General features: G+C 64.1%; 52 protein-coding genes (2 of these 52 cut by a window edge). 20 read left to right on the plus strand and 32 right to left on the minus strand.

The genetic code is table 11. The annotated features are described in order from the left end of the window. From flaF to LB554_RS04845, 27 genes are all read right to left on the minus strand, one after another. Positions 1–96 carry the 5' portion of a flagellar biosynthesis regulator FlaF gene (flaF, locus tag LB554_RS04715; protein WP_015315893.1) on the minus strand. Its footprint begins 252 nt before the window's first position, so 96 of the gene's 348 nt are visible here — the first part of the coding sequence; the start codon lies at positions 94–96; the stop codon falls past the left edge of the window. A 28-nt stretch (positions 97–124) separates the two neighbouring features. Further along, positions 125–1168, minus strand: a complete 1044-nt coding sequence (locus LB554_RS04720; protein ID WP_015315894.1) for a flagellar hook-associated family protein — start codon at positions 1166–1168, stop codon at positions 125–127. 3 nt (positions 1169–1171) lie between these two features. Beyond that, the gene (gene flgK, locus LB554_RS04725; RefSeq protein WP_140619438.1) at positions 1172–2626 is read right to left on the minus strand and encodes a flagellar hook-associated protein FlgK; all 1455 of its coding nucleotides are present in this window, start codon (positions 2624–2626) and stop codon (positions 1172–1174) included. A 27-nt stretch (positions 2627–2653) separates the two neighbouring features. Further along, positions 2654–3913 carry a flagellar hook protein FlgE gene (locus tag LB554_RS04730; RefSeq protein ID WP_224530260.1) on the minus strand — a complete coding sequence of 420 codons (1260 nt, stop codon included), beginning with the start codon at positions 3911–3913 and terminating at the stop codon, positions 2654–2656. Positions 3914–3992: 79 nt separating this feature from the next. Continuing rightward, positions 3993–4661 carry a response regulator transcription factor gene (locus LB554_RS04735; RefSeq protein WP_015315897.1) on the minus strand — a complete coding sequence of 223 codons (669 nt, stop codon included), beginning with the start codon at positions 4659–4661 and terminating at the stop codon, positions 3993–3995. A gap of 222 nt (positions 4662–4883) precedes the next feature. Then, entirely contained in the window at positions 4884–5471 is a 588-nt protein-coding gene (locus tag LB554_RS04740) for a transglycosylase SLT domain-containing protein (protein ID WP_181173977.1), read from the minus strand. Further along, positions 5401–6780, minus strand: coding sequence for a flagellar hook-length control protein FliK (locus tag LB554_RS04745; protein WP_224583343.1), 1380 nt, complete (start codon positions 6778–6780; stop codon positions 5401–5403). The genes LB554_RS04740 and LB554_RS04745 overlap by 71 nt, the downstream gene beginning before the upstream one ends. Next, entirely contained in the window at positions 6777–8162 is a 1386-nt protein-coding gene (locus tag LB554_RS04750) for a chemotaxis protein MotC (RefSeq protein WP_224583345.1), read from the minus strand. Before LB554_RS04750 ends, LB554_RS04745 begins: the two co-directional genes overlap by 4 nt. Beyond that, positions 8159–9526, minus strand: a complete 1368-nt coding sequence (locus LB554_RS04755) for a MotB family protein (protein ID WP_224583347.1) — start codon at positions 9524–9526, stop codon at positions 8159–8161. The genes LB554_RS04750 and LB554_RS04755 overlap by 4 nt, the downstream gene beginning before the upstream one ends. Then, positions 9523–10143: a hypothetical protein gene (locus LB554_RS04760; protein WP_140721456.1), complete on the minus strand. Its 621-nt coding sequence runs from the start codon at positions 10141–10143 to the stop codon at positions 9523–9525. The genes LB554_RS04755 and LB554_RS04760 overlap by 4 nt, the downstream gene beginning before the upstream one ends. A 3-nt stretch (positions 10144–10146) precedes the next feature. Then, positions 10147–11796, minus strand: coding sequence for a flagellar basal-body MS-ring/collar protein FliF (gene fliF, locus LB554_RS04765; RefSeq protein WP_023781317.1), 1650 nt, complete (start codon positions 11794–11796; stop codon positions 10147–10149). A gap of 126 nt (positions 11797–11922) precedes the next feature. Beyond that, complete coding sequence (locus LB554_RS04770) at positions 11923–12993, minus strand: flagellin (RefSeq protein WP_015315904.1); 1071 nt, start codon at positions 12991–12993, stop codon at positions 11923–11925. A gap of 275 nt (positions 12994–13268) precedes the next feature. Continuing rightward, positions 13269–14264: a flagellin gene (locus tag LB554_RS04775; protein WP_015315905.1), complete on the minus strand. Its 996-nt coding sequence runs from the start codon at positions 14262–14264 to the stop codon at positions 13269–13271. 242 nt (positions 14265–14506) lie between these two features. After that, on the minus strand, positions 14507–15238 hold the full coding sequence (fliP, locus tag LB554_RS04780; protein WP_015315906.1) for a flagellar type III secretion system pore protein FliP: 732 nt from the start codon (positions 15236–15238) through the stop codon (positions 14507–14509). Next, positions 15235–15729 carry a flagellar basal body-associated FliL family protein gene (locus tag LB554_RS04785; RefSeq protein WP_015315907.1) on the minus strand — a complete coding sequence of 165 codons (495 nt, stop codon included), beginning with the start codon at positions 15727–15729 and terminating at the stop codon, positions 15235–15237. The genes fliP and LB554_RS04785 overlap by 4 nt, the downstream gene beginning before the upstream one ends. Before the next feature lie 20 nt (positions 15730–15749). Next, positions 15750–16454 carry a flagellar basal body L-ring protein FlgH gene (flgH, locus tag LB554_RS04790; RefSeq protein WP_015315908.1) on the minus strand — a complete coding sequence of 235 codons (705 nt, stop codon included), beginning with the start codon at positions 16452–16454 and terminating at the stop codon, positions 15750–15752. Beyond that, positions 16451–17038 carry a MotE family protein gene (locus tag LB554_RS04795; RefSeq protein WP_224583349.1) on the minus strand — a complete coding sequence of 196 codons (588 nt, stop codon included), beginning with the start codon at positions 17036–17038 and terminating at the stop codon, positions 16451–16453. The genes flgH and LB554_RS04795 overlap by 4 nt, the downstream gene beginning before the upstream one ends. Positions 17039–17040: 2 nt before the next feature. Next, complete coding sequence (locus tag LB554_RS04800; RefSeq protein WP_224583351.1) at positions 17041–18282, minus strand: flagellar basal body P-ring protein FlgI; 1242 nt, start codon at positions 18280–18282, stop codon at positions 17041–17043. Beyond that, positions 18279–18791 (minus strand): flagellar basal body P-ring formation chaperone FlgA, encoded by a 513-nt coding sequence (gene flgA, locus LB554_RS04805; protein WP_015315911.1) that lies wholly within the window; start codon positions 18789–18791, stop codon positions 18279–18281. Before flgA ends, LB554_RS04800 begins: the two co-directional genes overlap by 4 nt. A gap of 6 nt (positions 18792–18797) precedes the next feature. Beyond that, a complete protein-coding gene (flgG, locus tag LB554_RS04810) occupies positions 18798–19586 on the minus strand; it encodes a flagellar basal-body rod protein FlgG (protein WP_015315912.1) in 789 nt (262 codons plus the stop codon). Between the two features lie 10 nt (positions 19587–19596). Continuing rightward, positions 19597–19920: a flagellar hook-basal body complex protein FliE gene (locus tag LB554_RS04815; protein WP_181166333.1), complete on the minus strand. Its 324-nt coding sequence runs from the start codon at positions 19918–19920 to the stop codon at positions 19597–19599. Then, positions 19917–20333, minus strand: a complete 417-nt coding sequence (gene flgC / locus LB554_RS04820; RefSeq protein WP_015315914.1) for a flagellar basal body rod protein FlgC — start codon at positions 20331–20333, stop codon at positions 19917–19919. Before flgC ends, LB554_RS04815 begins: the two co-directional genes overlap by 4 nt. Positions 20334–20335: 2 nt before the next feature. Next, a complete protein-coding gene (flgB, locus tag LB554_RS04825; protein ID WP_224583353.1) occupies positions 20336–20716 on the minus strand; it encodes a flagellar basal body rod protein FlgB in 381 nt (126 codons plus the stop codon). 191 nt (positions 20717–20907) lie between these two features. Beyond that, the gene (locus LB554_RS04830) at positions 20908–21489 is read right to left on the minus strand and encodes a hypothetical protein (protein ID WP_224583355.1); all 582 of its coding nucleotides are present in this window, start codon (positions 21487–21489) and stop codon (positions 20908–20910) included. Between the two features lie 235 nt (positions 21490–21724). After that, the gene (gene fliI / locus LB554_RS04835; protein ID WP_015315917.1) at positions 21725–23140 is read right to left on the minus strand and encodes a flagellar protein export ATPase FliI; all 1416 of its coding nucleotides are present in this window, start codon (positions 23138–23140) and stop codon (positions 21725–21727) included. Position 23141: 1 nt separating this feature from the next. Then, the gene (gene flgF, locus LB554_RS04840; RefSeq protein WP_015315918.1) at positions 23142–23867 is read right to left on the minus strand and encodes a flagellar basal-body rod protein FlgF; all 726 of its coding nucleotides are present in this window, start codon (positions 23865–23867) and stop codon (positions 23142–23144) included. A 2-nt stretch (positions 23868–23869) separates the two neighbouring features. Next, positions 23870–25681: a DUF1217 domain-containing protein gene (locus LB554_RS04845; protein ID WP_224583357.1), complete on the minus strand. Its 1812-nt coding sequence runs from the start codon at positions 25679–25681 to the stop codon at positions 23870–23872. Positions 25682–25837: 156 nt separating this feature from the next. Here LB554_RS04845 and motA point away from each other — a divergent pair, with 156 nt between their 5' ends. The 6 genes from motA to LB554_RS04875 are packed head-to-tail and all read left to right on the plus strand — an operon-like array spanning position 25838 to position 30671. Further along, positions 25838–26713: a flagellar motor stator protein MotA gene (gene motA, locus LB554_RS04850; RefSeq protein ID WP_015315920.1), complete on the plus strand. Its 876-nt coding sequence runs from the start codon at positions 25838–25840 to the stop codon at positions 26711–26713. Between the two features lie 32 nt (positions 26714–26745). Next, positions 26746–27693, plus strand: a complete 948-nt coding sequence (locus tag LB554_RS04855; RefSeq protein WP_140619462.1) for a FliM/FliN family flagellar motor switch protein — start codon at positions 26746–26748, stop codon at positions 27691–27693. Positions 27694–27710: 17 nt separating this feature from the next. Next, positions 27711–28097, plus strand: a complete 387-nt coding sequence (gene fliN, locus LB554_RS04860) for a flagellar motor switch protein FliN (protein WP_015315922.1) — start codon at positions 27711–27713, stop codon at positions 28095–28097. Positions 28098–28140: 43 nt separating this feature from the next. After that, on the plus strand, positions 28141–29154 hold the full coding sequence (locus LB554_RS04865; RefSeq protein ID WP_140619464.1) for a flagellar motor switch protein FliG: 1014 nt from the start codon (positions 28141–28143) through the stop codon (positions 29152–29154). Positions 29155–29157: 3 nt separating this feature from the next. Further along, on the plus strand, positions 29158–30240 hold the full coding sequence (gene flhB, locus LB554_RS04870) for a flagellar biosynthesis protein FlhB (RefSeq protein WP_140713476.1): 1083 nt from the start codon (positions 29158–29160) through the stop codon (positions 30238–30240). After that, positions 30237–30671 carry a hypothetical protein gene (locus LB554_RS04875; RefSeq protein WP_015315925.1) on the plus strand — a complete coding sequence of 145 codons (435 nt, stop codon included), beginning with the start codon at positions 30237–30239 and terminating at the stop codon, positions 30669–30671. The genes flhB and LB554_RS04875 overlap by 4 nt, the downstream gene beginning before the upstream one ends. Before the next feature lie 24 nt (positions 30672–30695). Here LB554_RS04875 and LB554_RS04880 read toward each other — a convergent pair whose 3' ends face one another. From LB554_RS04880 to LB554_RS04895, 4 genes are all read right to left on the minus strand, one after another. Further along, positions 30696–31466 (minus strand): helix-turn-helix transcriptional regulator, encoded by a 771-nt coding sequence (locus LB554_RS04880; protein ID WP_015315926.1) that lies wholly within the window; start codon positions 31464–31466, stop codon positions 30696–30698. Next, positions 31463–32173 (minus strand): helix-turn-helix transcriptional regulator, encoded by a 711-nt coding sequence (locus tag LB554_RS04885; RefSeq protein WP_041163672.1) that lies wholly within the window; start codon positions 32171–32173, stop codon positions 31463–31465. Before LB554_RS04885 ends, LB554_RS04880 begins: the two co-directional genes overlap by 4 nt. A 470-nt stretch (positions 32174–32643) precedes the next feature. Continuing rightward, positions 32644–33675 carry a histone deacetylase family protein gene (locus LB554_RS04890; protein ID WP_140661823.1) on the minus strand — a complete coding sequence of 344 codons (1032 nt, stop codon included), beginning with the start codon at positions 33673–33675 and terminating at the stop codon, positions 32644–32646. Positions 33676–33759: 84 nt separating this feature from the next. Continuing rightward, a complete protein-coding gene (locus LB554_RS04895; protein ID WP_140823150.1) occupies positions 33760–34413 on the minus strand; it encodes a TetR/AcrR family transcriptional regulator in 654 nt (217 codons plus the stop codon). Between the two features lie 260 nt (positions 34414–34673). Here LB554_RS04895 and LB554_RS04900 point away from each other — a divergent pair, with 260 nt between their 5' ends. The 8 genes from LB554_RS04900 to LB554_RS04935 all read left to right on the plus strand — a co-directional run bounded on the left by LB554_RS04900 (position 34674) and on the right by LB554_RS04935 (position 45524). Then, positions 34674–36356: an amidohydrolase gene (locus LB554_RS04900; protein ID WP_224583359.1), complete on the plus strand. Its 1683-nt coding sequence runs from the start codon at positions 34674–34676 to the stop codon at positions 36354–36356. Positions 36357–36492: 136 nt separating this feature from the next. Continuing rightward, positions 36493–37587 carry an ABC transporter ATP-binding protein gene (locus tag LB554_RS04905; protein ID WP_015315931.1) on the plus strand — a complete coding sequence of 365 codons (1095 nt, stop codon included), beginning with the start codon at positions 36493–36495 and terminating at the stop codon, positions 37585–37587. Continuing rightward, positions 37587–38507, plus strand: coding sequence for an ABC transporter permease (locus tag LB554_RS04910; RefSeq protein WP_015315932.1), 921 nt, complete (start codon positions 37587–37589; stop codon positions 38505–38507). The genes LB554_RS04905 and LB554_RS04910 overlap by 1 nt, the downstream gene beginning before the upstream one ends. Beyond that, a complete protein-coding gene (locus tag LB554_RS04915; protein WP_015315933.1) occupies positions 38500–39300 on the plus strand; it encodes an ABC transporter permease in 801 nt (266 codons plus the stop codon). The genes LB554_RS04910 and LB554_RS04915 overlap by 8 nt, the downstream gene beginning before the upstream one ends. Before the next feature lie 23 nt (positions 39301–39323). Further along, positions 39324–40358 carry an extracellular solute-binding protein gene (locus LB554_RS04920; RefSeq protein WP_015315934.1) on the plus strand — a complete coding sequence of 345 codons (1035 nt, stop codon included), beginning with the start codon at positions 39324–39326 and terminating at the stop codon, positions 40356–40358. Positions 40359–40423: 65 nt separating this feature from the next. Next, the gene (locus LB554_RS04925) at positions 40424–41620 is read left to right on the plus strand and encodes a serine hydrolase domain-containing protein (protein ID WP_224583361.1); all 1197 of its coding nucleotides are present in this window, start codon (positions 40424–40426) and stop codon (positions 41618–41620) included. A gap of 32 nt (positions 41621–41652) precedes the next feature. After that, positions 41653–42834, plus strand: a complete 1182-nt coding sequence (locus tag LB554_RS04930; RefSeq protein ID WP_224583363.1) for a serine hydrolase domain-containing protein — start codon at positions 41653–41655, stop codon at positions 42832–42834. Positions 42835–43199: 365 nt separating this feature from the next. Then, positions 43200–45524 carry a Tex family protein gene (locus LB554_RS04935; RefSeq protein ID WP_140875269.1) on the plus strand — a complete coding sequence of 775 codons (2325 nt, stop codon included), beginning with the start codon at positions 43200–43202 and terminating at the stop codon, positions 45522–45524. Here LB554_RS04935 and LB554_RS04940 read toward each other — a convergent pair whose 3' ends face one another. Continuing rightward, positions 45525–46436, minus strand: a complete 912-nt coding sequence (locus tag LB554_RS04940) for a LysR family transcriptional regulator (RefSeq protein ID WP_224583365.1) — start codon at positions 46434–46436, stop codon at positions 45525–45527. It lies immediately after the preceding gene. 103 nt (positions 46437–46539) lie between these two features. Here LB554_RS04940 and LB554_RS04945 point away from each other — a divergent pair, with 103 nt between their 5' ends. From LB554_RS04945 to LB554_RS04970, 6 genes are all read left to right on the plus strand, one after another. Further along, a complete protein-coding gene (locus LB554_RS04945; RefSeq protein WP_224583367.1) occupies positions 46540–47733 on the plus strand; it encodes an acyl-CoA dehydrogenase in 1194 nt (397 codons plus the stop codon). 406 nt (positions 47734–48139) lie between these two features. Then, positions 48140–51499, plus strand: coding sequence for a DUF2126 domain-containing protein (locus tag LB554_RS04950; protein ID WP_224583369.1), 3360 nt, complete (start codon positions 48140–48142; stop codon positions 51497–51499). A gap of 6 nt (positions 51500–51505) precedes the next feature. Beyond that, on the plus strand, positions 51506–53917 hold the full coding sequence (locus LB554_RS04955; RefSeq protein WP_224583371.1) for a circularly permuted type 2 ATP-grasp protein: 2412 nt from the start codon (positions 51506–51508) through the stop codon (positions 53915–53917). A 12-nt stretch (positions 53918–53929) separates the two neighbouring features. After that, positions 53930–54814: a transglutaminase domain-containing protein gene (locus LB554_RS04960; protein ID WP_224583372.1), complete on the plus strand. Its 885-nt coding sequence runs from the start codon at positions 53930–53932 to the stop codon at positions 54812–54814. A gap of 243 nt (positions 54815–55057) precedes the next feature. After that, on the plus strand, positions 55058–55996 hold the full coding sequence (locus tag LB554_RS04965) for a glycosyltransferase family 2 protein (RefSeq protein WP_224583375.1): 939 nt from the start codon (positions 55058–55060) through the stop codon (positions 55994–55996). Between the two features lie 98 nt (positions 55997–56094). Then, a protein-coding gene (locus LB554_RS04970) for a DNA topoisomerase IB (protein ID WP_140661836.1) crosses the window boundary here: on the plus strand, positions 56095–57191 show its 5' portion. It continues 19 nt past the right edge of the window; 1097 of the gene's 1116 nt are visible here — the first part of the coding sequence; the start codon lies at positions 56095–56097; the stop codon falls past the right edge of the window.

Below are 57191 nucleotides of genomic sequence, written 5' to 3' on the forward strand. Positions count from 1 at the left end.
CAGCATGTCGATCGAGCGGGTCAGGAGGTCCCGCTCGCGGTCCTTGGCGTCCGCGACGGAGGTGCTCTGAACGTCGGCGTAGGAGAATTGGTACATCGGTGGCTCTACCGTTCCGCTGGAGGTGTCAGGTCAGGTAATTCAACAGGCTGAGCTGCTGCAGGCGCGCCGTCAGGGCGAAAGACGTCTCGATATGCTGCGTCAGATTGGCGACGCGGGTCGCCGCTTCCGCCGGATCGACTGCCTCGAGATCCAGAATGTGCCGTTCGAACAGGTCGATCTGCGTCTTCATGCGGTCGCTGGCATCGGAGACGCGCTTCTGCACGATGCCGGTCTGGGATTGGACCTGGGCGATGCCGCTCAGCGCCTCGCCGACCAATTTCTGCGAGTGGTCGATGATGGTGTCCTTCGCCGCCTGGCTGATGTTGGTGGACATCAGGCTGGAGACCAAGGCCGCCGCCATGGCGAGCTTCCTGATGCCGTCGCTGTTGGCCCCGGTCGAGGTCTCGGTGGTTTCGTTGAGCGCGATGCGGCTGACGATCTGCTGGTCGGTCGCGTTCGACATGTTGGTCTGCCAGCCCGCGCCGAGGAACTGCGGCGTGACATCGTTGGTGATGAAATCGTCCATCTGGGCCGCGGTGATGTTGGCCGCGGCCGGATCACTGGGCGGGAAGCCGAACTTGGCGACGAAGGAGGCGTCAAAGGCAGCCTTGGCGGGAGAGCCGGCGGCCGTGAAATCGTTGATCGGCTTGACGTCGGTGTTGGTGCCAGCGAACAGATATTCGCCGTTGACGCTGGTGTTGAGGATCGACGTAAGCTGCTGGATCGTTGTCTGGCCGGTCGATTGGGTCAGGCTGTCGGAGTTGTCGCCCGACGACGCGGTGGTCAGGCTGGACAGGAAAGTCTGCGCGACGCTGGAGAGCTGGCCGAGCGAGGTCTGGGTGGATGAGAGCCGGGCGGCCACCAGTCCGTTGGAATCGACAACGACGTTGAGCCGGTCGAGGTCGCGCGAAAAGGTGACGGACTGGGCGGTACGTCCACCAAGTGCCAGACCGACATCGGCGACCTTGCCGGTCGAGGACTCTTTCGTGGCTTTGACGAGATCGGCCTGCATGCGCATCTGCTGATAGCGCATGGCATTCGTAAGGGCAGCAGAGGAGACAAAGGTCATGGCTTATCCCACCGCGCTCAACAGCGCCGTCATCATGTCGTCGATGGTCTTCATCATCCGGGCGGATGCCTGATAGGTGTGCTCGAGATCGAGCATCAGCGACATTTCCTGATCGACATTGACGCCGGTTGCGTTGGACAAGGCATCGGCACTGCGCTGTGCCAGGGCTTCCTTGGCGTCGGCGGCGGTCGAAGCCTGCTGACGAACGCCCTGCAACCAGCCGATCGAATTGGCGGCGTAGTCGGCAACGCTGGAGGTTGCCGAAATCCCGGCCGAGGGATCGAACGTCATCGGTTTGTCCAGCTGGTCGCCATAGGCGACCAGAAGGTTGGAGTAGGAAGCCCCGCCAGTGGTGTTGGCGACGTAGGCGACGCCATTGGCCCCCCCATCGCGCAGCAATGTCGGGTTGCCGCCGGTGCTGGGATCCATCGCGGCATTGATCTTGATCGTTCCAGCAAGGCCGTCGACGAGCGTGCCCGCGGCTGGCACCGCCGGTGCGCCCGACCAGGTGAACAGGCCCGCCGCATTGGGCATCGACGGTGCCGTTTCGGCAAAGGCGGTGATCAGGCCGCGCGCGGTTTCGTCGAGCTGGCTCTGCATGGTCGAGGCGACGCCGTCGCGCAATTGCAGCAGGCCGGCAATGGTGCCGCTGGCGGTGGTGTTGCCGCCGCTGCCCGCCGAGACCGGTACGTTGTCGATATAGACCGTGTTGCCGGCCGCACCCGCGGCGTACCCCGAAGACGGGGCGAAGCTGACGGTGCGTGGGATCGTCTCGAACAATGTCGTGCCGTCACCCGTGGTGATGACCATGTCGTTGTCGCCACGCGTGAAGGTCGACACCGGAATGTAATTGGCGATCTTCTTCAACAATGCGTCGCGTTGGTCGAGCGCATCGGAAACGTCGGTGCCTGAACGGGTTCCGGACATGACCGCGGTGTTGGCATCCTGGAACTGGTTGAGCAGCGAGTTGAGATCCTTGACGGCGGTATCGATCTGGCCGTCGGTTTGGGTACGAAAATCCTGAATGGCCTTGGAGCCTTCATTCAGGGACCGCACGACCTGTTTGGCCGCGTCGATGACGCTCGAGCCAAGATTCTGGTTGGACGGTGAGGTGGCGTACAGCTGCAGCGCCTGCTGCAGATTGCCGATCGCTGTCGAAGGCGAGGAGGCGTTGTCGACGCCATTCACCGAGACGTCGAGCTGATCCATGCCGTTGTAGAGCGCGCTCTGGCCGGCATAGGCGGACAGAGCGCCGAGGTTCTGGCGAAACAGCAGGTCGTTGGCCGCACGCTGGACATCAACCGAACGCGCGCCGGGCGTCGTGCTGGTGACCAGCGCGATGCGGCGCGAATAGTTCGGATTGTCGGCGTCTGCCACGTTGCGCGTGACGACGCTTGTCTGCCGCGAGGTGGCCAGAAGCGCCGATTGGGCGATGCTCAGTGCGGAGGAAAGCGACATGCTGGTCTTTCACGGGCGAAGCCCGGTTTATCTCTTCAGGTTGACAAGGACGTCCATCAGGTCGGAACCGGTCTGGAAGACTTTGGAATTCGCGGTGTAGCTGCGCTGGGCCGCGATCATGTCGGTCAATTCCTCCGCGATGTCGACGTTGGAATTTTCGAGCGCGCCCGAGATGATCGAACCGGCCTTGCCTTCGTTGGCAAAGCCGACACGGACCGCACCGGAGTCGGTGCCTTGCGCGTAGACATTGCCAGGCAGCGCCTTGAGCTGGTCAGGGCTCTGCACGTCGGCCAGCGGAATTTTGTAGAGCGGCTTGGAGGTGCCATCCTTGTACTGGGCGTAGATGGTGCCGTCCTTGCTGATCTGCACCTTGTCGATGGTGCTCGGCGCGTTGCCGTTCACCTGGGCGTCGGTGACGGTGAAGCCGGTGCCGAGCTGGGTCAGCGTCGACAGGTCGAGGGCAAGGCTGGCGCCGCCCGGTACGGTGAATGAAATGCCGGTCGGGGTGCCGGTGAGCTTGCCGGTGGTGGTATCGAAGGTCAGGTTGGCCGTGCCCAGGGCGCCGCCGGCAGCGTAGGGGAAGCCAGTTCCGGCTGTCGCCTTCGACTGGTCGAAGACCGCCACCTCCCAGGTGCCTGCGCCGGTGTTGGTGAAATAGACGTCGAGCAACTTCTTGTTGCCGAGATTGTCATAGGCGACCATCGACGACTTCGAGGTATACTGCGCTCCCGCCGAGTTCGTGCTGGGCAGGTTGATGGCAGCGACCGGTGTCGCACCTGCCGGCAGATTGCCGCTGAAATTGCCTTGGGTGCTCGGCGTCGCGGTCAGTCCCTGGTCGGAGATGACAACCGGCTCGAGACCTTCGAAGCCGTTCACCGTGGCCGCCGGCGTGCCATTGGCGTAGCTGTAGGCCATCAGCTGGAAACCGGCGGCATTGACCAGCCGGCCCTGTGCGTCGGGGACGAAGGCGCCGGCGCGGGTCAGGAAAGGCGTGCCGCTTGGATCCTGGACGACGAAGAAACCATCGCCGCTGACGGCAAGGTCGGAGACCGAGGTCGTGTATTGAAGCACGCCCGGATCGCTGACCGCCTGGCGGATCGTGGTGGTGACGCCACCGGAATTATAGGCGCCACCGGTCGACGGCATGATCAATGTCGAAAATTCGGCCGAGGACCGCTTGTAGCCGGTGGTGTCGGAGTTGGCGATGTTGTCGGCTGTCGTCGACAGGCGGTTCGCCTGGGCGTTCATGCCCGAAACGCCGGTCCGCATCATTCCGTAGAGGCTCATCGAGATGTCTCCGCAATATCCATGCCACTGGCTTCGAGGCTACGCGTCCTGTCTTGCGCGAGGCTGGCGCGGTGCTGCATCAGAACACGAGCCGGTAGCCGAGGAAGCGCTTGGAATCGATCGGGTCGGTGCCCAGCTTCTCGCGCAGTTTCTTGCGCAACTTGCTGATGTGGCTTTCCACCACGTTCTCTTCGACCTCTTCGTCGAAGATGCCGTAAATGGCATTGAACACCTGGGTCTTGGTGACGCGGCGGCCACGGTTGCTCGCCAGATATTCCAGGATACGGCGCTCGCGGCGCGGCAAGGGCAGCGGCTGCCCGTCGATCTCGGGATCGCGGCCGTCCATGAAGATGCGCATGGCGCCGATCTCGGTATAGGCGACGTCCTCGCTGGCGCGGCGGCGGATGGCGGTGATGCGGGCCAGGATTTCGCGGATGTGCACCGGCTTGCGGATGACGTCATCGACGCCGCTCTCGAACAACCGCAGCGTGTTTTCCAGCGAATGCTGCTCGCTGAGCGCAATGACCGGAGCTCCGGTGCGGTCGCGGATCTGGCGCGGCGAGATCGCGCCGTCGCGACAGTCGCCGATCAGGAAGGCCCGCACCGATCGCAGATCGGTGTCGGCGGCCGAGTTGACCCACTCGCCGAACTCGCCCGGCGCGAAACCGGCGCAGGCGATCCCCTCGCGGTCGAAAAGTGAATTGTAGCCCTCTGTCACGAGCTCTCGCTCGTCAACGATAACGATCATCGGCCCCGCCTCCGAATCAGCACATTTGCCCCGTGGGGAAGGCGTATCCGCTGGCGGGAATCCTGAACAACCGTCATTTCTTGTAACTAGTTTCTTGGGAGTCCGGAATCGTATCGGTTGCATTAGCGTGCAGCCAGATATGCTTGCGGGTCCAAGTCTCGGCCAAGTCGAATCGTCCGCTTCGCAGCCACGGGACTGATGTATTAGAAGTGGAAAATGCGCTTACGGGTTGCAGAAGGCGCGTGCGTTCGTGGTCCATTTGCCGAAGCCGGTGGCCACCATGTTGGCGATCACCCTGCAGACATAGACCTTCTGCGCCGGGTCGTTGTCGGGTCCGGCATGATAGCGGGCGACGGCCATGGACCAGGTCTCATGGCGGGCATGGAGGCTGGCCAGGAAGCGTGCCGCGTAGTCGACGTTCTGGCGCGGGTCGAGCATGTCCTCGACGCTGCGGAAATGCGAGGCATGGTAGCGATGGTTGATCTGCATGCAGCCGAGATCGATCAGCGTCTTGCCCTCGCGCTGGGCGTTGGCGAAGGCGGCAAGTGCTTCGTCCCGGCTTCTCGGGAAGACTGCTTTTCCCTCTATATTCAAGGCATTGGGTTGAAGGCTGCCCTTGTTTCCGGTTTCCGTCAACCCGACGGCATAGAGGATGCCGGCAGGCACGCCATAGCGGTCGGCGGCACGCAGGATCTCGGGTTCGCAAGGATTGGTGGCGGCGCCTGCGCTGCTCGCGAGGCTAGATAAAAACACCGCCGCCAGCGCGCTCGCGAGAAGGCGAAGCGGCGCGGCCATGTGCTTGCGCTTCATCATGATTACCCCTTGCGGATTGCTGACCTGACTGCTGGCCGCCGGTTCCACTGTTGCCGCCGCCGGAATTTCCGGGCTGGAAGGATGACGGATCGCGGCCGGGTGCAGCGCTCATCGAGGCGGTTGCATCCGTGCGGGTTGTAGAGGGAATTGCTACCGAAGGTTGCAGAATGGTGACCTTGTCAACCTCGAAGCCCAGCCCGCGCAGCGACTTGACGATCGCCTCGCTGTCGCTGGAAAGCCGGCGATAGGCATCGTGTGTTTCGGGCTTCAATTCAATCGACAGTTGTTCTCCGGAGAGCCGAAGATGGGCCGTGACCATGCCCAGTTCGGCCGGGTGAAGTTCGATCTTCAACACATGTGTCGGAACGGCAACAGAGCCTGTCAGCTGAGCGGTCGCGGAGGCCGTGGAAAGCGCCTGGTTCGGACCGCCATCGGCTGAAATGGCGCCGATCACGTTGAGGGCTGCCTGGCTTATCGGTGCCTGCGGCGGGGCGGGGAAGCTGCGCTCGGAAACGACGTCGATGCGTGCCGCTGCCGACTGCTGTTTTCCCGGCTCGGACCGCAACGCGGACTGGAGATCGGCGATCGATTTCAACTGCGGCGCCGCCTGCTTCGTCTCCACGCCCGGAACGTCCGCAGGCGCCTCGGGCAAGGAGCCGGCCGTGACCATACTGTCATGTTTAGGGGCGCCGGCGGCATCGCGAATGAGCCGGCCGTCGAGTTTCGTCAACGGTCCGTCGACTAGCGATACCCGCTCGGGCTTGGCCATGGGTTCGAGACCGTCACGCCCGGCGGCGGATTTCTGCCGGTGGGCCTTCGGCGGAAGCTGTCCAACGACCGCGGCGTCCTGTCCCGCTCCGGCCGCGCTCTGGTCGACCGTTTTGGTCGATGTCGAGAAATGGCGCAGGTCATGAAACGCCATCAGCAGCGCTAGATGCTCGTCGAGTGGCGTCGCGCCCGATTCGGCGGCCGGCGCGTCGGCATCGGCATCCTTGTCCGTCCCGGCGTCCTTGCCGTCCTTCATGGATTTCGCGGCAGACGATCCGCTCGGCGTGGTCCTTGCCTTGCCGGCGGGCCTAGGCTCGTCCTCGCCTGCCTTTGCCGCGAGCTTCGCGGCAAGCTTGCTCCACCGCGGATCGCGGGAGCCTGGCTCGGCCGGTGGCTGCTTCTCCGAATGGGCAGGGCTTGCGCCGCCGTGCACCATCCCTCCGAACCCGGTGTCGTCCTTCTTTCCGGACGCGGCCGGCTGCTCGGCCGTGCGCGCGGCGGTAAATCCGGGCAGGGCCGGGCCGAGGCTGGGGGTCATTTCGGGGCGGCTCCAAGCATCTGGTCGATCAGGTCTAGCTGTCGACGGGTTTTCGTCATGGCGGCGTCGGTCGGGTCTGTCGTGTCGGCGCTGGCCGCGACCGTCGGGGCCGATGCCGGCAGGACGGTTGCCGCGTCGGTTGCCGGCGCGGATGTGTTCGGCGCAGCGGGCGCAGCGGGCGCAGCGGGCGCAGCGGCCAGGGGCGCCAAGGCCGGCTTCTCGGACACGGCACCCTCGACGGGTGGCAATCCGGCGGCATCCGTGGTCGATGCGGCCGCAATTTCGGGTTCGGGCGATGGTACGACCGGCGCGGGCGCCGGATTTGCGACCGGAAGGGAAGCAGGCGGCGCCACCACTTCGCCGGCGATCGCCTGGGCCGCGTCGAGCAAGGCCCGGTCGCCGTCCGATAATTTGCTGCGGTCGATCTTGCCAAGTTTGGTGCGCACGTCCTCGATCGTATCGGAGGTCACCGTGGACAGGCTGGAATAGAGCAGGGCGCGCGGATCGTCCTGATTGGTGTTGCCGTCGCGACCCTGTTCGGCCCGCGCCGAGGCGAAGGCCGACAAGTCACTCATGCCGTCAATCGCGGCGCGGCGTGCGATACGCAGATAGATCACCTTCTCGCGCTCGGGGTCCATCATCGAGGTGATGTCGGCCAGCTTGTCCTGGCTGATCGACATATGCAGTGCAATGACGCCGGAGACGAAGGAGTCGGCGAACTGGCTGGCGTAAGGCGAATAGAGGTAGCGCTCGACATATTGGGTGGAGGCAAGCGCGAACCGCGCCGCGTCGCCCTGCGTCACGGCAATGCCGACCGAGCGCCGCAAGGCCGCTTCCTCGACCAGAGTGCCGGGGCTGAGCAGCTTGGCTTCATCGAGCAGCGTGAGTGCGGCTGCCGGCTGATCCGTGGCAAGCAATGAGCCTTTGACCAAAGCGAGGAACGCGCCGAGGTCGCCTGGCAGGGTCATCGGGTCGATCGGCCTCAGGGCTTCGATCGCCTCGCCTGGCCGGCCGTTCAGATAGTCGATCACCCCTTTGGCCATGGCAAGGTTCCGCGGATCGGAGGCGGCGCGCGATACGGCCGCCTCGACGGTCACCGGATTGCCGCCGCTCATGCCGTAGACCAGCAACGCGCGAAAATTCTTGGGATCCTTGAAATCCTCGGCGTCCGCCGCGCGCAACCGCGCATCGGTCATCTCGAGCAGCTTGGCCTGCATCGGCATCGCGGCATGATCGCCGGCCGCGATGCGGTCCTGAACGAGCTGCAACGAGCGGACCAGCTGATAAGGCTGCAGCGTGTCCTGGGCGAGGCCCGCAGACGGACAAGCCGTGGCCAGCAGCAACAGGCCTATCATGCGGCTGGTGAGCGCCGCCCGTTTCATCCGCCGGTCGCCATCAGGATCTCGATGCGGCGGTTGGCCGCCGACAGCGGATCAGCGGCATCCTTGGGCTGGCGATCGGCGAAGCCGGCAACCTCGGTGATGCGGCGTTCATCGACGCCGCCACGCACGAGCATGTAATAGGCCGAGTGCGCGCGCGCCGTCGACAGCCGCCAATTGTCGTAGCTGGCACCGCGGAAGGGACGCGCATCGGTGTGACCGTTGATGCTGATGGTGCCTTTCTGGCCGTTGACGATGCGGCCGATCTTTTCCATCGCCAGCACCAGTTCGCGGCGCGGCACCGCCGTGCCGACCTCGAACATGCCAAAGTCGAGCTGATCGGTGATGGAGATGACGACACCCTTCTCGGTGGCTTCCACCGAGACGCCGTCATGCAGCTTGTCGCCGGGCTTGAAGGCATCGGCCAGCTGCTGCTTGACGTCCGCGGCGGCCTTCAGCGCGGCGGCGGTCGGAGCCTTGTCCGTCTCGGATTTCGCGGCCTCCTGCTTCGCTGCGGCCGTGTCCGCCTTGGCCATGTCCGCGGCTTTGCCGTCTCCAGCCTCGGCCTTGGTACCGCCGGCCTTGGCATCAGCAGTCTTGACCATTGTCGCCGCGGCGTCCTTGCCGTCCCCGGCCAGGGGCTCCGGTGGTGCATCCTTGATCGGCGGCGCCGGCAGCACGGCCTTGACCTTGGCGATCTGTGTCTCGGCAGCCTTGTCGCCGGGCTTGAGCGGATCGCCCTCGACCTTGGGGCGCTGGGCACTCGCCTCGGCGCCGGGCGCGGCGACCTGCTGCGACCAGAAGTCCGGCTCGAAAGGATCGCGGTAGGACGCGCCGCCCGAGGCGCCCGTCGCCGGGCCGGAATTCTGCGCGCCGCCATCGCCCTTCTGGCTGACATTCTGCATGACGCCGGTATCCGTGGCGATCTCCGAAAGCACCGCATAGGGGTCGGCGAAAAGATGCTCGTCGGACTGTTGCGACTGCTGCGGCTCCTGCTTGTCCTGTTTGCGATTGGACGAGCCCGCGGCGCCGGTGCCGTCCTGTCCAGCCTTGGTGGTCGCTTCCTGCGGGTCTTCGGCCGTCGGCCCGGCCGTGCGCGGTCCATTGCCGAGATCCTTAAGGCCCTTGCGGCTCGACTCGCGGTCGACCAGCTTGACGGGGTTGAAATAGCTGGCGACGGCCGTCTTGGTCTGTTCGTTGGCGGCATTGATCAGCCACATGACCAGGAAGAAGCACATCATCGCGGTCATGAAATCGGCGAAGGCGATCTTCCAGACGCCGCCATGATGACCTTCGTCGTGGTCGTCATGGCCGCGCCGCACGATTATGATCTCGTGCCTGCCATGATCGGCTTCGGCGACGCTCATGACAGGACCTCGGACAGGGTTGCCGACCATTCGGCCATGCGCGTCTCGAACACGGCCTCTTCGATGGTGACCATCAGGTCGAAGCCGGGCGCCTCGATGAAGTCGAGGTTTGCGGCGCGGGATCCAAGCGACGCCTTCAGCGTTTCGAACAGCGAGAGCGGCCCGCGAACGGCGATGCGCACCGCTTCGCCATCGCCAACGGCTTCGCGGATCGCGCCGGCGAGCGCTTCGAGCGAGCGCTTCCGCAGATCGTCGCTGACAACGCCGCCGATGATGCGGGCGACGGTGGCGGCGACAAGATCCGTCACGCGCGCTTCCATGGCGTCGATGCGCGACGAGACCGCCTTGCCGACATCGCCGCCGAAACTGTCGAGAAAGGCCTTTGCTTCCTCGGCATTTGCCTGGCGTTCCGCTTGCAGCGCTGCTTCATGGGCTGCGGCAAGCCGTTCGCCGAGCGCCGCCTCCGCCTGGGCAACGGCTTCGGCGATCAGCGTGCCGATATCGGCCGTCGGTGCTGCCGCCTCGGGCTTGTGCTCGGCGGTGGCCTGCGGCTGGCTGGCGCGTTGCGCGCGCGTGCCGAAATCCGGGAGAAGATCAAAGAGGGCTGCGGAGGGCATGGTCTACGCCGCGACTTCCTGGGCCGCCCATTTGCGCAGGATCTGCGCGGTGCGTTCCTCGTTGATGTCGACCATGCGGGCAAGCCGCTCCTGCGGAGCCGGCCTGATCTTCTGGCGCAGATCGTCGAGCGGGGTGGCGCCGGCACGCGTGCCGGGCAGAGCGCCAATGGCGGCACCCGCATCGGCGGAAGCGGCTGCCTCCGGGGTGGGCAGGGAGCGCTGGACCTCATCGAAATTGGGGCCTGCTATAGCGGGCGTCGCCTTTGCCGTCAGCGCGGCCGCCATCGGCCGCAGGCCGAAGAAGGCGACCAGGAACACCACCACGATGAAGGCGCCGGCATTGATCAGCGTGCCGGCATGCTGGCCGATGGAATCGAGCATTCCCGCCTGTGGCACCGCCTCGCCGTCCAGCCCGTCGATGAACTCGACCGCCGACACGTCGATGACGTCGCCGCGCTTGTCGTCGAAGCCGGTGGCGGAGCTTACCATCTTCTGGATTTCGGCGACGCGCTTGGCGATCTGGTCCGGTGTCGCGTCCTTGCCCAGGATCGTCTTCAGCCGGTCCTGGTTGACGACGACGGCGATCGACATCTTGGTGACGCTGTAGCCATTGGAGACGGTGGCGATCTTCTTGGAGTTGATCTCGTAGTTGGTGATCTCCTCCTTGCGGTCGTTGGCCGAGGAGGTCTGCGGACCTTCGGTGCTGGTCGCCTGGGTCTCCGGCAGGTTCTGCTCGACGCTGGCCGGGGTCGAGGCCTGTTTCTGGTTGCTGTTCTCGTTGGCGCGCACCGATTGCACCGAGCGCTCGACACGGGACTCCGGATCGAAGATGGTCTCTTCGGTCTGGCGGGTGTCGGTGTTGACATCAGCTTTGACGCTGGCGCGGAAATTGTCGGGCCCGAGATAGGGCGTGAGCGCGCGGCGGATGTTGTCGCCGATCTGCGCCTCCACGGTCTGCTCGACGCCGAGCGTGCGAGCGGCACTGGTGTTGGATGGATCATCGCCCGCGGCCAGCAGATTGCCGTTGGAATCGAGCACCGTCACCTTGTCGGCCGACAGGCCAGGGACTGCGGCGGCGACGAGATGGCGGATGGACATGGCGCTCTTCTCCGCGTCGATGCCGGCGTAGCGGATGACGACCGACGCGGAGGGCTGCTGTTCGTCGCGACGAAAATTGGCGCGCTCGGACATGACGATGTGAACGCGCGCCGCCTTGATGCCCGATATCGACTGGATCGTGCGGGCGATCTCGCCTTCGAGCGCGCGCACCCGGGTGATCTGCTGCATGAAGGAGGTGAGGCCCATCGCGCCGACATTGTCGAACAATTCGTAGCCGGCATTGGCGCTGGTCGGCAGGCCCTTTTCGGCAAGCAGCATGCGCGCCTGCGCCGTGGTGCCGGCCGGAACCAGCACGGAGGTTCCGTCGGCGCCGACGTCGAAGCCGATGCCGGCCTCGCCCAGCACCAGGCCGATCTGGTTCACGTCGGAGCGATCGAGCCCGACATAGAGCGTGTCGTAGGCCGGGCGGTTGAGGTAGACCGAGGCAATGCCGATGACGCCCATCACCAGGACGGCAATGCCCGCCAGCATGGCCAGGCGCCTGACGCCAAAGCCGCGGAGATTCGAGATGATGCTCTGGATCTGTTCCGGCACGATTGAGCGACTCCCAGCATGACTGTCCGCCGGAACACTAGCCCCCGAAGCTTGTGCGAAAATGAAATCGGGCCGCGCTTGCGGCGCGGCCCGTGAATTTCGAAGTATCCGTCAGCTAGGCCAAGGTTAGCCGTTCTTGAACAGCGACAGGATCGACTGCGAGGAGCTGTTGGCGATCGACAGCGACTGGATGCCGAGCTGCTGCTGAACCTGGAGCGCCTGGAGGCGGGTCGATTCCTTGTTCATGTCGGCATCGACGAGCTGGCCGACGCCGCGATCGATCGAGTCCATCAGGCTCTGCGTGAAGGTCTTCTGCAGGTCGATGGAGCTCTTGGCCGCACCGAGAATGGTGGCGGAGTCGGTCAACTGGCTCATGACCTTGTCGATCTTGCCGACCATCTGGGTGATGATGTCGTCGGTCACGCCGGCCGCGGTGATATCGAGGTTGTATGCGGAAACATTGTCGATCCTGGGAACCACCGCCCCGGCCGCGGTCTGGCCGGCGGTGTTGGCGGCAATATCCGTGCCGCCGCCGGCGATTGCGGCCGCATAAGCGGTATCATACAGGTCCTGGGCGGCCGCCGTGGAATAGACCGAGGTCTGGCGGTCAAGCGTGCCCTGGTTCTTGACGGCGGTGGAGAGACCGGAATCGAACAGCTTGGTGCTCTCGACATCGATGTCGATCGTCCCGAGCGAGATGGCGCCCGACGATGAGCGATTGAAGGACGACACGATCTTGGCGTCGGCCTGGACGCCATCATTGGCGGCGGCGACCTGCGTCGACGTTACCGAAAGATAATTCGAGCCCGAAAAGGTGGCGGCATCGGCAAAGGACTTCATCTGCGCCTGGAGCGCGGTGATTTCAGTCTGCGTCTTTGCCTTGGCGGCACCCGTCTGGCCAATGGTCGAAAGCAACTTGGTCTTGATCTTGCCGATCGTATCCAGCGCATTGTTCATGCCGGTATAGGCAGTGTCGACTTTCGAAGCGCCCAGGCCGAGCGCGTCCTGGACTGTCGACAGCGCCTGGTTGTCGGAGCGCATCGTCGTGGCGATCGACCAGTAGGCGGCGTTGTCGGAGGCCTCGGAGACCCTGTAGCCCGTGGAGATTCGGGACTGCGTTTGCTCGAGCGATTTGTTGGTGGCGTTAAGGCTTTGAAGTGCGGTCAACGCCGCGGCGTTCGTCATGATGCTCGCCAAGAAACTCGCTCCTTTTTCCAGACCGGTCTTTCTCAAACCGGCGTTGCCCTCGCGAGCCGCTCGACCCGCTCGTGGATTACCGTCACCCGATCGGGCCGATTCGGCAATCCGTTGTAAGTCATTGGTTAACCATGACTAGCGCGTTATGGTTAACGGCCTGTTAAAAGCCAGCTTTCGAGGGTTAAGAAACGAGGGTTGCGCGGGGCTGGAGCAAACGCAAAACGGGCCGCGCTTTTGGCGCGGCCCGTTTGCCTGGTTTGATCGGTCGAGAGGGATCAGCCGCGGAAGAGCGACAGGATCGACTGCGACGAGCCGTTGGCGATCGACAGCGCCTGGACGCCGAGCTGCTGCTGAACCTGCAGGGCCTGGAGGCGGGTCGATTCCTTGTTCATGTCGGCATCGACGAGCTGGCCGACGCCGCGATCGATGGAGTCCATCAGGCTCGAGGTGAAGGTCTTCTGCAGGTCGATGGAGCTCTTGGCGGCGCCGAGCTTGGTGGCAGCGTTGGTCATGCCCTTCAGCGCGGCATCGACGACGTTCATCATAGCCTGGATCTGGGTGTCGCTCGCAGCGGTGGTGCCCGAGAAGATCTTCAGGCTGGCGACCGAATAAGTGTCGGTGGCCGCCGCGGCAGCGCCCAGGGTCGGGTTCGAGGCCGCGGCCGCGACGCTGCCATCGGTACCGAGGCGGTCGGCGTCGAGGATACCCTTCGTCACGCCGGCAGCAGTGCCGGCTTCATAGAGCTTGATGCTTTCCACGTTGACGTCGATCGTCGAGATCGAAACCGCGCCGGTTGCGCTGCGGTTGAAGGCCGAAACGATCTTGACGTCGGCCGCGGTCGTGGCGGTGGCGCCGCTGTTGACCGAGAGCATGTTGGTGCCGGAGAAGGTGGCGCCATCGGCATAGGCCTTCAACTGCTTCTGAAGAGCGGCGATTTCGACCTGGGTCTTTTCCTTGGAAGCGTCCGTCTGGCCGTAGGACGCGGTCAGCTTCTGCTGGATCTGGTTGATGGTCGTGATCGCGCTGTCCATGCCGGTGTAGGCGGTGTCGACCTTCGAGGCGCCGAGGCCGAGCGCGTCCGAAACGGTGGACATCGCGGAGTTGTCCGAGCGCATCGTGGTGGCGATCGACCAGTAGGCGGCGTTGTCCGACGCCTGGGAGACGCGATAACCCGTCGAGATGCGGGCCTGGGTGGTGTCGAGGTTCTTCTGGGTGGCGTTCAAGCTCTGCAGAGCGGTCAACGCCGAGGCGTTGGTCATGATACTGGCCATGGCTACTCGTACCTTGTTTTACAGGGTGTTTTTTGCATACCGGTTTGTCCGGTATGACGGAGCGGCATCATGCCAATGACCGTTGCGTTTGGGTCACCCGCCATCTGCGAGCGACTATGGCGGCGAGTCCCTACCAAAGGACTAAACTGGACGGTTAATCGAAAATAATTCGGAGGAATTCGATGACGCGGCGCGCTGCCCAATTCCGCAGGCAGGCCATACCCGATGTCGAGCGCGCACGGTCAGGTGAAAGAGCGCACCAGGCTGCCGACGAGCAGGTTCCAGCCGTCGATCAGGACAAAGAACAGGATCTTGAACGGCAACGACACGACCGTGGGCGGCAGCATCATCATGCCCATCGCCATGGTGATGGTGGCCACGATCAAGTCGATGACCAGGAATGGCAGCACGATCAAGAAGCCGATCTCGAAGCCGCGCCGGATCTCGGAGATCATGAAGGCAGGCACCAGGATGCGCAGGTCGACCGTCTCCTTCGCAACGACCTGGCCGCGTTCGCGGGCAAGGTCGGCGAAAAGGTCGAAATCCTTGTCGCGCACATTGTGCAGCATGAAGGTGCGGAACGGATCGGAAATCTTCTCGAAGGCCTCTGTCTGGCTGATCTGATTGTCCATCAACGGCTTGACGCCGGTATTCCACGCCTGATCGAAGGTCGGCGCCATGACATAAAAGGTCATGAACAGCGACAGCGAAATGAGGATGAGGTTCGCCGGCGTCGATTGCAGGCCAATGCCGGCACGCAGGATGGAGAAGGCGATGACGAAGCGGGTGAAGCTGGTCACCATGATCAGCAGCCCCGGCGCCACCGACAGCACGGTGAGCAGGCCGAACATCTGGATGATGTAGCCGACGGTGGCGCCATCGGCCTTGCCGATGCCGCCAAGGTCCAGTTGCTGGGCCGCCGCGACGGAGGTGGCGGCGCCAATCAGTGCCGCGGCAAGAAGGAATTTTCTCATTCGAGCAGCAATGTCCTGACGAGAACCTGTTTGACGTGCCCCTGACTGCGGATCGAGGCGCGTTCGTCGAGATCGGCCTTCAGATGCTGGTAGCCGCTGGCGCCTTCGATCTGGTGCATCTTAAGGGTACGCACGAAGGCCAGAAGATCCTGCTGGACGTCCTCCGCCATCGCCGGCGGCTGCGGAGCGTCGTAGACCACGGACACTTCCATCCTGATCCAAGTGTCCGCGGGCGAGGCGATGTTGGTGGTGATCGGCGCCAGCGCGACGAGCGTCGGCCCCGCGCCAGCTTGTTGAGCGGCTTCGGGCTGGGGTACCTTGCCCTCGTTTTCAGGCGCGACTGGCACCGACGATGGTGCGCCGACGCCCTTGAGATAACCGCCCGACATCCAGCCCATGCCGATGGCGGCGGCCGTCACCACGAGCAGCATGGCGCCCTGCACGGCAAGGGAAGGACCCTTGCGAGGCTGAATCTGATCGACATTGGCCATGGTGCCGCGCTCTCCAATGCCTAGAACGGAAGAACCTGGTCGAGGACCTGCTGGCCATAAGCCGGCTGCTGGACCTCGCTGACGCGGCCACGGCCGCCATAGGAGATGCGCGCCTCGGCGATGCGTTCATAGGAGATGGTGTTTTCCGCGCCGATGTCCGACGGGCGCACCATGCCGGCGATGGTGAGCACCCTGAGCTCGTAGTTGACGCGCACTTCCTGGGAACCCCTGATCATCAAATTGCCGTTGGGCAGGACCTCGGTGACGACGGCGGCGACGTTGAGCTCCAGGTTTTCGGAGCGCTTGATTTCGCCGTCGGCATTGGTTTCGGTGCTGGAACTCAAGCCGGCGTCGCCCTTGCCGCTGGTGCTGTTGCCTTCCCATCCGAGCGTGACGTCATAACCCAGCTTGCGTGCGGCGGTGCGGCTCCGGTCGTTCTGGTTCTTGAAGTTGGCCTTGTCGTTGAGCTTGATCCTGACGGTCAGGATGTCGCCTTCGCGCAGCGCCCTGGGATCGGTGAACAGCCGGCTCTGGCGGTCGTCCCACAAAGAGAACTTCTTGACCGGCGCGGCGGGCGGCTGAGGATAGCTGTAGGGTGCCGCCCCGTCGCCGCCGATGCCCGAACCGACCGGCGACAGCGATGGTTCCCTACCGATTTCCTTGAAATTGGTTGCGCAGCCGGACAAGGCTGCCGCCGCGCACAGGATGAGCATTCTGCGGATCATGACGGATCTACCCTTCGGGCTGCGCTGGCCATGATGCCGGTGAGCGTCGCCGCCGCCTTCTGGTCCATTTCGTTGAGGATGACGCCCGCCTTGCGTGAATCGAGCTTCGTCAGGATGGCCGCGGCGAGGTCCGCATTGACGATCGCCAGGCGTTCGGCCGCCGCATCGGGCTTCATGCCGGCATAGATCTTGACGACGCCGTCCTCGGCCCGGGCCAGAAACACCTCGCGCCGCTTCAACCAGGTTTCGTATTCGGCTTTTTTTGCGTCTAGCGCCTTCATGCGCTCGTCGATGCCTGCCTGCAGCTGTTTTAACTCTTCCGCCTGCAAGGCATAGCGGCGGTCGCGCGCGGCGTCGGCGATGTTGGAGCAGAAGCGCTCGATCTCGCTCTGGTCCGGCGCCTTTTCTCGTGTCAGTTGCTGCGGTGCGACCGCGGGCTGCGCTCCGGGCAGAATTTGGCGAACGACATCCTCGGCGCGTGCGCCGCTGCTCGAAGCGGACATGGCCGCGAGGACCGTGGCCGCGAACAAGATTGCGCGGGGAGGGCGTCCTTGATGGGATGAGAGGGAGGTGATCATCGACATCGCTATTGGAGAACCAGATCGGCTTGCAAGGCGCCGGCCGACTTGATGCCTTGCAGGATGGCAATGATGCCGTCCGGCTTGACGCCGAGACGGTTGAGGCCGGAAACGAGAGTTTGCAGGTCGGGCCCGTCGAGCACGGCGACGCGGGCGTTGGGCCGGGTGGCATCGATGGCTGTGAACGGTTCGACGGCGGTTTCGCCCTTGGAGAAGGGTTCGGGCTGCACCACGCGCGGCGCTTCCGTAATGCGCACCGTCAGCGTGCCGTGGCTGATGGCGACACGTGAGATCTTGACGTCGTTGCCGATGACGATGGTACCGGTGCGCTCGTCGATGACGACGCGGGCCGGCGTGTCGGACTCGACCACCAGGTTTTCGATCTCGGCATAGAAGCGGGCCGCCGAAACGCTCTTCGGCCGCCTAATCTGCACGGTGCGGGAATCGCGCTCTGCCGCCACGCGCATTCCGAAGCGCTGGGCGGTGTAGTCGTTGATCGCGTCGGCGATGCGGATGGCGGTCGAAAAATCGGGATTGCGCAATTGCAGTGTCAGCGTCGACTGGTCATCGAACTCGGCCTTCACCTGCCGCTCGATTATGGCCCCGTTCGGCACGCGGCCGGCGGTCGGTACGCCTTGCGTCAACTGCTCGGCCTGGCCTTGCGCGATGAAACCGGAAACGATGACCGCGCCCTGGCCGACGGCGTAGATCTCCCCGTCCGCCGCCTTCAGCGGCGTCATGATCAGCGTGCCGCCGGCAAGCGAGGTAGCGTCGCCCATCGAGGAGACGTCGATGTCGATGCGGGCGCCGGACTGCACATAGGGCGGCATGTTGGCGGTGACGATGACGGCGGCGACGTTCTTGGCGCGTGCGCTGCCGCCTTCGGTGGCGATGCCGAGATTTTCGAGCATGGCGCGGATCGACTGTTCGGTGAACGGCGAGTTGCGCAGGCTGTCGCCGGATCCGGCGAGCCCGATGACGAGGCCGTAGCCGACGAGCTGGTTGTCGCGCGAACTCTGCAGCTGCGCGATATCCTTGATGCGCGAGGCGACCTGGCCAGGCGGCAGCGAGCTTGGTCCGGGCGAAACGCGGAACATGCGCGTGGTGGTGGCGGGATCATATTCGGGATCGTCGTAGACACCGCCATTCCTGGCGGCGAGTTCGCGCTTGGCCTTGGGCGTCAGGCCATCGGCTAGTGCCGGCTGCAGACCGAGCGTGGCCGCAATCAGAAGGGCAAGCGGGCGCATCATGAAGCGCCGACCTGGATGGTGCCGTCGGCCATCACCGTGCCCGAGAGAATCTTGCCGCTGTCGCTGTTGCGGACCTTGATGAAGTCGCCCGCCGAACCCGGCTGCAAGGTCACGGCGGTGGCCGTGATCGTCAGCCCGCCGGCGACGAAGAAGACCTGCACAGCGGCACCCTGCTCGACCAGCCAGGCCTCACGGACGGCGACTGAAGGAATGTAGCGGCCGGGCAGCAGCGTGCGCTTGGCGATCTTGCCCTGCAATTCCTCGGAACGGGTCGCAACAGCATCGGGCTTATGCTTGCCGGGGATGAGGGTGACCTGCTTCAGGGCGGTGAGTTCAATGGTCTCGCCGGGATAAATGACCCGGTTGGGGATCAGCACGACCTCGCCAGCAGGTTGGTTGCTGGCGATCTGGTTGGCCGAGTCCTGGGCGAAAGCCGGCATGCCGCAGGCTACCAGCGCAAGGGCGAGCGCGGCGCGACGGAATGCGGAGCAGGAGATCGGCATGGCCATCATCCGTTACCTGATGTTCTTGGAGACGACGGAGGCCATGTCGTCGGCGGCCTGGATGACCTTGGAGTTCATTTCATAGGCGCGCTGCGCCGAGATCAGTTCGGTGATTTCCTTGACCGGGTCGACATTGGAGGCCTCGAGATAGCCTTGCTGGATGGTGGCGAAGCCGGGATCGCCGGGCACGCCGACATTGGCCGGGCCGGAAGCCGTTGTCTCCTGGAAGAGATTGTCGCCGAGCGGCGCGAGGCCCGCCTCGTTGGCGAAGTTGACGATCTGGAGCTGGCCGAGGTTCTGCAGGTCGGTCTGGCCGTCGATGCGGGCGAAGACCTGGCCGGTCTTGTTGACGATGACTTCGACCGCATCAGTCGGCACGGTGATGGCCGGAATGACACTGGCGCCGTCCACCGTCACCAGCTGGCCGGTGGCGTTGGTGTTGAAGGCGCCGGCGCGGGTATAGAGCGTACCGCCATCGGCGCCTTCGATCTGGAACCAGCCCCTGCCGGTGAGCGCCATGTCGAAGCTGTTGCCGGTGCTGGTCAGTTCACCCTGGGTGTGGACGTTGCGCACGGCGGTCGTCTTGACGCCGAGACCGATCGAAACGCCTTCCGGCACCAGCGAGGCATTGGAGCGGTTGGGGACGCCTTGCGTGCGATCGACCTGGTAGAGCAGGTCGGAGAATTCGGCGCGCGCGCGCTTGTAGCCGGTGGTGTTGATGTTGGCGATGTTGTTGGCGATGACTTCCAGATTGGTCTGCTGGGCATTCATGCCGGTGGCGGCGATGGCGAGTGCTTTCATGGCCTGCTCCTCAGATGCCCATGCGACTGACTTCGAGATAGGCCGAGACCACCTTGTCGCGGATGGCGACGGCGGTCTGCAGCGCCTGCTGGGCGCTCATCACGGCATCGACCACCTGGCGGGTGTCGGCGTCGCCCTTGAGCGCCTGCATCGACACCTGCTCGGCATTCTGCATGGTGCTGACGGTCTTGGAGGCAGCCTGGCTCACCGCTTCGGCGAAGGAGGTGCCAAGGTTGCCCGATGCCGCCGGCGCAACGCCACCCTGCAGCAGATCGGTGGCTGTATCGCCCAGCCCAGGCTTCAGGTTAAGCGCGCCGATGCCGTTGACGATCATTGGTTCCTCATCAGGTCGATGGTCATTGAAATGAGATCACGCGCCTGCTTCACGACTTGCAGGTTGGCCTCGTAGGAGCGGTTGGCCTCGGTCATGTCGGCCATCTCGATCAGCACGTTCACATTGGGCATCTTGACGTAGCCCTTGTCGTCGGCGGCCTCGTTGCCGGGCTGGAATTCGACCGGAAAATTGCTCGGGTCGCGGTCGATCGAATTCACCTCCACCGTCGAGCTGCCGGAGGCCCGGTCGAGTTCGGAGACGAAGCTGATGGTCTTGCGGCGATACGGGTCGGCGCCCGGCGTGGTGCCTGTCGACTGGGCGTTGGCGAGGTTTTCCGAAACCACGCGCAGGCGCTCGGACTGAGCGCCAAGGCCTGATGCTGCGACTTTGAGGGCTGCGGTCAGTGCGTCCATGGTCAGCTCTTGACCGCCATCATCATCATTGAGTGGAATGCCTTGACGATGGCCGTGTTGAGCTCGAAGGAGCGGCGCACCTCGCCGGCCTTGAGAAGCTGGTCTTCAAGCACGACCGTGTTCTTGGAGGGCATGACCACGCCGTCGTCTGCCTGCGGCTTGATGGAGAAGCCGGCATTGGTCGCCGCAGTGCCGAGATGACCGGGCTCGGTGATCTGGAGCGACACCGCGGTGCGGTCGAGCACCTTCTCGAACGGCTCGACATCGTTTGCCGTGTAGCCCGGCGTGTTGGCATTGGCGATGTTGCCGGCGACCGCCGACTGACGCACCGACAGCCACTGCGCTTGCTTGGCGGCGAGATCGAAAAGGGAAACAGGCTCCATGGGAATCTCCGGGCATGTGCCCAAAGACTAGGACGCCAGTCTTGCGCGGACCTTGCGATCGGTCGCTAGAACGTGAAGGCGAAACGGTGAAGCGGTTTTCGGACGACATCATGCTCCATCCCTTGAAATGGAGACGGATGATTTCAGGACGATCCGACCTGAAATCATCCTCGGCACAAAACCGTGACGGCTTATCTGGAAAGCTCGATCACCTGGTTGGCGCTGGTGAGCATGACCCATTTGCCGTTGCGCTGCTCGATCGCCGATACCTTGCTGGAATCCGGCAGCGTCGAACCGCGCTGGACCATCCACAGGCCGGTGTCGTCCTCGATCATGGCGCGGCCATTGGCGACATGGACCATGCGGAACTTCGCGATGTCGGCGGGGAAGGGTTGCTCGCCGGGCGGCTGCGTTTTGGAATCGTCCTGCACCGTGCCGGTGGCAAGCAGATCTACATCGGCGTTGGGAACGTCCCTGGCGGTCAGCGGCGCGCTGCGCTCGGCGACCACGCCACCTCCCGCACGTCCCGAATTGGTACCGGTGCCGCCGAACTTGATCGCCTGCACGCCGAACTGGTCCTGGTTGAAGAAGATGTACCAGGGAAACAGGGCGCAGGTCAGGCCGAGCGTGATGCCGAGCGCGGCGATGACGACGTCGCTGCGACGGTCCGCCTTCTTCTTGCCCAGTCTGGGGAATTGCGGCTTTGGCGGCTGCGGCCATTCGCTGGCGGCAAACAGGCCATCGATCAGCGATTCGCGACTGGCTTGAGCCATATCGGCAGCCTCGACGCGGGGAAGGGAATTCACAGGGGGCTCGGCAGTCCGGGCCGGCAAAGGCTCGGATCTGGGGAGAGCCGATTTGACGGCCTTGGCCAGAACAACCGCGGTCCGGGCAGCCATGGCGGCGGCGGCGTTTGCCCTGGCGACCCTGGCCTCCTCCGCTCGAGCCTGCTCCGCGGCGTTCGCTTCGGCGATCATCTCGTTCAGGAGTCGCTCGGTGTACTGGCGTTCAGTCTCCTGGTTCGGCATTCTGCTTTCCCTTGAGATGGCGGGCAAGATCGGAGAACGGATCGGCGGACGGACGGTCCCTGGGCGATTGCGTCAGCGCCTCATAGATGACGGGCACCTGGCGTACGGCCATATCGAGTTCAGCGTCGACGCCGCCCTGATAGGCGCCGAGCAGCCGGATGTCGCGCGTGTCCTCGAAGCGGGAGATCATCGACTTCAGCCGCGTCACCAGGGCTCGCTGTTCGACACTCCAGGCCTTGCCGGCCAGTCGCGAGATAGACGACAGCGGATTGACGGGCGGATAGCGCCCCTGTTCGGCGATCGCGCGGTCGAGCACGACATGGCCGTCGAGGATGCCGCGCACCGAATCGGCGACCGGATCGTTGTGATCATCGCCGTCGACCAGCACGGAAATGATGGCCGTGATCGATCCCTTGCCTTCCAATCCTGGGCCTTCGGTTCCAGGCCCGGCGCGCTCGAGCAGCTTGGGCAGTTCGGTGAAGACCGAGGCGGGATAGCCGCGGGCAACCGGCGGCTCGCCGGTTCCCGTCGCCACCTCGCGCAGGGCGTGAGCGAAGCGGGTGATCGAATCCAGCACCAGCAGCACACGGTGGCCCTGGTCGCGAAAATGCTCGGCGACGCGCATGGCGGTGTCTGGCGCGCGCCGACGCATCATGGCGCTCTCGTCGCTGGTGGCGACGACGGCCACGGTCTTGGCCATGCTGTCGCCGATCGTATCCTCGAGGAATTCGCGGACCTCGCGGCCGCGTTCGCCGATCAGCGCCACGACGACGGTGTCGAACGCGTCGGCGCCGGCGAGCATGGCAAGCAGCGTCGACTTGCCGACGCCCGATCCGGCGAAGACGCCCATGCGCTGGCCGAAGCAGAGTGGCGTGAAGATGTCGATGACCTTGACGCCGGTCATGAAGGCGGTACCGACGCGCTGCCGCGCCATGGCGCCGGGTGTCGCGGCGGCCGCCGACATGTCGTCGCCCCTGACCAAGGGCGGACCACCGTCGATTGCCCGGGTGAGCGCGTCGATGGCGCGGCCGCGCCACGAGGCATGCGGCGCCACCGCGAGCGGACCCCTGCGGAACACGGCATCGCCGATGCCGGCGTCGGCGCTGCGTTCGAAGGGGGCGATCACAACCTCGTCGCGGCTGATCTTGACGATCTCGCCGCGGCGCGAGCCAGACTGACCGCGCTGCTCGACAATGTCACCCAGCCTGGTGAAATCGGAAAGGCCGCGCACCTTGTAGTGCGTTGATGTGACTTCGGTGACGAGCCCGCCGCGCTTGACCAGCCCGTCGCTGTCGCCAAAGCGCCTGATAATCCGCTCCAAAGCGGCAAGCCGATCCAGCGGCGCCGGCTGGAGCTGTCTTTCGGGTGCGCGGAGGGCTGGCTGCTCTGACGACATGCTACGACTTCGAGCCGAGCGTCTTTATCGCCTCCTCGGCGGAGGAATCGGTCTGCCGCATCAGCGCGGCAGTGTTCTCGAAGGCGCGCTGGACCATGATCAGCCGGGTCATTTCCAGCACGGGATTGACGTTGGATTCCTCGAGGAAACCCTGGGCGACGCCGATGTCGGAGCGGTCGGTGACCGGTTCGGGCGTGCGTGCGGGCACAATGCCGGAATTGCCGTAGCGCACGAAATTCTCGCCCGGGTCGAAATTGTAGAGGCCGATGGAGCCGACGAGCTGTTCGTTCTGGCGCAGCGAGCCGTCGGCGCCGGCCTTGGGCGGACCGTTGCGGGGATCGAGCTGGATCGGCGCCCCGCCGGCGTCGAGCACCGGATGGCCCTCGACCGACATCAGCTCGCCATTCTCGTTCATCGAGAAACGGCCGTCGCGGGTCATGACGGTGCCAACTGGCGTGTCGATGGCGAACCAGGCGTCGCCCTGGATGGCGAAATCGAACGGGTTGCCGGTCTCCGTCATGGCGCCGTGTGCCCCCGACAGAAAGGTCTTGCCGGAGGAGGCGAACGAAACCGACTTCTGCCCTGCGCCAGACACCACGTCCTCGAACTTCACGCCGGTGGCGCGAAAGCCGACGGTGCTGGCGTTGGCGACGTTGTCGGCGATCGTGTCGAGCCGGCGCTCGAGGGCTATCTGCGCGGAGAGGGCAACGTAGAGACTGTCTCGCATGATCAGAACTTCAGTTTCTGCATGGCCATCATCAGGTCGGTGGAGATGCCCGATGTGACCGGTTTGGCAAAGAGCACGCTGACCGACGTCACCGCCGTCGAGGTCGGATTGTTGATCTCGTACATGCTGGTGAAGCGGGTCAGGAACTTGTTCAGTTTCACCGGGTCGGTGAAATCCGAGATGTCGAGCTTCTGCCCGAACAATTGCGCCTGCTTGTCGATGTCGGCGGTGGCGAAAGAATCGGGCAGCCCCAGCGCGGTGCGCACCACGCTGGCAAGCGCCGTGTCGGCCAGCACGTCGTACCAGCTGGTGATGGTTGATGCTTTGCGGTCGAAATAGAGCGCCAGCCGCACGCCCTCATTGGTCTTGCCGGCGTCCTCCTCGAGAGTCTGGCGCATGTAGTTGTCGACGGTCGGCTGCTGCGCCGGATTGATGGTGGTGGCTGCTTCGCCGTACTGCTCGAAGTTGAAAGCGGCGGCGAGCCCGGCATAAGCCTTGTTCGTCATCTTGTTGGCGACGCTGTCGGCGTCGCGAATGCCCCCGGTCAGCACGCTGCGGATGAGATCCTTGCTTTCCGTCGCCGGATCGAGTCCGTAAGCCGAGAGCGCATAGTTGTACAACCGGCTGTTGGCCATCAGGTCGTCGATGGATTTCACGTTCGTGACGTTGGCAAGGTAGTATGCGGTCTCCGATTTTATGGAGTCCGCGTTCGGCGGGATCAGGCCAAGGGCCGACCCGGTGGTGTAGATCTTCGGCGTGTCTTTCAGCACCTCGTCGCGCGACGTTGTCTGATCGCCATATTGGGCAAAGTTGAACGCCGTGACGAAGTTGGCGTAGCGTTTGTCCGTCAGCTTGTTTGCCGGGCTGTTGGGATCGCTGACGCCGCCCGCCAGCATCGTGCTGATCTGCAGCGGCTTTTCGGTCGACGCATCCAATCCGTAGGAAGCCATGGCGAAGGTGAGCAGGCGCCTGTCCGCCATGAGATCGTCGATCGACTTCACCTTGGAGATGTTTGCCGCGTAATAGTCCGCCTCGCCCTTGATATACTGGGCGCTCGGTTCGACCAATTTCAGTCCGGTTCCGGCCACATAGCCTTTCGGCACCGCCTGCTGGGCAGCATCGCGCGTGGTTGTCTGATCGCCATACTGGGCGAAGTCGAAGGCCGAGACAAAGTTGGCGTAGCTCTTGTCGGTCAGTTTGTTGGCGGGACTGTTGGGGTCGCTGACGCCACCTTCGAGCATGGCCCTGACGGTTGCGGCCGGTTCGGTCTCGGCGTCGAGGCCGAACGCGGCCATCGCGTATGTCAGCAGGCGGCTGTTGCCCATCAGGTCGTCGATCGACTTCACCTTGGAGATGTTGGTGACGTAGTAGGCGGTTTCACTCTGGTAGTAGGAGAGTCCTGCCTGCGAGGCGCCGATCTGGACTTGCAGCGCATAGTTGCTGGTCACCAGTTGCTGCGCCTTGTTGTAGATCGTCGCATTGGGGCCGTTGGCGGCGAAATTGAAGGCGCTGACGAACGCGGCGTAGCGCTTGTCGGTCAGTTTGTTGGCAAAACTGTTGGGATCGGAGACGCCTTCCTTGAGTGCCTTCACCATGAACGCCTTGGCGTAGTCCATGTTCTCCAGGCCGTAGGCCTTCATGGCGTATTTGAACAGCCGGTCATTTTTGACGAAATCGTCGATCGATTTCACCTTGGTGATGTTGGCGAGATAATATTGGGTATCGCGGTCGACCGTCGGCTGTTGCTCGATGCGATCGATCGACTTGTTGATGTCTTTGGTGATCAACTGGTAGCTGGTATAGGTACTGAGCAAGGACGCGCCTCCGGCCGAAGCTATGCCAGCACAATAAGCTCACTTCCTTGCGCGAAACTGAATCGCCAACTTTCGTGCCATGGCGGCTCGGATTCAAGCCTCACACAAGGCACGGGGACTATCCCTTGTCCGACGTGAAATGCGGAAGGACCGGTCGTGGGCATTCTGATTGGACTTGTGGTGACGCTTGGCTGCGTCCTTGGCGGCTTCATGGCCATGGGCGGGCATCTGCACGTGCTGGTGCAGCCATGGGAAGCCGTGGTCATCTGCGGCGCCGCACTCGGCACCTTCCTGGTCGCCAATCCGATGAAGACGGTCAAGGATACCGGCAAGGGCATTCTGGAAGCCTTCAAGCAGGCGGTGCCGAAGGAGCAGGACTATCTGGAAACGCTCGGCGTGCTGCACAGCCTGATGCGCGAGTTGCGCTCCAAGTCGCGCAGCGAGGTCGAGGCGCATATCGACAATCCGGAGGAGTCGGCGATCTTCCAGGCCTTTCCGACCGTGCTCAAGAACCACGATTTGATGAATTTCATCTGCGACTACTGCCGCATCATCATCATCGGCAATGCCCGCTCACACGAGATCGAGGCGCTGATGGACGAGGAAATCCAGACCATCAAATCCGACAAGATGAAGGCCTATCACGCGCTGGTCGCGGTCGGCGACGGCCTGCCGGCGCTCGGCATCGTCGCCGCCGTGCTCGGCGTGGTCAAGGCGATGGGCGCGCTTGACCAGTCGCCGGAAATCCTCGGCGGCCTGATCGGCGCAGCGCTGGTCGGCACCTTTCTCGGCATCTTCCTGTCCTATGCGGTGGTTGGACCTGTCGCCACCAAGATCAAGACGGTGCGCGAGAAGAAGAACCGCCTCTACATCATCGTCAAGCAGACGCTGCTCGCCTACATGAACGGTGCGCTGCCGCAGGTGGCGATCGAGTTCGGCCGCAAGACCATCTCCTCCTATGAACGGCCGACCATCGACGCGGTCGAGCAGAGCACCATGAACACCGGCAGCGCCGAGAAGAAGGCTGCCTGAGCGATGCGCGACAGATCGGTGCCAAAACTGTCATGACGAGTCCGGGCAGCCCCTCGCAGGCGCGTTCGTTGATCATCGAGCGTCTGGTCGGCGACAGCGGTGAGACCGATCAGGTCGTCGACGCCGGCCGTGCCATGGCCGAACGCGCCGTGCCGCTGCTGCAGAAGGGACTCTCGGGCGAGCTCGGCATTCCCGTAATTGTCGACCTCAAGGCCGTCGAGGTCAGCCGCGTCCCGGAGGCGCGCTCGCGCGCCGGCGACAATTTCGCGATGACCGTCGTCGGCTCGCCGGCGTCCTCGGACGCGATGACACTCGTCATGGATGCTCCCGCAATCGCGATCATGGTCTCCACCTTGTTCGGCGGCGACCCGGACATGCCAGTGTCGCCGATCGAGCGCGAGCTGTCGTCGATCGAGGCCGATGTCTCGACCATGGTGCTCCAGGAAGTGGCGCAGGCGCTGAACGGATCGGGGCGGCGCTCGCTCGAACTGCGGCTGCCCGCACCGCGCGCCATGTCGGGGATCGAGGCCAGGCGGCACGTGTTGCGCGACGGTGCCGCGATCCGCATCGTCCTTGGCATCTCGACGCCGGTCGACAGCGGCTCGATCACCGTGACGATGCCGCAGCGCATCGTGCTGGCGGGCCGCGATGCCACGGCCAGCATCAGCGAGGACGATCATGGCACCAGTTGGCGGGCACGCTTTTCGGAAGAGGTGATGCGCTCGACCGTAGCGCTCGAAGCCACCATGCCGCTGGCGCGGCTGACGCTGGGCGACCTCGCCAACCTCGAAGTGGGCCAGGTCATCGACTTCGAAGAAACGGCGCAATCGCGGGCTCGCCTCGGCGCGCGCGGCCAGACGCTGTTCGTATGCGAGTTCGGCAAACTGGGTCAGAATTACACCGTCCGAATCAGGCATCCTTTCGATGCCGGGCAGGATTTCATCGATGGGCTCATGCCGGCTGGTGCCGGGCGCGCCTGAGCTTTTGGAGACGACGCATGGCCAAGACCAAGGTAGAAGCAGAGCTCGACCAGCCGGACGAGCAGCTCGATCGCGCCATCGAGGAATTGCGGGGGGTCTTGCACGAAGAAGAGCAGCGCCCCGATGCGGCGTTCCGGGCTGCGGCGGGGGCCAATTCAAGCGTTATCATGAACATCCCCGTCGATGTCCAGATCATCCTCGGCAGCACCGAGATGGCGGTTGCCGATCTGATGGCGCTGCAGAAGGGGTCGACGGTCGCGCTCAATCGCCGCATCGGCGAGCCGGTCGATGTCGTGGTGAACGGCCGCAAGATCGCGCGCGGCGAGATCACCGTGCTCGAAAGCGACCCTTCGCGCTTTGGCATCAGGCTGACCGAAATCATCGCCGGCACGAAGGGCGCCTAGACATGGATCGCGGAGCTCGCCGGTGGCGGCGGAGGCGAAAGGCATGACGACGCCGCTGACGACCCTGACGCGCGCGCAGAAGGCGGCCGCCATATTGGTGGCGATGGGCAAACCGTCCGCCAGCCGCCTGTTGAAATTCTTCAAGCAGGAAGAGCTGAAGGCGCTGATCGAGGGCGCGCGGCTGCTCAGGACCATTCCGCAGAGCGATCTCGAGCGCATCGTCGCCGAATTCGAGGCCGAGTTCACCGAGGGCGCCGGCCTGCTCGATTCCGCCGACAGGATGGACACCATTCTCAACGAGTCTCTCTCGCCCGAAGAGATGAGCGCCATCATGGGCGACAAGAAATTCGAGGTCGCGCCTGAAGGGCCGCCGCCGATCTGGCCCGATCTCGAAAAGCTCGAACCCTCGCGGCTGGGCGCCTTCCTGGCGGGCGAACACCCGCAGACGGCGGCCATGGTGCTGTCGAAATTGGGGCCGCAGGCGGCGGCGAGTGTGCTTTTGACACTGACGAAGCCGATGCGCGGCGAGATCATCAAGCGCATGGTGACGATGGCCAACGTTCCGGCCGCCGCCACCAGGATCGTCGAGAACCGGCTGCGCTCCAGCGTGCTGTCGGATACCTCCACCAAGGACACTTCGGCCGGGCAGGCGCGCGTCGCCAGCGTGCTCAACGAGCTGGAAAAGCCCCTGCTTGAGGAGGTCATGCAGGATCTCGAAGCCGCCGGCACGCCCGACCTCGACGGTGTCCGTGCCCGGCTGTTCGCTTTCGACGACCTGCCGCTGCTCACCCAGAAGGCGCGCGTGCTTTTGTTCGACGGGCTGTCGACCGAGCTTGTCACGCTGGCGCTGCGCGGCACGTCGGCCGCACTGGCCGAGGCGGTGCTGTCGGCGATCGGCGCGCGCTCGCGACGCATGATCGAGGCCGAACTCGGGCAAGGCTCGGAGGGTGTCCCGGCCGCCGATATCATGGCCGCGCGCAAGACGATCGTGACGACCACCATCCGCCTGTCGCGCGAAGGGGCCTTCGAACTTCCCTCGACGCAGAACGCCGCCTAAGGCATGTCCGACGCCACCGACAAGGACTCGAAAACCGAAGAGGCGACGGAAAAGAAGATCCGCGATACCATCGAACAGGGCAAGCTGCCCCATTCGAGGGAAACGGCGCTCCTCGCCTCGTTCGTCGCCATACTGGTGTTCACAGTCTTCTATGCCAAGGACGCCGTCGTCGACCTCAGCACGTTCCTGTCGATGTTCCTGGAGAAGCCCGAGGCTTGGCCGATGGACACCGAGACCGATGTCATCGCGCTTTACAAGCAGGTCTTGTTCGAAGTGGGTCGCGCCGTCGTGAGCCTGCTGGTGCTGCTGACGGTTGCCGGCATCGGCGCCTCCGTGCTGCAGAACATGCCGCAATTCGTCGGCGAGCGGATCAGGCCGCAGATGTCGCGCATATCGATCGCCAAGGGCTGGAACCGGATGTTCGGCGCCCAGGGCTGGGTCGAGTTTTTGAAATCGCTCGCAAAGGTCGGTTTCGCCATCACCGTGCTCACCTTCACGCTGTCGGAGGACCACCGCAAGCTGCTTGCCGGGATGATCACCAATCCCGTCGCTTTCGGCCTCGTCATCCGTGGCATCGCCGTCGACATACTGGTGGCGATCGTGTTCGTCATGGGACTGATCGCGGCGATCGATATCGTCTGGTCGCGCTTTCACTGGAAGCAGGACCTGCGCATGAGCAAGCAGGAGGTCAAGGACGAGTTCAAGCAGTCCGAGGGCGACCCGATCGTCAAGTCGCGGCTGCGCTCGTTGGCGCGCGACCGGGCGCGTAAGCGGATGATGACCGCAGTGCCGCGCGCGACGCTCGTTATCGCCAATCCGACCCATTTCTCGATTGCGCTGAAATATGTGCGCGACGAAGATTCGGCGCCGCTGGTCGTAGCGAAAGGGCAGGATCTGGTGGCGCTGAAAATCCGCGAAATCGCCAAGGAGCATAACATCCCGATCTTCGAGGACGTGGCGCTCGCCCGCTCCATGTACAAGCAAGTTTCGGTCGATAATGTGATCCCATCACAATTCTACCAGGCCGTCGCCGAACTGGTGCGGATCGTCTACTCGAAAAAGGCTGAGCGCAGACAGATTTCATGAACCGGCAACCGCACGCAAAATCCCGCGAGATCATCGTCGCCAGCGCCATCGAACAGGTGGTGGTGGAGCTCAGGCTGATCGACGTCGCCGACTATATCGCCTTCATCCGGCTGGAGCATTTCGCCTGCCTGTCGGATCTGGTCGATTCAGCGGCGGAGCTGTTCTTCATGCCGGGTACGCTTAGGCTCGGTCATGGCGGCGAGGCACATGTCGACTGGAGCGGCAGCCCGCGCATCGTGCTCGATCTGGAACTCAGGCCGCCCGGCGTGACCGTCTATTTCCAGCTGACGCTGAGCGAGACCGGCAGCACGGTCCTGGTCAATTACGTGTCGTTTGAAAAGCCGGGCGAAGACCCCGGGCACAACACGGCGCTGCTGGAGGCGGTGATCGAACAGGCCCGCATTCGCAAGGTCGAACCGCTGGCGTTCTAAAGCGCTTCCTTCAGCCGAGAGCGGCTACTCGATAAGCCCCAGCCGCAACGCCTTGGCGACCGCTTGGTTGCGGTTGACCGCATTGAGCTTTTGGGTCGACTGGGTGAGGTACTGGTTGGCGGTGTGCACCGACAGTTTCAGGAGCCGCGCGATCTCCTCGCTGGTGTTGCCGTTGGCGGTCAGCTTCAGGCATTCGAGCTCGCGCTTGGAGATCGAGCGCATTCTGCCGACGTCTCCCGGACGCATCCGCGCGACGGCGGCGAACAGCGAGAAGCAGCGAGCGTGAATTTCGTAGAGCGCATCCTGCGCCAGCGCGATCTCCGATCCCAGGAAGACGACAAGACCGCATTGACCGCGATCGGCATGGACGGGGAAGGCAATGCCGCTCGACCCGGGTGTCAGCGGCGCCATCTGTCCGGTCCAGGCGAGATTGCCGAACATGTCGGCCATGGCCGCCACGCCATCATCCGTCCACCAGCGCGGCTCGGTCGAAATCCGGCTATGGCGAACGATGTCCTCGCCATTGGCGCCTGAAATGAACTTGGTGGCCACCGCGACGCCTGGATAATCTGAATCAAAGCACGGGACCAGCCGCGCGCGCTCCGGCGACGGGCTGACGAAGTACAGGCCGAAGGCCGAGGCATTGATGTCGACTGAGATCCAGCGGCAGCGGCGCACCGCATCGGGAATGGTGACGGCGTGATGTGTTTCGGATCCCAGCGAGAAGGCACCGAACGGGCTGCGCTGCTCGTTGAAAAGGGCCTCCGCGGCCTCCTTGATGTCGGCGTGTTTCAAATGATGCCACTCCTGATCGCCGTGGCGATGGCCATCGCACGGTTCGAGGCCGCGAATTTCTGGATGGCGTGGGTGATGTAGCTGTTGACGGTGTTGGAGGAGACGCCAAGGATCACCGCCACCTCGTCGGTGGTCTTGCCTTCCGAGACCCAGAACAAGCATTCGCGCTCGCGGTCCGACAGCGGATCCTGCATCGCCGCAGCGGCGATCAACTGCGGGATGTGCGAAAGCGCGTAGCAGCATTTCAGCTGCGCCTTCATCAGCGCCGGCTGGTCGATCCGGCCGGCGGCGGCCGCCGAGAACAAGGCGAACAGGCGCTGACGGCCGACATTCAGCCGCAGTGAATAGACCTCGGCATGGCCGAGCACGTCGAGGAGCCGAGCTTCTTCGCCCGAGACCAGCCCGCCGGCATCCGGCGCCTGGGCCGCCACCAGCGGCGTCGGACGGATACCGGGTGCGGCGGTGAGCGGGCCTTGTGCAAGGCCGGCGATCAGCCGCTTGCCGATCAACTCGATGGCGTCGAAGATCCAGTTCGAAGACACGATACGTGCATCGTTGCGGTCCTGGTCATGGACGATGGCGACCAGCATGTAGCTGTCGGCGCCGATCTCGGCGGTCAGCTCCATGAAGAAGGAGGTGAGATCACCGCGCGACGTCAGGCGCGAGCCCAATGTGTCGGATTGAAGAGGCGCGGCGGGACTGCTCATCTGCTGCTTTTTGGTCGGAATCAATTCTGATGCCCGGCTGCTGGAGTGCCAACCGCCGAACCCGAAAACGCGTTACTTTTACGAGACACACACGAGGCGCGGGGCCGCGCCCAACCAGACGGAATCCATTCAGGGAACGCGAGACATCCGCGTCTGGCGCCGGAAAAATTCCGGAACGTGAGACTTTGGGTGGTCGCCGCGCCCCCCGAGGACCGGCTGATTCGGGTCTAATCTACCCGCAGATGAATCCGACATCAAACGCGATTTGACAAAATCGAATCCGGTGGACTCGGCTTGCGACTCAGCGGCCAATTTCTTTGCATTTCCTGGGCACGGAAATCGAGCCGCGCAGGCCGGCCATGATTTTTGCGATGGCTTACGCGGCGCCTCAGGATACAAAAAAGGGCGGCTGCCGCCACCCTTCCTTTGTCCGTCCTCCCCGCAGGCGCTGCGCTTTCTGGACGACCGCTCTACCGATCCTCGAACCCGGTCAGCACGCCGACGGCATTGATACCGATCTCCTCGACGGCATAGCCGCCTTCCTGGACGAACAGCGTCGGCAGGCCGAGCTTGGCGATGCGCTGGCCGATCTTCGGATAATCCAGGCTTTTCAGCTTGAACTGGCTGATCGGGTCCTTTTCGAAAGTGTCGACGCCGAGCGAGACGACGACGATGTCGGGAGCGTAGGCGGCGAGCCTGGCGCAGGCATCCTCCAGCGACACGTTCCAGGCATCCCAGCCGGTGCCGAAGGGCATGGGGTAGTTGATGTTGAAGCCTTCGCCGGCCCCCGCGCCACGCTCATCGGCATGGCCGAGGAAGAACGGGTACTCGACCATGGGATCACCGTGCAGGTTGAGAACCTGTACGTCGGCGCGGTCATAGAAGATCTCCTGCGTGCCGTTGCCGTGGTGATAGTCGACATCGAGGATCGAGACACGCTTGGCGCCCTGGTCGCGGAACCATTGCGCGGCGACGGCCGCGTTGTTGATGTAGCAATAGCCGCCCATGAAGCCGGCCCCGGCATGGTGGCCGGGCGGACGGCAGAGCGCGAAGGCCGACCTCTCGCCGTCCTTGACCAGGCCGGCGGCGGTCAGGGCGACGTCAAAGGACGATTTGATCGCGGCCCAGGTGCCCTCGACGAAGGTGGCGCCGCCGTCGAAGGAATAGTAGCCGAGCAGGGCGTCGATGCGCTTGGGCGGCACGTCGCCGCGCAGTCCGCGCGTCGGCCAGGTGAAGGGCATCGCCGTGCCCGCATGGCCCTCGGCGATCCATTGCGGCCAGACGGTCGGCAGGAAGTCGATGTAGTCGGCCCGGTGGACGCGCTTGGCGGCGGCGAGGTCGTGCTCGACCGGGGCAATGATCGGTCCGAGCTTCTCGCTTTCGACCCGCGCCTTGATGAACTCCGCCCGCGAGGGCTTTTCGAAGCCGGGCACGATGGCTGAGGTGATCAGTTCCATCTGCCCGGCATGACCGGCGTGAAGCGGCGAATAGACAGTCTTCATGAAATTCCTCTCGAAGTGCGAAGCTACGGCAATTCCAGGAAAAGTGTGAAACGGTTTTCCGTCTGGAATTGCATTTGAAACCGGTCAGTCAAGGTTGAGGTAGGGGCTCACCAAGGCGAGCCACATGGTTTCCACATCGTCCTCGATGAGGTCGAATGTCCTGCGGTCCTTCTTCAGCCCAACGAGCCGGCAGACGTGCCCGACCTCCATCATCAGCACGCCGAGCCGGCTGGCGATCTTGCCTTCGAGTGCGGGGTTCACATGCTGCAGCCATGCAGCATAGAGGGCGATGATCTGGTCGTCATATTCGTTCTGGATCGGCCGCAGGTCGGCATTGCCTGAAATGGCCTCGATCACCGGCATCAGGGTGGCGTTTTCGAGGTAGAGCTTGGACGTGTCGATGAACAGCTTGCGCACTTCCCGCCGAAATTCTTCGCGGTTGGTGGGCGGGGCGACCTTGATGCGCCTCGCGATCACCTCGGGAAAGGATGACAGCCAGCGCCGGGCGAGATCCAGAAGAATGGCTTCCTTGTTGGGAAAGTACTGGTAGACCGAACCGACCGACAGGCCCGCGCGCTGCGCGATGGCGAGCGTCGTCGGTGTCCTGGTTCCTTGCTCCCGCGTCAGGATCAGCGCAGCGTCGAGGATCCTGTCGACCACCTTGCTGGACCGTTGTTGCCGCGGCTGCTTGCGCGGCTCGAGCGCTATCTTGGTTTTGCGGTCGAGACTGCGCTTCACTGCTTGATGCCCTCGTTCCCTGCCTGGTCCCAACACAAGCGGGGCGTGCTGTCCACAATACATTCTAAATCCGGCATGTTGACAAACGCGAATAATCAGTCGCATTCTTTATCCACACTGTCTCTTGGGATAACAAGGGAAATTTCGAAGACAGCGTACTGGCACCATTCATTGTCCGATAGCGCCGCTCCGTGGTGTGGCGGGTCGTTGGACGCGGAGTTTTGCCCGTCTCATTCAGTCGTCAAAAGCGCGGAGTTGCGATGTCGGTCACGGATGCGGGTGATGGTGCGGATCTGATTGTCATCAACGGTCGTGTGCTGACCATGGACGGTGACAATCCCGCCGCCGAGGCCGTTGCCGTCAAGGACGGCGCCATCATCGCCATTGGCAGCCGCACCTCCATCGAAGTGCTTAAAGGACCGGACACGGAGGTGATCGACGCGCATGGCGGATCGGTGATCCCGGGTTTCATCGAAGCCCACATGCATCTGTTTTCAGGCGCGGCCGAGCTTGCCCATCTGCAACTGGCGGGCGTGCATGGGTTCGAGGCGCTGAAGAAGGCGATCCGCGACTATGCAGCGGCGCACCCCGACGCGCGGATGCTGGTCGGGCAGAGCGTCGACTACACCGTGCTCGACGACGAGCGGGTGACGCGACACCATCTCGACGCGATCCTGCCGGACCGGCCATTCGTCATGGCCGCCCCCGACCACCATACGATGTGGGCCAACACAAAGGCGCTTGAACTGGCGGGCATCCTCAAAGGACGCATGCTTGGTCCGGGCAATGAGATCGTCATGGGCGACGATGGCTTGGCAGCGGGCGAATTGCGCGAGGGCGAGGCCTTCGGCCCGGTTCTCGACCTTGCCGGCGAAGGCCGCGTGCGGCTGGGCCTGGCGACCGGCGGTGAGCCGGACCCGATGCCGTCGGCCGCCGAACGCGCCGCCGACCGCGACATCATGCGGCGCGGGCTTGCCTGGTGCGCGCGCCACGGCATCACCTCGATCCAGAACATGGACGGCAATCTCTACCAGCTCGAACTGCTGGCCGAGATCGAGGCCGAGGAAGGCCTGCCCTGCCGCGTGCAGATCCCTTTCCACTACAAGAACTTCATGACGCTCGACATGCTCGACAAGGCGTCCGTGATGGCCGAACGCTACGACAGCGAATGGCTGTCCTCGGGCATGGTCAAGGTGTTCTACGACGGCGTGCTGGACTCGTGGACGGCTGTCATGGTCGAGCCCTATGCCGATCGTCCCGACTGGGTCGGCGAGCCGCTGTTCACGCCACGGCAGTTCATCGACCTGGCGGTCGCCATCGACAGGCGCGGGCTGCAGATCGCGGTACACTCGATCGGCGACGGCGCCGTGCGTGCCGTGCTCGACGGCTACGAGGCGGCGCAAAAGGCCAACGGCAAGCGTGACAGCCGGCATCGCGTTGAACATATCGAGGTCACCACCCCATCGGATGTGCCGCGTTTTGCCGAACTCGGGGTCATCGCCTCGATGCAGCCGCCGCATCCGCCCGGCGCCATGGATTTCCCGTTGGAGCCCACCGTGTCGCGCATCGGGCAGGCCCGCTGGCCGCTGAGCTATGCCTGGCGCACCTTGAAGGACGCCGGCGCCCATGTCGTGTTCGCCTCGGATTGGCCAGTGTCGCCGATCGACCCGATCCTGGGCATTCAGGCGGCAGTGCTGCGCAAGCCATGGGCAGAAAGCGATCCCGACCAAAGCTTCTCGCTGCATGAAGCGATCGCCGCCTACACGGTCGAGGGCGCCTATGCGGAATTCGCCGAGCATCGCAAGGGCATGCTGAAATCCGGCTACATGGCGGATCTGGTGGTGCTGTCGGCCGATATCGAGAAGACGGCGCCGGCCGATCTGCACAAGGTACGGCCGGTGACGACGATCTGCGGCGGCAAGGTCACCTATCAGGCCCGATAATGGCATGAGGCTTGCTGGCTAAAGACTGACTGAACTGTGATTCAATGCCGGGCTTGCCAACCTACCGGCCATGTGGTCACATCCAACAGGGGACAAACTCCGCCAGCAAGAGCGGGGTCAACAGTGAGGCGTAATCGTGCCGGACAAACCGGATCGGAATGCGATTGAAGTAGTAAACGTCAGCAAAATTTTCGGATCGGGTGAGGGGCAGGTCGCTGCTCTCGACAAGGTTTCGGTCTCCATTCGCGAAAACGAGTTCTTCACGCTGCTGGGACCCTCAGGCTGCGGCAAGACCACCTTGCTGCGGCTGATCGCCGGCTTCGACTTTCCAACCGCCGGGGAAATCCTGCTCTACGGCCAGGACATCGCGCCCTTGCCGCCGTTCAAGCGCCCGGTCAACACCGTCTTCCAGTCCTACGCGCTGTTCCCGCATATGACGGTGGCCGACAATATCGGCTTCGGCCTGGAGATGCTGGGCAAGCCCAGGGCCGAGATCAAGGCGCGCGTCGCCGAGATGCTGAAGCTGGTCAAGATGGAAGCGCTGGCCGGCCGCCGCACAGCCCAGATTTCCGGTGGCCAGCAGCAGCGCGTGGCATTGGCCCGGGCATTGGCGCCGCAGCCGAAAGTGCTGTTGCTCGACGAACCACTCTCGGCGCTCGACTACAAGTTGCGCAAGGAGATGCAGATCGAGCTCAAGCGGCTGCAGCACGAGACCGGCATCACCTTCATCTTCGTCACTCATGACCAGGAAGAAGCGCTGACCATGTCGGACCGCGTCGCTGTGATGTCGTCGGGCAAGATCCTTCAGGTCGGTTCGCCCTGGGATATCTACGACAAGCCGGCGGATCGCTTTGTCGCCGACTTCATCGGCGAAACCAACTTCCTCACCGCCGCCATATCGGGCATCGGCAGCGGCAAGGCGCGCGCGACGCTCAAATCCGGCGCGACCATCGAGGCGACCGTTGCCGAAGGTTTTCAGCCGAAGGACAACGCCACGGTGGTGGTAAGGCCCGAGCACGCCAAGCTGACGAAGGACAAGGGCGACGTGTCGGGCACGGTCGAGAACATCGTCTATTTCGGCACCGACACGCATATCCACGTCCATCTCGACAGCGGCGAGGCCTTCACCGTGCGCCAGCAGAACACGCGCAGCGCAGGCTGCGGTTTCGAGCGTGGCGACAAGGTCGGCATCATGATCGGCAACGATGCCGCGCAAGTGCTGAGGGACTAATGGCGACCGCGGAAGAAGTCGCCAAGGCAGCGGAACGGCGCGATGTCCGTGACCGCTGGCTTCTGTCAGCGCCGGCGCTGCTGGTCATTCTGTTCGCCGCGACCGGCCCGTTGCTGATCGTGTTGGTCTATTCGCTCCTGACGCCGGGCGCATATGGCGACGTGAAATGGCAGTTCTCGGGCGATGCCTGGACGTCGGTGTTCCTGGAGCGCGACATTTTCGACGACACGCTGTCGCTGGCGGCGGCGCATGTCACCATCTTCTGGCGCTCGATCAAGCTTGCGGTTGTGACGACACTCGCCACGTTGGCGCTCGGTTTCCCGACGGCCTACTTCATGGCGACGCGCAGTGAAAAGACCAGGGATCTCTGGCTGTTCCTGATCACCATCCCGTTCTGGACCAACCTGTTGATCCGCACTTTCGCCGTGCTGCAGATCATCCGCAACGAAGGCATCGTCAACACGATCCTGCTCAAGCTCGGCATCGTCTCGGCGCCGGTCCAGATCCTCTACACCGACACGGCGATCCTGATCGGCATGGCCTATGTCTACCTGCCGCTGATGGTTCTGCCGATCTACGCCAGCATGGAGAAGCTCGATTTCCGGCTGGTCGAGGCGGGCTACGATCTTTACGCGACGCGTTTCAAGGTGCTGCGGAAGATCATTTTCCCGCTGGTCAAACCCGGCGTCATCGCCGGCTCGATCCTGGTCTTCATTCCGGCGCTCGGCGCTTATGTGACGCCGAGCGTGCTCGGCGGCGGCAAGAACATGATGCTGTCCAATTTGATCGAACTGCAGTTCGGACAGGGCCGCAACTGGCCGCTCGGCTCGGCACTGTCGATCACAGTGATGATCATCGTTATGGTGGCGCTGCTTGCCTATGTGCGCAATGCCGGGAAGTCGGGGGTGCGGCATGGCTAGCAACTTTTCCATCAAGCACCAGCCGGGTTTCACCGCGATCGCGGCGACTTGTTTCGTTATCCTCTATCTGCCCATCATCGTGCTGGTTATCTACGCCTTCAACGCGGCGAGCTCGACATCCGAATGGGGCGGCTTTTCGCTGAAATGGTTCCAGTCGGCATACCAGAACACTCAGGTCATCGACGCGACGCTGCGTTCCTTCCAGATCGGCTCCATCGCGGCGGTGCTGTCGACCGTCTTTGCCACCATGGCGGCACTCGCCACCACGCGCACGGCGTCGTATCCCGGCCTTACCTTCAAATACGCGGCGATCAACCAGCCGCTGATGGTGCCCGAGATCGTCACCGGCGTGGCGCTGCTGATCTTCTTCTCGCGCATCAAGATCTTCACCGGTTATTCCGGCATCGGCTACCTGGTCGCCGCGCATACGGCGTTCTGCATTCCGTTCGCCTATCTGCCGATCCGGGCGCGGCTGGAGAATATGGACCTGACGCTCGAGCGCGCCGCGGCCGATCTCTACGCGACGCCATGGAAGACCTTCCGCCGCATCACGCTGCCGCTTTTGTGGCCTGGTATCCTGGCCGGCCTGATGCTGGCCTTCGTCATCTCGCTCGATGACGTGGTCATCACAGAGTTCGTCAAATCGGGCGGTCAGGACACGCTGCCCACTTACATGCTCGGCCAGATCCGCCGCGGCATCACACCCGAGATCAACGCGATATCGACCGCCTTCCTGCTGCTTTCGGTCGCGATCGTCACGTTGTTTTTCTTCGTCAGCAGGAAACGAGACTGAAACCGACAATGGGAGTTAAAACCATGAACTGGAAGACAACAGCGACCGCCATGGGGTTGGCGTTGCTTGCCTCGACGGGCCTCGCGCGGGCCGAAGGCGTGCTCAACATCTACAATTGGGGAAACTACACCAGCCCCGACGTGATCAAGAAGTTCGAGGCGAAATACAACATCAAAGTGACGATCACCGACTATGACTCGAACGACACCGCTCTGGCCAAGGTTCGCCAGGGCGGCACCGGCTTCGACATCGCGGTGCCTTCGCAGACCTATGTGCCGATCTGGATCAAGGAAGGCCTCGTCCAGGAGACCGATCCCGGCAAGATGGAGAACGCCAAGAACATCGCGCCCGAATGGGCCAACCCCGACTTCGACCCAGGCCGCAAATACACTGTTCCTTGGGCCTGGGGCACGATCGGCGTCGTCGTCAATACCGACGCCTACAAGGGCCCGGCGAACACCTGGGGCATCATCTTCAACACGCCCGACGAGTTGAAGGGCAAGGTCAACGTCGTGCCCGAGATGGGCGACGTGATGTTCGCGGCGATCAAGTATGTCGGCGGTCAGCAATGCACCGACGACAAGGCGGTGCTGAAGAAGGTGCGCGACCTCCTGGTGGCAGCCAAGCCGAACTGGATCGCCATGGAATACAACACCATCGAGAAGATGGGCGCCGGCGACTTCAAGGCAACCAGCGACTGGAACGGTTCGGCCCTGCGCCAGCGGCTGGCCAACCCGGCCATCCACTTCAACTATCCGAAGGAAGGTTATGGGCTGTGGAGCGACAACGTCGTTGTGCTCAAGGAGGCCAAGAACGTCGAAAACGCCAAGCTGTTCCAGAACTTCATCATGGATCCGGAAAACGCCGCGGGTCTCTCGGCCTTCCACCGATACGCGAACGCCATCACCGGCTCGGACAAGTACATGCCAGCCGACATGAAGGACGCGCCGGAGGTGGTCATTCCGGCCGACGCCAAGCCGCTTGGCGAACTGCAGCAGATGTGCGCTCCGGAGACGCAGGAACTCTACACCAAGATCTGGACCGAACTGCAGAAGTAGTCACAGACCCAAGGGGCCCGGCGGCACTTGCCGCGGGGCCTTTTCTTTTCCGGGAATGGCCTTTCATGAGTTCCTATCGCAACAGCGATCCGCGGCCGCCTATCATGCAAGGCTCGCCGCCCGCCATGCTGCCGCCGAGGCTCGACTGGGACAGGCCGCCCTGGAACCGCTGGGCTTTCCAGCACATCCGGGAAATTCTGCCGACCGCCGAGGTCTGGCGTGGCGCTGGCCATCGCCACCGTCTCGAACGCGCCGAGGTCGATCTCGACGGGCTAGCGGTCGAGGACAGCGAGGGCAGGCCTTCGACACTCGCCGGTCTGCTCGACGAGACCTATACGGACGGCTTCCTGGTGCTCAAGGACGGCAGGATAGCCTATGAGCGCTATTTCAACGGCATGGACGAGCGCACGCTGCACCTGTCGCAGTCGATGGCCAAGTCGGTCACCGGCTCGGTGTTCGGCATATTGGCCGGGCGCGGCCTGATCGATCCGGCGAAGCCAGTGACGGACTACCTGCCGGAACTGAGCGCGACCGGGTGGGCCGGCGCCAGCGTCCAGCATGTGCTTGATATGACCACCGGCGTGCGGTTTTCGGAGGAATACACCGACCGCTATTCCGACATCGGCCAGGTCGATGTCGCCACCGGCTGGAAGCCGGTGCCACCGGGCAGCGATCCGGATTTCCGCTGGCCATCGCACATGTTCGAACTGATCCTGGGCTTGAAGGACACGGTTCGCCCGCATGGAGCCACGTTCGAATATCGCTCGATCGAGACGGACGTGCTCGCCTTCATCATGGAACGGGTGACGGGCAAGCGGCTGGCGCAACTCGTCTCGGAAGAACTTTGGCAAAAGCTCGGGGCTGACGAAAGCGCCTGCTTCACCGTCGACAGCGCCGGCTATGCGCTGGCCGATGGCGGCTTCAACGCGACGCTGCGCGACTACGCCCGCTTTGGCCAGCTGATCCTCGACAATGGCGGCGGCATCGTGCCGGCCGAGTGGATCGACGCGACGCGCACCGGCAAGCATGGTCCGGATTTCTCGGCCAGCCTGCCCCAGGGCAGCTATCGCAACCAGTTCTGGATCGAGAATCCCAGCTCGCGGGCACTGATGTGCCGTGGCGTGTTCGGACAGTTGATCCATATCGACTGGAACACAGGAATAGTCGTGGTGAAGCTGTCGACCTGGCCGGATTTCAGCAACATGGCCTATTCCAAGGCAACGCTGAAGGCCGTGCACACCATCGCCGCGGCGCTTGCCTGAGCTTCATGACCAATGGACTGGGAGGAAACGCCATGACCGGCAAGACCGCGTTCGAGACTCGATACGGATTCCGCCGCAACGAGGTGCTGCTCGGCAACTGGCGTGTGAGCCCGTTCAATCGGTGGTCGTTCCAGAATCTCGGCGAACTGGTGCCGACCGCCCGGGTGGCGGCAGCGCCCGGCGCCGCAGAAGCCCCTCCGCGAGACATGGACGGCTTGCTCGGGGAAAAGGTCACGGTCGCGACTGCACCGGAGACGGTGGCTGAATTCCTCCTGCGCTCCAGCACCGACGCCCTGACGGTGATGAAGGGCGGCGAGATCATTGGCGACTGGTTCGCGCCGCATATGGAGTTCGGCGCGCGCCACATCATCTTCTCGATCAGCAAATCGGTGACCGCGATCATCGCCGGCATACTGGAAGGCGAGGGGGTGTTCGACCCTGAAGCGCCGGTGACGGACTATATCCCCGAAGCAGCCGGCTCGGCCTATGGCGATGCAAGCGTTCGGCATGTGCTCGACATGAGCGTCAGCCTCGACTTCGAGGAGGCCTATCTCGATCCGGAAAGCGCCTTCGCCCGCTATCGCCGCGCGACGCTGTGGAATCCGGGCGGCGGCACCGAAAGCCTGCGTGAATTCATCCTTACCCTGCAGCGGCTTGCCGAGCCGCATGGCCAGACCTTCCGCTACCGCTCGCCCAATTCCGACCTGCTCGGCCTGCTGCTCGAGCGCGCCTCGGGCCAGCGCTTCACCGACCTCATGCGCGAGAAACTATGGCTGCCGCTTGGCGCCCTCAGCGAGGCCTCTGTCGCCGTCGACATGGAAGGCACGGCACGCACCGCCGGCGGCATTTCGGTGACGCCGCGTGACCTGGCGCGCCTCGGCGAGATGATGCGGCAGGGCGGCACCGCCAATGGCCGCCGCATCGTGCCCGAGGCCTGGGTGCGCGACACCACCAGCACCGGCGGCAGCTCGGAAGCTTGGCGGCGCGGTGCCATGCTGCCGCTGTTCCCGAAAGGCCGCTACCGCAACAAATGGTATCAGACCGGCTTCGAAAATGGCGCCTATTGCGGCATCGGCATCCATGGCCAGTGGCTTTATGTCGATCCCAGCACCGAAGTGGTGATCGCCAAGATGTCGTCGCAGCCGGAGCCGGTCGACGATCCGCTGGATATCGAGATCGTTGCGTTTTTCGAGGCGCTGAGCCGGATGGTCTAAGTGGGCAGTCGCGTGCGATTGGTGATGTCGGCGCTGCCCCTCATCCGCCTGCCGGCACCTTCTCCCCGTATAGTGACGGGGAGAAGGGATCTGGTCGCTACGCCGGCGCCCCTTTGCACCGTTGGCGATTGGCGAAATCGGCGATGACAGCGCCCCTCTCCCCGTCCCTATACGGGGAGAGGATGCCGGCAGGCAGGTGAGGGGCAGCGCAGACATCTCAGTATGGGCAAATTCCTGCGGTACCCAGATCCGGTGAACGCATCGCGCTTTCCTGTGGACCTCCGCCGCGTGTGAGGACGCGGTGGTTGGCGGGCCGCACGCCAACCCTTATGGTCGCCGCTCTTTTCGACGAGAGTGGGAACGGCATGGCATCCGACATCAAGCGCATCGCAGCCATCATCGCGGCCGAAATCAAGGCGCGGCCGGAACAGGCGGCCGCGGCGATCGGACTGCTTGATGAGGGTGCGACGGTGCCGTTCGTGGCACGCTACCGCAAGGAAGTGACCGGCGGGCTGGACGACACGCAATTGCGCGACCTTGCCGAGCGTCTTGTGTATCTGCGCGAACTCGACGCCCGCCGCGACACCATCCTGGGCTCGATCCGCGAGCAGGGCAAGCTGACGCAAGAGCTTGAAACCAAGATCGCGGGCGCCGCGACCAAGGCGGAGCTCGAGGACATATACCTGCCCTACAAGCCGAAGCGCCGCACCAAGGCCGAGATCGCCCGCGAGCGTGGATTGGGGCCGTTGGCCGAAGCCATTCTCAACAAACGTGCGCTGGTGCCCGCGGACGTCGCGCTCGCCTATGTCACCGGCGAGGTGGCCGATGCGAAGGCGGCGCTCGAGGGCGCGCGCGACATCCTGTCGGAGCAATTCGCCGAAAACGCCGATCTGGTCGGCAAGCTGCGCAGCTACATGAAGGAGCGCGCCTTCCTGCGCGCCAGGGTGGTCGACGGCAAGCAGGAGGCCGGCGCGAAATTCTCCGACTATTTCGACCATGTCGAACGTTGGGCGACCGTGCCAAGCCACCGCGCGCTCGCCATGCTGCGCGGCCGCAACGAGGAGGTGCTGTCGCTCGACATCGAGGTGGATGCCGATGACGGCTCGCCGGTGAAGCCGGTCGAGCGGATGATCGCCAACGCCTACGCCATCGGTGCCAGCCTGCCCGGCGACCGCTGGCTGATGGAAGTGGCAGGCTGGACCTGGCGCATCAAACTGTCGCTGCACCTGACGCTCGACCTGATGCGCGACCTGCGCGAGCGGGCCGAGGAAGAAGCGATCCATGTCTTTGCCCGTAACCTCAAGGATTTGCTGCTGGCGGCTCCCGCCGGCTCGCGGCCGACGATGGGGCTCGATCCCGGCATCCGCACCGGCGTCAAGGTGGCGGTGGTCGATGGCACCGGCAAGCTGCTGGCGACGACGACGGTCTATCCGTTTCCGCCGAGGAACGATGTGCGTGGCACGCAGGCCGAACTTGCGGCGCTTATCCGCCAGCACAAGGTCGAGCTGATCTCGATCGGCAACGGCACCGGCAGCCGCGAGACGGAGAAGCTGGTCGCCGACATGCTGTCCGACATGCCTTCGGCCGGCGGCCCGAAGCCGCTCAAGGTGATCGTCAGCGAGGCGGGAGCGTCGGTCTATTCGGCCTCGGCGACGGCTGCCGCCGAGTTCCCCGGCCTCGACGTGTCGCTGCGCGGCGCGGTGTCGATCGCGCGACGGCTGCAGGATCCGCTGGCCGAACTGGTCAAGATCGAGCCGAAATCCATCGGCGTCGGCCAGTATCAGCACGATGTCGACCAGTACCGGCTCGGCCGCTCGCTGGAAGCGGTGGTGGAGGACGCCGTCAACGCGGTCGGCGTCGACCTCAACACCGCCTCGGCGCCGTTGCTGGCGCGGGTTTCAGGCCTCGGCGCGTCGCTCGCCGATGCAATCGTCGCGCATCGCGATGCGACCGGCCCGTTCGCCAGCCGCAAGGACCTGCTGAAGGTGGCACGGCTTGGACCGCGCGCGTTCGAGCAGTCCGCCGGCTTCCTGCGCATCGCCAATGGCAGCGAACCGCTCGATGCCTCGTCGGTGCATCCGGAGGCCTATGGCGTGGCCAAGAAGATCGTCGCCGCCTGCGGCCGCGACGTGCGTTCGCTTTTGGGCGACAGTGCCGCGCTCAAGGCGCTCGACCCGCGCGTCTTCGTCGACGAGCGGTTCGGCTTGCCGACGGTGCGCGACATTCTGGCGGAGCTGGAGAAGCCCGGCCGCGATCCGCGTCCCGGCTTCAAGACGGCGACCTTCGCCGATGGCATCGACGAGATCAAGGATTTGAAGCCCGGCATGCTGCTGGAAGGGACCGTCACCAATGTCGCCGCTTTCGGCGCCTTCGTCGATATAGGCGTGCACCAGGACGGGCTGGTGCATGTCTCGCAGCTCGCCGACCGCTTCATCAAGGACGCGCATGAGGTGGTCAAGGCCGGCGACGTGGTCAAGGTGCGCGTCGTCGATGTCGACATCAAGCGCAAGCGTATCGCGCTCTCCATGCGTAAGGATGCCGGCGAGGGGGGTGCATCGAAGGGCGGGCCGCGCGACAATGGTGGCGGCAGGCCGGCGCCACGCGGGCCTACGCCGCAACGCCAGCCGGAGCGGCCGGCACAGCAAGGTGCGTTCGGCGCCGCGCTGGCGGACGCGCTGAAGCGAAAGTAGCTACCACGCCAGAACAGCCGGCTCCTTCTCAAGCTGGCCGAGCAGCCAGTCCCGGAAACTGGCAACCGGCGGATAGCCGCGCTTGTCGTGGGGGACGACGAGGTAATAGGCATTGCGGCTTTGCATCGGTTGGCCTGGCGCGGGCACAAGTTGGCCGCGCTGCAGTTCGCCCTCGATGAGGATCTGCGGCAAGAGCGCCACGCCGAGGCCCGCCATGCAAGCCTGGGCGGCGGTGGCGAACTGCTCGAATTGCATGCCAGGCCCGGTCGGCGCGCTCAGGCCCTGATGCTCAAACCATTCGCTCCAGGCGCCGGGACGCGTCGTCATGTGCAGCAGCGGCAAGCGGCCGATGTCGGCCGGCGTGGCGATGGCGCGGCCGGCGAGGAAGTCGGGCGACACCACCGGCGCCACCGTCTCGCGCACCAGAAGCGTCGAGTCGGCGTCCGGCCAGTCCGGGAGGCCATAGTGGATGGCGGCATCCAACCGTTCGCGTGCGAAGTCGAAGCGCCCGACGCGGGTGACGAAGTTGATGGTGATGTCGGGATTGTTCTCGACGAAATCGGGCATCATCGGCATCAGCCAACGCGTGCCGAAAGTCGGCAGAATGGCAAGATTCAAGATCCCACTATGCCGATTGCTCATCAATCCAAGGGCTGCATCACGCAACTGGCCAAGCGCCGAGCGTACCGCTTCGGCGTAGATTTCACCCGCCGTGGAGAGCCTTACATTGCGGCTGTCGCGTTCAAACAGCTGCCGGCCGAACTGATCTTCCAAAAGCCTGACCTGGCGGCTGACCGCGCCCTGGGTCAGGTCCAATTCCTGGGCGGCGGCGGTGAAGGAGCCAAGCCGCGCCACGGCCTCGAAGGCGGCAAGGGCGCTGATGTTGGGCAAAAGGCGGCGCTGGACACTCATGATCCATTCCTAGCGCTCATTGATCCGTGAAGCAATTTCGTTTGATTTTTTCAGGCCACGAGCCGATAAGCCGGGCTTCACCTGTTTCAAGGACCGAGAAGCCATGGCCGACAAGAATGCATTCGTGTGGGAAGACCCGTTCCTGATCGAGGACCAGCTTTCGGAAGACGAGCGCATGGTGCGCGATGGCGCTGCCGCCTTTGCCGCCGACAAGCTCGCGCCGCGTATCGAGGAAGCCTATCTCAACGAGACCTTCGACACGGCTATCTTCCGCGAGATGGGCGAGGCCGGCCTGCTCGGCATCAACATTCCGGAGGAGTTCGGTGGCCTCGCTGCCAGCTATGTCACCTACGGGCTGGTGGCGCGGGAAGTCGAACGCGTCGATTCCGGCTATCGCTCGATGATGTCGGTGCAGTCGTCGCTGGTGATGTACCCGATCCATGCCTATGGTTCGGACGAACAGCGCAGGAAGTACCTGCCCAAGCTCGCCAGCGGCGAATGGATCGGCTGCTTCGGTCTGACCGAGCCGGATGCCGGTTCCGATCCCGGCGGCATGAAGACCCGCGCCGAAAAGACCGCCAGCGGCTACAAGCTCTCCGGCTCCAAGATGTGGATTTCCAACGCGCCGGTCGCCGACGTGTTCGTCGTATGGGCCAAGTTGAAGGGCGAGAACGGCAAGGACGAGATCCGCGGTTTCGTGCTGGAGAAAGGCATCAAGGGGCTATCGGCGCCGAAGATCGGCGGCAAGCTGTCGCTGCGCGCTTCGATCACCGGCGAAGTGGTGATGGAAGGCGTCGAGGTCGGCGAGGACGCGCTGCTGCCCAACGCCAAGGGCCTCGGTGGACCCTTCGGCTGCCTCAACCGGGCCCGCTACGGCATCTCATGGGGCTCGATGGGCGCGGCGGAAGATTGCTGGCATCGCGCTCGCCAATATGGGCTTGACCGCAAGCAGTTCGGCAAGCCGCTGGCCGGCACGCAGCTCTACCAGAAGAAGCTCGCCGACATGCAGACCGAGATCGCTCTGGGGCTACAGGCCTCCTTGCGCGTCGGGCGCCTGCTCGATGAAGGCAAGATGGCGCCGGAAATGATCTCGATCGTCAAGCGCAACAATTGCGGCAAGGCGCTCGACATCGCCCGCCAGGCCCGCGACATGCATGGCGGCAACGGGATCCAGATCGGCTATCACGTCATGCGCCACGCGCAGAACCTGGAAACCGTCAACACCTACGAAGGCACCCATGACGTGCACGCGCTGATCCTGGGACGGGCGCAAACGGGGATACAGGCCTTCTTTTGATCCTCGGCTTCGTCATCCTAGGGCGGAGCAGTCGCGAAGCGACGTCGCGGAGACCCTAGGATCCATGCCGCGACACGGAAGCGCTGCTGCGCTGAAGGATGTGTGCACGGCCGAATCGCAACAGGATGACCTCATTCTGCGCCGCTGGTATTCTTCGATCAATGTAACGGCATGGATCCTAGGGTCTGCGCCGCGTCGTTTCGCTCCTTGCTTCGCCCTAGGATGACGAAGGGAGAGGCGCTTCCACCAATCATCAGTGCTGGAGACGGTAGCGAGCAACCAGTCGAACCAGATGATATTGTCCGTTCGATAGCTGTTTAATTTAGGTGCACCGCAACATCCGCTTGGAGAATGGCGGCCAGGTGTGTCAGGGTTCGGCTGATGAAACGCCGATCTCCGGGGCCCCATGGCAATTCTGGCAGCCGTCTACCACCTGACCCACTATAAATACGACCGGCCGGTGGTTCTCGGGCCCCAAATCATCAGGCTGCAGCCGGCACCGCATTCCCGCACCAAGGTGTTGAGCCATTCGCTCAAGGTCGAGCCGGCGAACCACTTCGTCAATCTGCAGCAGGATCCTTACGGCAACTTCCTCGCCCGTTTCGTCTTTCCGGAGCCGGTGACGGAGCTGAAGATCGAGGTCGACCTCGTCGCCGACATGACCGTCTACAATCCGTTCGACTTCTTCGTCGAACCGTCGGCCGAGGCGTTCCCGTTCGACTATCCCGAGGAGATCCGTGACGACCTCGCCATCTACCGGATGCCGGAGCGGGCCGGGCCGCTGCTCCAGGCGTTTCTGAAAACCGTCGACCGCAGCGCGCCCAACACGGTCAATTTCCTCGTCGATCTCAATGCCCGCCTGCAGCGCGAGATCGCCTATATCGTGCGCATGGAAACCGGCGTCTTCTCACCGGAGGAAACGCTGGCAGCGGCCAAGGGCTCCTGCCGCGATTCAAGCTGGCTCCTGGTGCAGATCCTGCGCAATCTCGGCATCGCCGCGCGCTTCGTCTCGGGCTATCTGATCCAGCTCAAGCCCGACCTTGTCGCGCTGGATGGGCCGGCCGGGACAGCGGTCGATTTCACCGACCTGCATGCCTGGTGCGAGGTCTATCTTCCTGGCGCCGGCTGGATCGGCTTCGATCCGACCTCGGGCCTGCTCACCGGCGAGAGCCATGTGCCACTGGCAGCGACGCCGCATTTCCGCAATGCCGCGCCTATTTCCGGCATGGCGAGCTTTGCCAATGTTGAGTTCGGTTTCGAGATGCGGGTCGACCGCATCGCCGAGCATCCGCGCATCACCAAGCCGTTCTCGGACGAGAGCTGGCAGGCGCTCGACGCGCTCGGCAACGAGGTCGATGCCGCGCTCGCGGCCGGGGATGTGCGGCTGACCATGGGCGGCGAGCCGACCTTCGTGTCGATCGACGATTTCGAGGCCGCCGAATGGAACACCGCCGCCGTTGGGCCAACCAAGCGCGGGAAGGCCGATGCGCTGATCCGCAGGCTGCGCGAGCGTTTCGCGCCCGGCGGCTTTCTCCACTACGGCCAAGGCAAATGGTATCCCGGTGAAAGCCTGCCACGCTGGACGTTTTCGCTCTTTTGGCGCGCCGACGGCGAGCCGGTGTGGAGCGACCCGTCGCTGATCGCGCGGGAAGATAGTTCGGCTGATATCGGGCCGAAACAAGCCGAAAGCCTGCTGACGGCGATCGCCGGCGAACTCGGCATCGACACGTCCATGGTCAGCGAAGCCTATGAGGATCCGGCCGAATGGCTGCTCAAGGAAGGCAAGCTGCCCGACAATGTCGACCCGTCGAATTCGAAACTCGAAGATCCGGAGGAACGCAGCCGCATGGCGCGTGTCTTCGAACGCGGGCTGACCAAGCCGTCCGGCTATGTGCTGCCGGTGCAACGCTGGAACAGCCAGGCCTCCGATCCGCGCTGGCGCTCGGAGAAATGGAAGACGCGGCGCGGCCGGCTGTTCCTGGTCCCGGGCGATTCCCCGGTCGGCTATCGTCTCCCACTGGGCACGCTGCCCTATGTGCCGCCGGCGCAATTCCCCTACATCGTGCCCGTCGATCCGTCGCTGCCGCGTGGCCCTTTGCCCGTGCGCGAAGCGATCTTGCCAGCGGCCGCTCCTGCGGAACTCGAAGGCGCCGACGAAATGGCCCGTCGCCAGCAGGCAGCCTCGTTCACGGTGACGACCGGCCAGCAGGAGCGCGTCGAGCAGGAGATCACCGAGATCGGCGGCGCGGTGCGCACGGCACTTTCGGTCGAACCGCGTGACGGCAGGCTGTGCGTGTTCATGCCGCCGGTCGAGGCGCTCGAGGATTACCTCGAGCTCGTCGCCGCGGCCGAGAACGCGGCAAAGGCAATTGGCCTTCCCGTGCACATCGAGGGCTACGGTCCGCCGCATGACCCGCGCCTCAACGTTATCCGCGTGGCACCCGATCCCGGCGTCATCGAGGTCAACATCCACCCAGCCTCCAACTGGCAGGACTGCGTGGCGACAACGACGGCGATCTACGACGAGGCGCGGCAGACGCGGCTCGGCGCCGACAAGTTCATGATCGACGGCCGCCACACCGGTACCGGAGGCGGCAACCATGTCGTGGTCGGTGGCGCCACGCCCAATGACAGCCCGTTCCTGCGCCGGCCCGACCTGCTGAAGAGCCTGGTGCTGCAATGGCAGCGGCATCCCTCGCTGTCCTATCTGTTCTCCGGCCTGTTCATCGGCCCGACCAGCCAGGCGCCGCGCTTCGACGAGGCGCGCCACGACTCTCTTTATGAGCTTGAAATCGCGATGGCGCAGGTGCCGCATCCCGACCAGGGTGCCGCACCCTTGCCGTGGCTGGTCGACCGGTTGTTCCGCAACCTGTTGACCGACGTCACCGGCAATACGCATCGCTCGGAAATCTGCATCGACAAGCTGTTTTCCCCGGATGGTCCGACTGGCCGGCTTGGCCTTGTCGAATTCCGCGGATTCGAGATGCCGCCCAATGCGCGCATGTCTCTGGCGCAGCAATTGCTGGTGCGGGCCATCATCGCCCGCGCGTGGAAGAACCCGCTCGACGGGCGCTTCGCGCGCTGGGGCACCTCGCTGCATGATCGCTTCATGCTGCCGCACCATGTCTGGGCGGACTTTCTCGACGTGCTCGACGACCTCAAGCTCAATGGTTTCGACTTCCGGCCCGAATGGTTCGATGCCCAGCTCGAATTCCGCTTTCCCTTCTGCGGCGAGGTGCAGCATGCCGGCATCAAGCTGGAGCTCAGGCAAGCGCTGGAACCATGGCATGTGATGGGCGAGCAGGGCGCGATCGGCGGCACCGTGCGCTTCGTCGATTCATCGGTCGAACGGCTGCAGGTCAGGACCGAAGGCCTCAACCCGGAGCGTCATGCGATCGTCTGCAACGGCCGCATCGTGCCGATGAGGATTACCGACAACAGAGAGGTCGCGGTGGCCGGCGTGCGCTTCAAGGCCTGGCAGCCGGCCTCGGGCCTGCATCCGGCGCTGCCGGTCAACACGCCGCTGGTGTTCGACATCTATGACCGCTGGTCCGGCCGGGCAATCGGCGGCTGCGTCTACCATGTCGCGCATCCCGGCGGGCGCAGCTACGACACTTTCCCCGTCAACGGCAACGAGGCGGAGGCACGACGGCTCGCCCGCTTCGAACCGCGCGGCCGCACACCCTCGGGCTATGTGTTGCGCGAGGAACAGCCGGCGGAAGATTTCCCGATGACCCTTGACCTCAGGCGTCCACCAAGACTGTGATCTGACATGGCAAAGGGGAATCACAAAAGGGTGCGCGGCAAGCCGCAGGCCCATAGCCTGCTGGAGCACTACCAGCCGATCGACGGCGTCGTCGACGAGATGGTCGACGCGTCAGGCAATCCCCGTCCGGTCTGGAAGCATTTTGTCGAAGCGCTGGACGACCTCGGGGCCGAAAAGCTCGGCCAGCGCTTCGCCCGCGCCGATCAGTATCTGCGCGATGCCGGTGTCTATTACCGCGTCTACGACAAGGCGGGCGCCAACGAGCGCGAATGGCCGCTGGCGCATATTCCCTTGCTCATCGAGGACAGCGAGTGGCAGGCGGTCAGCGCCGGCCTGGTGCAGCGCGCCGAACTGTTCGAGGAAATTGTTGCCGATATCCATGGGCCGAACCGGCTGATCGAAAAAGGCATCCTGCCGGCAGGACTGATCGCGGCGAGCCCTGAATATTTGCGGCCCGTGGTCGGCACCAGGCCGGCCGGAGGGCATTTCCTGCACTTCTGCGCCTTCGAACTCGGCCGCGGTCCGGACGGCCGCTGGTGGGTGCTGGGCGACCGTACCCAGGCGCCTTCGGGCGCCGGCTTCGCGCTGGAAAACCGGGTCGCCACCACGCGCGCTTTGTCCGACATCTATGGCGAGATGCATGTGCACCGGCTCGCCGGCTTCTTCCGCCGCTTTCGCGATGCGCTGATCGGCATGGCAAAGGAGAGCGACGGCCGCGTCGCCATCCTGACGCCGGGGCCACTCAACGAGACCTATTACGAACACGCCTATATCGCCCGCTACCTCGGCATCATGCTGCTCGAAGGCGAGGACCTGACCGTTTCCGGCGGCAGGCTGATGGTGCGGACCGTGTCCGGCCTGATGCCCATCAGCGTGCTGTGGCGGCGGCTCGATGCCGCCTTCGCCGATCCGCTCGAGCTGCGCCCGGATTCGCAGATCGGTACGCCGGGGCTGGTCGAGGCGATCCGGCAAGGCACGGTGTCCACCGTCAATGCGCTGGGCTCGGGCCTGATGGAGACGCGCGCGCTGCTCGCCTTTCTGCCCAAGATCGCGCGCGAATTGTGGGGCGAGGAGCTGCTTTTGCCCAGTGTGGCGACATGGTGGTGCGGGCAGGAGACGGAGCGCGCCCATGTGCTCGCCAATATCGACCGCATGGTGGTCGGCCCGGCGCTGTCGACAAGACTTGCCTTCGAAGATGACGGACAGACGAAGCTCGGCTCGGCGCTGTCGGTCGGGGAGCGGGCGGAACTGGTGGCGCGCATCGAACGCGACGGCGAGGCCTTCGTCGGCCAGGAGGCGGTGACGCTTTCGACGACGCCGGTCTATGTCGGCGGCTGGCTGGAACCGCGGCCGGCGAGCCTGCGCGTCTATCTGGCGCGTACGCCCGAGGGCTGGACGGTGATGCCGGGCGGGTTTGCGCGCGTCGGCCTATCGCTCGACCCGACGGCGATCGCCATGCAGCGCGGCGGCCAGGCGGCTGATGTCTGGGTGGTGAGCGACAGACCCGTGGAGCGCGAGACGCTGCTGCCGCAGGAGAGCGACAGCTTCAACCGGACGAGGCCCGGCAGCCTGCCCAGCCGCGCGGCGGAAAACCTGACCTGGCTCGGCCGCTACATCGAACGCTCGGAAGACACGGTGCGTATCCTGCGCGCCTATCACGTGCGGCTCGCCGAAACGTCCGATCCGGACATGCCGCTGCTGGCCGATATCAGGGATTATCTCGAACCGTTCGGCATCGATGTCGAAACGGCGATCCCGCCAGGGCTGATCGGCACGCTCGACAGCGCGGTGTACAGCGCCGGCCAGATCCGCGATCGTTTCTCGCCGGATGGCTGGCTGGCGCTCAAGGATTTGTCAAAAACGATCCATCAGTTCGCCACCACCGTGGCGCCCGGCGACGATGCGACGCGGGCCATGACCGTGATCCTGCGCAAGCTTGCCGGATTCTCGGGCCTTTTGCATGAGAACATGTACCGCTTCGCTGGCTGGCGTTTCCTCGAGATCGGCCGGCGGCTGGAGCGCGGCATCCAGATCGCCAGCACGCTGGCCCGACTGACCAGCAGCAAGGCGCCGGACGGGGCGCTGGACATGATGCTGGAGATCGGCGACAGCGTGATGACCCATCGACGGCAATATCCGGTGCAGGCCGGCCGGCGCACGGTGATCGATCTCCTGGCGCTCGATCCGCTCAATCCACGCTCCATCCTGTTCCAGCTCGAGAGGCTGAAAGCAGAGATAGGGCTGTTGCCGGCGACCGGCGGCGAGGGGCACATGTCGGCGGCGGCCAAGGAGATCCTGCAGCTCAACACGTCCATCGCCATCAAGGAACCGGCAGACATGACGGTGAAGGCGTTGAACGATCTCGCGGGCGAAATAGGCGGGCTCTACAGCAGCCTCGCCAAAGCCTATTTCGGCTAGAAAGAGATGGCCATGCTGTACGACATCAGGCTTCTGCTCCACTACGACTATGCTGCCGCTGCTGGCGGCGGACGCCATCAGGTGCGCGTGCTGCCGTCGACCATTGACGGTGTGCAGCGTGTCATCGCCGCTTCGCTTTCTTTTTCACCGGCACCCAACGAACGGTCGGATTTTTCCGATTTCTTCGGCAACAATGTCACTTCGATCGCGTTTCGCGACGCCCATGAAACGCTCGACATCAGGATGAGCGCGCGTGTGTCGGTGGCGCGGCCCGAGCCGGGGCTCGACGTGTCGCCCGATCTCGGCCGCCTTCGACAGGAGCTGGCCGCCGTGCGGTCGCTTGCGCCTGCCTCGCCGCACCATTTCCTGGCCGCCAGCAGCCATGCGGGCATTGATGCCGCGATCACCGCATTCGCGCGAGACAGCATCGGAAACTCGGCCGCAGGGACGGCGATGAACCTGTGCAATCGCATCCATCGCGATTTCACATACGATGACGAGGCGACCACGGTGCGGACCCGGGCCAGCGACGCCTTCCAGCTGAAGCGGGGCGTCTGTCAGGATTTCTCCCACATCATGATCGCCGGCTTACGCGGGCTTGGCATTCCGGCCGGCTATGTCAGTGGCTTCCTGCGCACCATTCCGCCCAAAGGCAAGCCCCGGCTGGAAGGCGCGGATGCCATGCATGCCTGGGTCAAGGTCTGGTGCGGGCGTGATGCCGGCTGGCAGGAGTTCGATCCGACCAATGGCATGCGGGCCTCCAACGACCATATCACCGTTGGTTACGGGCGCGACTATTCGGATGTGGCGCCCATCGTCGGCGTGCTGAAGACGACTGGCGGACAGGTCGGCGACCAGGCGGTCGACGTCATCCCGGTCGTGCTCGAAAAGGCGTGAAACGGGGCGCACTAACTTGCCGGCGCCGCGAGTTCTCACAAGGATGGGGCAGACTTCTCAAACATCGATGCGGTCACTAGAGCAGCTCACCGGTTCACGGAAAAGGCAAGCCGATCCAAGTCTTTGATTTCGCGCAATTCCGGACGGAAAAGCCGTTTCACACTTTTCCTGTAAGTGCTTAGTCTGTATTCGCCTTAAGGGAGAATAGTCTTAGGCTGCCGCGCACAGGCATGAGGTTTGTCATTGAAAGCTGTCAGCGTCGTCATACCCGCCTACAATGCGGCGGCAACGATCGCTAAAACGCTGGCCTCGCTTGGCGGAGAGGCCGGGTTTATCGGCGAGGTCCTGCTGGTCGACGATCAATCGACCGATGGCACGGCCGATGCAGCCCGGCAGGCCGCGGCGCAATCATCCCTGCCTTTGCGTGTGCTGCCCGCCAGTTGCCGCGACGCCGGCGGCGCCCGTAACCTGGCGCTTGATGAGGCAGCCCATCCGTGGGTCTACCTGATCGACGCCGACGACCTGCACCTTCAGGGCGGCTTAAGCTCCTTGCTGTCGCAGGCAGAAACCCAGCCCAAGGCCGACATGATCGTCGGTGCCTTCCGGCGCAGGGTGAACGGCCAGGATCGGCAGATCAAGGTGCCAAACGGCTACACCGCGGCCTGCCTCACCAACGCCTCCGCCTACGTGAAGGGGGATATACGCTCGGTGGCGGTGGGCAGCGTGCTGGCTTCCCGGCGTCTCATCGGCGAGACCCGGTTCCCCGTCGGGCTCGCCTTCGACGAGGACACGCTGTTCTGGGCGCGGCTGATGAGCAAGGCGTCGCCGGTCATGGTTCAGCGCCCCGTCATGATCTACGAAGTTTCAGCGGAGCGTTCGGACGATCGCTTCACGGTCAACCCGGTGCGGCGCTTCCTGGACTGGCGCCGGGAGCTGCGTACGCTCACCGATTGCGGCATCCCGATTTCGGCACTGAAAGCCAGGGAGGGCCTCGTCGCGCTCAAGATCGCCCGTGTCCATTATGCGCGGGGCGACCTGGACATGGCCACGCGCTTTCTCGCAATAGCCTCAGTGGCGCCGAAGCGGCGCTCGGAAGCCTGGCGATGCCTGCGCTACAAATTCAAGCTCGCGGCGCGGCGCCGGCTGTCCCTTCCGCCGACACAGATGCAGCGCGCATTGTAGGCCTGACCGACGCCACCGGGATTGCCTTCTTTTCAGACGGGGTGTGGAACCAGCGGTCAGCCCGCAGCTTATCTACGGATATTTCGCGTGGAGCTTACATGCTGCAGAGAACCGGATCGTCGCGGAGCCGATTGGCCGACGGTGATAGCGTACCCAAGAATGGAGCACAGATTTCCGCCAGGGATGCCGCGCTGACCTATGTCAGCGATGCCGAGCCTGGCATCCGCCGGCTGAAGGCAGGCAAGGGATTCGCTTACAAGGCACCGGACGGGAAAGCGGTCTCCGATGCCGACAGAGCGCGCATCGCGGCGATCGTCATACCGCCGGCCTGGACCGATGTCTGGATTTCGCCCGATCCGAACGGGCATATCCAGGCGACCGGGAGGGATCAGCGGGGGCGCAAGCAGTATCGCTATCATCCGCAATGGGCCGAGGAGCGCGACGGCGCCAAATATTCGAGCCTCGTGGCTTTCGCCGAAAGCCTGCCGGACCTTCGGCGCAGGATCGACAGCGACCTGCGTCGTCACGGCCTGCCGCTCGAACGCGTCGCCGCCGCGGTGGTCTGGCTGCTCGACAACACGATGATCCGCGTCGGCAATGCAGCCTATGCTCGCGACAACAAGAGCTTCGGCCTGACGACTTTGCGGGACCGGCATGTCGATATCAAGGGATCGAGCCTGCGCTTCGCCTTCAAGGGCAAGTCCGGCAAGGAATGGAAATTGAAGCTGGTTGACCGCCGGATCGCGGGGATCGTTCGGGGCGCGCAGGACCTGCCGGGCCAGAAACTGTTCCAGTATCTCGACGAGGACGGCAACAGACGCCCTGTCCGCTCCGACGACGTGAACCACTATATCCGCGAAGCGGTCGGCGATGCGTTCAGTTCGAAGCACTTCCGCACATGGGGCGGCACCATCCACGCCGCGTCGCTGTTTGCACAGACGGAACTGCCTGAGAGCCAGGCACAGCAAAAACGGGTGATGAACAACGTCATCGACAAGGTGGCCGAACGGCTGGGCAATACGCGCGCGGTCTGCCGCCAATGCTATATCCATCCGCAGGTCTTCAAGGCTTGGAGCGAAGGACGACTGCTTGCCGAAATGGCGGAAGCCAACAAGCGCAAGCGATCCATCGAAGGCCTCGATGAGGAGGAAGCGCTCGTGTTGAGATGGTTGAAGACGCAGGAGGACCGATCGGC

Origin of the sequence: Mesorhizobium sp. CO1-1-11 (assembly GCF_020164995.1) — a bacterium.
GTDB classification, from domain to species: Bacteria; Pseudomonadota; Alphaproteobacteria; order Rhizobiales; family Rhizobiaceae; genus Mesorhizobium; species Mesorhizobium australicum.

What these genes read in the sequence shown, in the direction of transcription:
- LB554_RS04720 (WP_015315894.1), bottom strand. Translation starts at nt 1,168, where the DNA reads ATGACCTTTGTCTCCTCTGCTGCCCTTACGAATGCCATGCGCTATCAG.
- flgK (WP_140619438.1), bottom strand. Translation starts at nt 2,626, where the DNA reads ATGTCGCTTTCCTCCGCACTGAGCATCGCCCAATCGGCGCTTCTGGCC.
- LB554_RS04730 (WP_224530260.1), bottom strand. Translation starts at nt 3,913, where the DNA reads ATGAGCCTCTACGGAATGATGCGGACCGGCGTTTCGGGCATGAACGCC.
- LB554_RS04735 (WP_015315897.1), bottom strand. Translation starts at nt 4,661, where the DNA reads ATGATCGTTATCGTTGACGAGCGAGAGCTCGTGACAGAGGGCTACAAT.
- LB554_RS04740 (WP_181173977.1), bottom strand. Translation starts at nt 5,471, where the DNA reads ATGAAGCGCAAGCACATGGCCGCGCCGCTTCGCCTTCTCGCGAGCGCG.
- LB554_RS04745 (WP_224583343.1), bottom strand. Translation starts at nt 6,780, where the DNA reads ATGACCCCCAGCCTCGGCCCGGCCCTGCCCGGATTTACCGCCGCGCGC.
- LB554_RS04750 (WP_224583345.1), bottom strand. Translation starts at nt 8,162, where the DNA reads ATGAAACGGGCGGCGCTCACCAGCCGCATGATAGGCCTGTTGCTGCTG.
- LB554_RS04755 (WP_224583347.1), bottom strand. Translation starts at nt 9,526, where the DNA reads ATGAGCGTCGCCGAAGCCGATCATGGCAGGCACGAGATCATAATCGTG.
- LB554_RS04760 (WP_140721456.1), bottom strand. Translation starts at nt 10,143, where the DNA reads ATGCCCTCCGCAGCCCTCTTTGATCTTCTCCCGGATTTCGGCACGCGC.
- LB554_RS04775 (WP_015315905.1), bottom strand. Translation starts at nt 14,264, where the DNA reads ATGGCCAGTATCATGACCAACGCCTCGGCGTTGACCGCTCTGCAGAGC.
- fliP (WP_015315906.1), bottom strand. Translation starts at nt 15,238, where the DNA reads ATGAGAAAATTCCTTCTTGCCGCGGCACTGATTGGCGCCGCCACCTCC.
- LB554_RS04785 (WP_015315907.1), bottom strand. Translation starts at nt 15,729, where the DNA reads ATGGCCAATGTCGATCAGATTCAGCCTCGCAAGGGTCCTTCCCTTGCC.
- flgH (WP_015315908.1), bottom strand. Translation starts at nt 16,454, where the DNA reads ATGATCCGCAGAATGCTCATCCTGTGCGCGGCGGCAGCCTTGTCCGGC.
- LB554_RS04795 (WP_224583349.1), bottom strand. Translation starts at nt 17,038, where the DNA reads ATGTCGATGATCACCTCCCTCTCATCCCATCAAGGACGCCCTCCCCGC.
- LB554_RS04800 (WP_224583351.1), bottom strand. Translation starts at nt 18,282, where the DNA reads ATGATGCGCCCGCTTGCCCTTCTGATTGCGGCCACGCTCGGTCTGCAG.
- flgA (WP_015315911.1), bottom strand. Translation starts at nt 18,791, where the DNA reads ATGGCCATGCCGATCTCCTGCTCCGCATTCCGTCGCGCCGCGCTCGCC.
- flgG (WP_015315912.1), bottom strand. Translation starts at nt 19,586, where the DNA reads ATGAAAGCACTCGCCATCGCCGCCACCGGCATGAATGCCCAGCAGACC.
- LB554_RS04815 (WP_181166333.1), bottom strand. Translation starts at nt 19,920, where the DNA reads ATGATCGTCAACGGCATCGGCGCGCTTAACCTGAAGCCTGGGCTGGGC.
- flgC (WP_015315914.1), bottom strand. Translation starts at nt 20,333, where the DNA reads ATGGACGCACTGACCGCAGCCCTCAAAGTCGCAGCATCAGGCCTTGGC.
- flgB (WP_224583353.1), bottom strand. Translation starts at nt 20,716, where the DNA reads ATGGAGCCTGTTTCCCTTTTCGATCTCGCCGCCAAGCAAGCGCAGTGG.
- LB554_RS04830 (WP_224583355.1), bottom strand. Translation starts at nt 21,489, where the DNA reads ATGGCTCAAGCCAGTCGCGAATCGCTGATCGATGGCCTGTTTGCCGCC.
- fliI (WP_015315917.1), bottom strand. Translation starts at nt 23,140, where the DNA reads ATGTCGTCAGAGCAGCCAGCCCTCCGCGCACCCGAAAGACAGCTCCAG.
- flgF (WP_015315918.1), bottom strand. Translation starts at nt 23,867, where the DNA reads ATGCGAGACAGTCTCTACGTTGCCCTCTCCGCGCAGATAGCCCTCGAG.
- LB554_RS04855 (WP_140619462.1), top strand. Translation starts at nt 26,746, where the DNA reads ATGACGAGTCCGGGCAGCCCCTCGCAGGCGCGTTCGTTGATCATCGAG.
- fliN (WP_015315922.1), top strand. Translation starts at nt 27,711, where the DNA reads ATGGCCAAGACCAAGGTAGAAGCAGAGCTCGACCAGCCGGACGAGCAG.
- LB554_RS04865 (WP_140619464.1), top strand. Translation starts at nt 28,141, where the DNA reads ATGACGACGCCGCTGACGACCCTGACGCGCGCGCAGAAGGCGGCCGCC.
- flhB (WP_140713476.1), top strand. Translation starts at nt 29,158, where the DNA reads ATGTCCGACGCCACCGACAAGGACTCGAAAACCGAAGAGGCGACGGAA.
- LB554_RS04875 (WP_015315925.1), top strand. Translation starts at nt 30,237, where the DNA reads ATGAACCGGCAACCGCACGCAAAATCCCGCGAGATCATCGTCGCCAGC.
- LB554_RS04885 (WP_041163672.1), bottom strand. Translation starts at nt 32,173, where the DNA reads ATGAGCAGTCCCGCCGCGCCTCTTCAATCCGACACATTGGGCTCGCGC.
- LB554_RS04890 (WP_140661823.1), bottom strand. Translation starts at nt 33,675, where the DNA reads ATGAAGACTGTCTATTCGCCGCTTCACGCCGGTCATGCCGGGCAGATG.
- LB554_RS04900 (WP_224583359.1), top strand. Translation starts at nt 34,674, where the DNA reads ATGTCGGTCACGGATGCGGGTGATGGTGCGGATCTGATTGTCATCAAC.
- LB554_RS04910 (WP_015315932.1), top strand. Translation starts at nt 37,587, where the DNA reads ATGGCGACCGCGGAAGAAGTCGCCAAGGCAGCGGAACGGCGCGATGTC.
- LB554_RS04915 (WP_015315933.1), top strand. Translation starts at nt 38,500, where the DNA reads ATGGCTAGCAACTTTTCCATCAAGCACCAGCCGGGTTTCACCGCGATC.
- LB554_RS04920 (WP_015315934.1), top strand. Translation starts at nt 39,324, where the DNA reads ATGAACTGGAAGACAACAGCGACCGCCATGGGGTTGGCGTTGCTTGCC.
- LB554_RS04925 (WP_224583361.1), top strand. Translation starts at nt 40,424, where the DNA reads ATGAGTTCCTATCGCAACAGCGATCCGCGGCCGCCTATCATGCAAGGC.
- LB554_RS04930 (WP_224583363.1), top strand. Translation starts at nt 41,653, where the DNA reads ATGACCGGCAAGACCGCGTTCGAGACTCGATACGGATTCCGCCGCAAC.
- LB554_RS04935 (WP_140875269.1), top strand. Translation starts at nt 43,200, where the DNA reads ATGGCATCCGACATCAAGCGCATCGCAGCCATCATCGCGGCCGAAATC.
- LB554_RS04940 (WP_224583365.1), bottom strand. Translation starts at nt 46,436, where the DNA reads ATGAGTGTCCAGCGCCGCCTTTTGCCCAACATCAGCGCCCTTGCCGCC.
- LB554_RS04945 (WP_224583367.1), top strand. Translation starts at nt 46,540, where the DNA reads ATGGCCGACAAGAATGCATTCGTGTGGGAAGACCCGTTCCTGATCGAG.
- LB554_RS04950 (WP_224583369.1), top strand. Translation starts at nt 48,140, where the DNA reads ATGGCAATTCTGGCAGCCGTCTACCACCTGACCCACTATAAATACGAC.
- LB554_RS04955 (WP_224583371.1), top strand. Translation starts at nt 51,506, where the DNA reads ATGGCAAAGGGGAATCACAAAAGGGTGCGCGGCAAGCCGCAGGCCCAT.
- LB554_RS04960 (WP_224583372.1), top strand. Translation starts at nt 53,930, where the DNA reads ATGCTGTACGACATCAGGCTTCTGCTCCACTACGACTATGCTGCCGCT.